The organism is Amycolatopsis sp. NPDC052450, from assembly GCF_044547565.1.
In the GTDB taxonomy this organism is placed as follows: Bacteria; Actinomycetota; Actinomycetes; order Mycobacteriales; family Pseudonocardiaceae; genus Amycolatopsis.
Window position 1 is genome coordinate 20093 of sequence record NZ_JBIUAQ010000022.1, and the last position, 56932, is coordinate 77024.

55 protein-coding genes and 1 pseudogene (1 of these 56 only partly in view) are annotated in these 56932 nt (G+C 69.0%); 28 read left to right on the forward strand and 28 right to left on the reverse strand.

The window, feature by feature from the left end:
- Positions 1-203: 203 nt before the first annotated feature.
- The 5 genes from ACIHAO_RS29425 to ACIHAO_RS29445 all read right to left on the reverse strand — a co-directional run bounded on the left by ACIHAO_RS29425 (position 204) and on the right by ACIHAO_RS29445 (position 5086).
- Positions 204-1073, reverse strand: coding sequence for an ABC transporter ATP-binding protein (locus ACIHAO_RS29425; protein ID WP_396563226.1), 870 nt, complete (start codon positions 1071-1073; stop codon positions 204-206).
- Between the two features lie 191 nt (positions 1074-1264).
- Positions 1265-2098, reverse strand: a complete 834-nt coding sequence (locus ACIHAO_RS29430; protein WP_396563228.1) for an ABC transporter permease — start codon at positions 2096-2098, stop codon at positions 1265-1267.
- Entirely contained in the window at positions 2095-2865 is a 771-nt protein-coding gene (locus ACIHAO_RS29435) for an ABC transporter permease (RefSeq protein WP_396563230.1), read from the reverse strand. Before ACIHAO_RS29435 ends, ACIHAO_RS29430 begins: the two co-directional genes overlap by 4 nt.
- Before the next feature lie 8 nt (positions 2866-2873).
- Positions 2874-3881: an ABC transporter substrate-binding protein gene (locus tag ACIHAO_RS29440; protein WP_396563232.1), complete on the reverse strand. Its 1008-nt coding sequence runs from the start codon at positions 3879-3881 to the stop codon at positions 2874-2876.
- 248 nt (positions 3882-4129) lie between these two features.
- Positions 4130-5086 (reverse strand): ABC transporter substrate-binding protein, encoded by a 957-nt coding sequence (locus ACIHAO_RS29445; protein ID WP_396563432.1) that lies wholly within the window; start codon positions 5084-5086, stop codon positions 4130-4132.
- Positions 5087-5798: 712 nt separating this feature from the next.
- Between ACIHAO_RS29445 and ACIHAO_RS29450 the strand changes: the two genes are divergently transcribed.
- From ACIHAO_RS29450 to ACIHAO_RS29475, 6 genes are all read left to right on the forward strand, one after another.
- On the forward strand, positions 5799-8936 hold the full coding sequence (locus ACIHAO_RS29450; protein ID WP_396563234.1) for a nitrate- and nitrite sensing domain-containing protein: 3138 nt from the start codon (positions 5799-5801) through the stop codon (positions 8934-8936).
- A 20-nt stretch (positions 8937-8956) separates the two neighbouring features.
- Entirely contained in the window at positions 8957-9415 is a 459-nt protein-coding gene (locus tag ACIHAO_RS29455) for a roadblock/LC7 domain-containing protein (RefSeq protein WP_085939650.1), read from the forward strand.
- Positions 9416-9440: 25 nt separating this feature from the next.
- Positions 9441-10226, forward strand: coding sequence for a DUF742 domain-containing protein (locus ACIHAO_RS29460; protein ID WP_125782102.1), 786 nt, complete (start codon positions 9441-9443; stop codon positions 10224-10226).
- Positions 10207-10815, forward strand: a complete 609-nt coding sequence (locus tag ACIHAO_RS29465; protein WP_026467043.1) for an ATP/GTP-binding protein — start codon at positions 10207-10209, stop codon at positions 10813-10815. The genes ACIHAO_RS29460 and ACIHAO_RS29465 overlap by 20 nt, the downstream gene beginning before the upstream one ends.
- Before the next feature lie 429 nt (positions 10816-11244).
- On the forward strand, positions 11245-11667 hold the full coding sequence (locus ACIHAO_RS29470; protein WP_020631857.1) for a roadblock/LC7 domain-containing protein: 423 nt from the start codon (positions 11245-11247) through the stop codon (positions 11665-11667).
- Between the two features lie 6 nt (positions 11668-11673).
- Positions 11674-12258 (forward strand): DUF742 domain-containing protein, encoded by a 585-nt coding sequence (locus ACIHAO_RS29475; RefSeq protein ID WP_396563237.1) that lies wholly within the window; start codon positions 11674-11676, stop codon positions 12256-12258.
- A 166-nt stretch (positions 12259-12424) separates the two neighbouring features.
- Here the strand turns inward: ACIHAO_RS29475 and ACIHAO_RS29480 are convergent, their stop codons facing one another.
- Positions 12425-14668 carry a helicase-associated domain-containing protein gene (locus ACIHAO_RS29480; RefSeq protein WP_396563239.1) on the reverse strand — a complete coding sequence of 748 codons (2244 nt, stop codon included), beginning with the start codon at positions 14666-14668 and terminating at the stop codon, positions 12425-12427.
- Between the two features lie 93 nt (positions 14669-14761).
- Here ACIHAO_RS29480 and ACIHAO_RS29485 point away from each other — a divergent pair, with 93 nt between their 5' ends.
- From ACIHAO_RS29485 to ACIHAO_RS29505, 5 genes and pseudogenes are all read left to right on the forward strand, one after another.
- Positions 14762-14944, forward strand: a complete 183-nt coding sequence (locus ACIHAO_RS29485) for a hypothetical protein (RefSeq protein ID WP_007033389.1) — start codon at positions 14762-14764, stop codon at positions 14942-14944.
- 101 nt (positions 14945-15045) lie between these two features.
- Positions 15046-16443: an NAD-dependent malic enzyme gene (locus ACIHAO_RS29490; protein ID WP_396563241.1), complete on the forward strand. Its 1398-nt coding sequence runs from the start codon at positions 15046-15048 to the stop codon at positions 16441-16443.
- A 148-nt stretch (positions 16444-16591) separates the two neighbouring features.
- Complete coding sequence (locus ACIHAO_RS29495) at positions 16592-18139, forward strand: alpha/beta hydrolase (protein WP_396563243.1); 1548 nt, start codon at positions 16592-16594, stop codon at positions 18137-18139.
- A gap of 17 nt (positions 18140-18156) precedes the next feature.
- Positions 18157-18627, forward strand: a complete 471-nt coding sequence (gene moaC / locus ACIHAO_RS29500) for a cyclic pyranopterin monophosphate synthase MoaC (protein WP_396563245.1) — start codon at positions 18157-18159, stop codon at positions 18625-18627.
- Positions 18624-19540: pseudogene (locus tag ACIHAO_RS29505) on the forward strand (molybdenum cofactor biosynthesis protein MoaE). The gene moaC and the pseudogene ACIHAO_RS29505 overlap by 4 nt, the downstream one beginning before the upstream one ends.
- Before the next feature lie 237 nt (positions 19541-19777).
- Here ACIHAO_RS29505 and ACIHAO_RS29510 read toward each other — a convergent pair.
- The 4 genes from ACIHAO_RS29510 to moaA form a co-directional block, all read right to left on the reverse strand.
- A complete protein-coding gene (locus ACIHAO_RS29510; RefSeq protein WP_125791375.1) occupies positions 19778-20413 on the reverse strand; it encodes a transglycosylase family protein in 636 nt (211 codons plus the stop codon).
- Between the two features lie 456 nt (positions 20414-20869).
- Positions 20870-21721, reverse strand: a complete 852-nt coding sequence (locus tag ACIHAO_RS29515; protein WP_396563248.1) for a phosphatidylinositol-specific phospholipase C/glycerophosphodiester phosphodiesterase family protein — start codon at positions 21719-21721, stop codon at positions 20870-20872.
- Between the two features lie 125 nt (positions 21722-21846).
- Positions 21847-22101 (reverse strand): MoaD/ThiS family protein, encoded by a 255-nt coding sequence (locus ACIHAO_RS29520; protein ID WP_396563250.1) that lies wholly within the window; start codon positions 22099-22101, stop codon positions 21847-21849.
- Position 22102: 1 nt separating this feature from the next.
- Positions 22103-23167 carry a GTP 3',8-cyclase MoaA gene (moaA, locus tag ACIHAO_RS29525; RefSeq protein ID WP_396563252.1) on the reverse strand — a complete coding sequence of 355 codons (1065 nt, stop codon included), beginning with the start codon at positions 23165-23167 and terminating at the stop codon, positions 22103-22105.
- 78 nt (positions 23168-23245) lie between these two features.
- On the opposite strand from moaA, the gene ACIHAO_RS29530 reads away from it, so the two are divergent.
- The 7 genes from ACIHAO_RS29530 to ACIHAO_RS29560 all read left to right on the forward strand — a co-directional run bounded on the left by ACIHAO_RS29530 (position 23246) and on the right by ACIHAO_RS29560 (position 28490).
- Entirely contained in the window at positions 23246-23719 is a 474-nt protein-coding gene (locus ACIHAO_RS29530; protein WP_396563254.1) for a MarR family transcriptional regulator, read from the forward strand.
- Positions 23720-23752: 33 nt separating this feature from the next.
- Positions 23753-24157, forward strand: a complete 405-nt coding sequence (locus ACIHAO_RS29535; RefSeq protein ID WP_125791378.1) for a molybdopterin-binding protein — start codon at positions 23753-23755, stop codon at positions 24155-24157.
- Positions 24154-24915 (forward strand): molybdate ABC transporter substrate-binding protein, encoded by a 762-nt coding sequence (modA, locus tag ACIHAO_RS29540; protein WP_396563256.1) that lies wholly within the window; start codon positions 24154-24156, stop codon positions 24913-24915. The genes ACIHAO_RS29535 and modA overlap by 4 nt, the downstream gene beginning before the upstream one ends.
- Before the next feature lie 85 nt (positions 24916-25000).
- Positions 25001-25768: an ABC transporter permease gene (locus tag ACIHAO_RS29545; protein ID WP_396563434.1), complete on the forward strand. Its 768-nt coding sequence runs from the start codon at positions 25001-25003 to the stop codon at positions 25766-25768.
- Positions 25765-26832 carry a sulfate/molybdate ABC transporter ATP-binding protein gene (locus ACIHAO_RS29550; protein WP_396563258.1) on the forward strand — a complete coding sequence of 356 codons (1068 nt, stop codon included), beginning with the start codon at positions 25765-25767 and terminating at the stop codon, positions 26830-26832. Before ACIHAO_RS29545 ends, ACIHAO_RS29550 begins: the two co-directional genes overlap by 4 nt.
- A 10-nt stretch (positions 26833-26842) precedes the next feature.
- Entirely contained in the window at positions 26843-27637 is a 795-nt protein-coding gene (locus ACIHAO_RS29555) for an HAD-IIA family hydrolase (protein ID WP_125782068.1), read from the forward strand.
- Positions 27638-27674: 37 nt separating this feature from the next.
- Positions 27675-28490 (forward strand): metallophosphoesterase family protein, encoded by an 816-nt coding sequence (locus ACIHAO_RS29560; protein ID WP_125801326.1) that lies wholly within the window; start codon positions 27675-27677, stop codon positions 28488-28490.
- 123 nt (positions 28491-28613) lie between these two features.
- Here ACIHAO_RS29560 and ACIHAO_RS29565 read toward each other — a convergent pair whose 3' ends face one another.
- Both ACIHAO_RS29565 and ACIHAO_RS29570 read right to left on the reverse strand, forming a co-directional pair.
- Positions 28614-28988: a YccF domain-containing protein gene (locus ACIHAO_RS29565; RefSeq protein WP_125782065.1), complete on the reverse strand. Its 375-nt coding sequence runs from the start codon at positions 28986-28988 to the stop codon at positions 28614-28616.
- Positions 28988-29749: a PhzF family phenazine biosynthesis protein gene (locus tag ACIHAO_RS29570; protein ID WP_396563262.1), complete on the reverse strand. Its 762-nt coding sequence runs from the start codon at positions 29747-29749 to the stop codon at positions 28988-28990. Before ACIHAO_RS29570 ends, ACIHAO_RS29565 begins: the two co-directional genes overlap by 1 nt.
- Before the next feature lie 133 nt (positions 29750-29882).
- Here ACIHAO_RS29570 and ACIHAO_RS29575 point away from each other — a divergent pair, with 133 nt between their 5' ends.
- On the forward strand, positions 29883-31541 hold the full coding sequence (locus ACIHAO_RS29575) for an AMP-binding protein (RefSeq protein WP_396563264.1): 1659 nt from the start codon (positions 29883-29885) through the stop codon (positions 31539-31541).
- Positions 31542-32046: 505 nt separating this feature from the next.
- On the opposite strand, the gene ACIHAO_RS29580 is transcribed toward ACIHAO_RS29575, so the two are convergent.
- Both ACIHAO_RS29580 and ACIHAO_RS29585 read right to left on the reverse strand, forming a co-directional pair.
- Entirely contained in the window at positions 32047-33018 is a 972-nt protein-coding gene (locus ACIHAO_RS29580) for a R2-like ligand-binding oxidase (RefSeq protein WP_396563266.1), read from the reverse strand.
- Positions 33015-33626: a TetR/AcrR family transcriptional regulator gene (locus tag ACIHAO_RS29585; protein WP_396563268.1), complete on the reverse strand. Its 612-nt coding sequence runs from the start codon at positions 33624-33626 to the stop codon at positions 33015-33017. The genes ACIHAO_RS29580 and ACIHAO_RS29585 overlap by 4 nt, the downstream gene beginning before the upstream one ends.
- Positions 33627-33720: 94 nt before the next feature.
- On the opposite strand from ACIHAO_RS29585, the gene ACIHAO_RS29590 reads away from it, so the two are divergent.
- Positions 33721-34374, forward strand: a complete 654-nt coding sequence (locus tag ACIHAO_RS29590) for an HAD family hydrolase (RefSeq protein WP_125782055.1) — start codon at positions 33721-33723, stop codon at positions 34372-34374.
- Here ACIHAO_RS29590 and ACIHAO_RS29595 read toward each other — a convergent pair.
- Positions 34310-34555, reverse strand: a complete 246-nt coding sequence (locus ACIHAO_RS29595; RefSeq protein WP_276364609.1) for a hypothetical protein — start codon at positions 34553-34555, stop codon at positions 34310-34312. The genes ACIHAO_RS29590 and ACIHAO_RS29595 overlap by 65 nt on opposite strands.
- Positions 34556-34686: 131 nt before the next feature.
- Here ACIHAO_RS29595 and ACIHAO_RS29600 point away from each other — a divergent pair, with 131 nt between their 5' ends.
- Complete coding sequence (locus tag ACIHAO_RS29600) at positions 34687-35073, forward strand: cold-shock protein (RefSeq protein ID WP_016337551.1); 387 nt, start codon at positions 34687-34689, stop codon at positions 35071-35073.
- Positions 35074-35229: 156 nt separating this feature from the next.
- Here ACIHAO_RS29600 and ACIHAO_RS29605 read toward each other — a convergent pair whose 3' ends face one another.
- The 3 genes from ACIHAO_RS29605 to ACIHAO_RS29615 are packed head-to-tail and all read right to left on the reverse strand — an operon-like array spanning position 35230 to position 38452.
- Positions 35230-35694 (reverse strand): DUF2771 family protein, encoded by a 465-nt coding sequence (locus ACIHAO_RS29605; protein ID WP_396563437.1) that lies wholly within the window; start codon positions 35692-35694, stop codon positions 35230-35232.
- Positions 35695-35722: 28 nt separating this feature from the next.
- Positions 35723-37642, reverse strand: coding sequence for an MFS transporter (locus tag ACIHAO_RS29610; protein ID WP_396563271.1), 1920 nt, complete (start codon positions 37640-37642; stop codon positions 35723-35725).
- A 51-nt stretch (positions 37643-37693) separates the two neighbouring features.
- Positions 37694-38452 carry a glutaminyl-peptide cyclotransferase gene (locus ACIHAO_RS29615; RefSeq protein ID WP_396563273.1) on the reverse strand — a complete coding sequence of 253 codons (759 nt, stop codon included), beginning with the start codon at positions 38450-38452 and terminating at the stop codon, positions 37694-37696.
- A 49-nt stretch (positions 38453-38501) separates the two neighbouring features.
- Between ACIHAO_RS29615 and ACIHAO_RS29620 the strand changes: the two genes are divergently transcribed.
- Positions 38502-39440, forward strand: coding sequence for a DUF3027 domain-containing protein (locus tag ACIHAO_RS29620; RefSeq protein WP_396563275.1), 939 nt, complete (start codon positions 38502-38504; stop codon positions 39438-39440).
- Positions 39430-42237, forward strand: coding sequence for a sacsin N-terminal ATP-binding-like domain-containing protein (locus tag ACIHAO_RS29625; protein ID WP_396563277.1), 2808 nt, complete (start codon positions 39430-39432; stop codon positions 42235-42237). Before ACIHAO_RS29620 ends, ACIHAO_RS29625 begins: the two co-directional genes overlap by 11 nt.
- Before the next feature lie 73 nt (positions 42238-42310).
- On the opposite strand, the gene ACIHAO_RS29630 is transcribed toward ACIHAO_RS29625, so the two are convergent.
- The gene (locus ACIHAO_RS29630) at positions 42311-42538 is read right to left on the reverse strand and encodes a DUF2530 domain-containing protein (RefSeq protein WP_125791618.1); all 228 of its coding nucleotides are present in this window, start codon (positions 42536-42538) and stop codon (positions 42311-42313) included.
- Positions 42539-42618: 80 nt separating this feature from the next.
- Here ACIHAO_RS29630 and ACIHAO_RS29635 point away from each other — a divergent pair, with 80 nt between their 5' ends.
- The 4 genes from ACIHAO_RS29635 to ACIHAO_RS29650 all read left to right on the forward strand — a co-directional run bounded on the left by ACIHAO_RS29635 (position 42619) and on the right by ACIHAO_RS29650 (position 46376).
- Positions 42619-44076 (forward strand): NCS2 family permease, encoded by a 1458-nt coding sequence (locus ACIHAO_RS29635; protein WP_396563279.1) that lies wholly within the window; start codon positions 42619-42621, stop codon positions 44074-44076.
- A 67-nt stretch (positions 44077-44143) separates the two neighbouring features.
- Positions 44144-44575 (forward strand): MarR family winged helix-turn-helix transcriptional regulator, encoded by a 432-nt coding sequence (locus ACIHAO_RS29640; RefSeq protein WP_037317984.1) that lies wholly within the window; start codon positions 44144-44146, stop codon positions 44573-44575.
- Between the two features lie 107 nt (positions 44576-44682).
- The gene (locus tag ACIHAO_RS29645) at positions 44683-45942 is read left to right on the forward strand and encodes an MFS transporter (protein ID WP_396563439.1); all 1260 of its coding nucleotides are present in this window, start codon (positions 44683-44685) and stop codon (positions 45940-45942) included.
- A complete protein-coding gene (locus ACIHAO_RS29650; protein WP_396563281.1) occupies positions 45939-46376 on the forward strand; it encodes a hypothetical protein in 438 nt (145 codons plus the stop codon). Before ACIHAO_RS29645 ends, ACIHAO_RS29650 begins: the two co-directional genes overlap by 4 nt.
- On the opposite strand, the gene ACIHAO_RS29655 is transcribed toward ACIHAO_RS29650, so the two are convergent.
- From ACIHAO_RS29655 to ACIHAO_RS29695, 9 genes are all read right to left on the reverse strand, one after another.
- Positions 46373-47386: a hypothetical protein gene (locus tag ACIHAO_RS29655; RefSeq protein ID WP_396563283.1), complete on the reverse strand. Its 1014-nt coding sequence runs from the start codon at positions 47384-47386 to the stop codon at positions 46373-46375. The two genes, ACIHAO_RS29650 and ACIHAO_RS29655, sit on opposite strands and share 4 nt — an antisense overlap.
- 171 nt (positions 47387-47557) lie before the next feature.
- Positions 47558-48547 carry a hypothetical protein gene (locus ACIHAO_RS29660; RefSeq protein ID WP_396563285.1) on the reverse strand — a complete coding sequence of 330 codons (990 nt, stop codon included), beginning with the start codon at positions 48545-48547 and terminating at the stop codon, positions 47558-47560.
- Between the two features lie 45 nt (positions 48548-48592).
- On the reverse strand, positions 48593-49432 hold the full coding sequence (locus ACIHAO_RS29665) for an SDR family NAD(P)-dependent oxidoreductase (RefSeq protein ID WP_396563287.1): 840 nt from the start codon (positions 49430-49432) through the stop codon (positions 48593-48595).
- 217 nt (positions 49433-49649) lie between these two features.
- Positions 49650-50399: an arylamine N-acetyltransferase gene (locus ACIHAO_RS29670; RefSeq protein WP_396563289.1), complete on the reverse strand. Its 750-nt coding sequence runs from the start codon at positions 50397-50399 to the stop codon at positions 49650-49652.
- 90 nt (positions 50400-50489) lie between these two features.
- Positions 50490-51113, reverse strand: coding sequence for a superoxide dismutase (locus tag ACIHAO_RS29675; RefSeq protein ID WP_037317970.1), 624 nt, complete (start codon positions 51111-51113; stop codon positions 50490-50492).
- A 198-nt stretch (positions 51114-51311) separates the two neighbouring features.
- Complete coding sequence (locus ACIHAO_RS29680; RefSeq protein ID WP_396563291.1) at positions 51312-53180, reverse strand: serine hydrolase domain-containing protein; 1869 nt, start codon at positions 53178-53180, stop codon at positions 51312-51314.
- Positions 53181-53389: 209 nt separating this feature from the next.
- Positions 53390-54058, reverse strand: a complete 669-nt coding sequence (locus ACIHAO_RS29685) for a heme oxygenase (biliverdin-producing) (protein ID WP_396563293.1) — start codon at positions 54056-54058, stop codon at positions 53390-53392.
- Positions 54059-54131: 73 nt separating this feature from the next.
- Positions 54132-54725 carry a TetR/AcrR family transcriptional regulator gene (locus tag ACIHAO_RS29690; RefSeq protein ID WP_396563295.1) on the reverse strand — a complete coding sequence of 198 codons (594 nt, stop codon included), beginning with the start codon at positions 54723-54725 and terminating at the stop codon, positions 54132-54134.
- A 24-nt stretch (positions 54726-54749) separates the two neighbouring features.
- Positions 54750-56249 carry a glutamate-cysteine ligase family protein gene (locus tag ACIHAO_RS29695; protein WP_125782025.1) on the reverse strand — a complete coding sequence of 500 codons (1500 nt, stop codon included), beginning with the start codon at positions 56247-56249 and terminating at the stop codon, positions 54750-54752.
- Between the two features lie 216 nt (positions 56250-56465).
- Between ACIHAO_RS29695 and ACIHAO_RS29700 the strand changes: the two genes are divergently transcribed.
- Positions 56466-56932, forward strand: partial view of a TrmH family RNA methyltransferase gene (locus ACIHAO_RS29700; RefSeq protein WP_396563298.1) — the 5' portion only. 349 nt of this gene lie beyond the right edge of the window; only the first 467 of its 816 coding nucleotides appear in the window; its start codon is at positions 56466-56468; its stop codon lies beyond the right edge, outside the window.

Genomic DNA, 56932 nt, shown 5'->3' on the forward strand with positions numbered 1-56932 from the left:
ATGTACTTTAAAGGCGCTGGCTGGCGTTGCGAAAGCCACTTTCGCAACGTTGAAGGTTGCGAAAGTGGCTTTCGCAACACAGTCGCCGGGCGTCGTGAGGTTCCGGAAGTACATGAAGGCCCCCTTCCTTGCGTCTAGCGCAAGGAAGGGGGCCTTCATGTACTTATCGAGGCGGGGCGGGACCTGACGTACCCGTCGCTGAGTCAGCTCTTCGCGCGCACCTCGGAGGCGGCAGCGTCGGCGTCGGCGTCCTGCTGCGCGAGTTCGTACTCGGCCGCGTCGGAAGCGGCGGTGACGGCCTCCGGGGCGCCACCGTGCAGCAGCCGCGCCACTTCACCGCGCAGCGTCACGAACTCCGCGGACTCACGCGTGGTGATCTGGTTCCGCTCCGCGGGCAGCCCGACCGGCAGATCCGCGACGATCTTGGCGGGCGACTTCGACAGCACCAGCACCCGGTCCGAGAGGTAGACGCTCTCGTCGATGTCGTGCGTGACAACGAGAACCGTGCTGCCGTTCTCGCGCTGCACGCGCCGGGTCAGGTCCTCGAGTTCGAACCGCGTCTGCGCGTCGACCGACGCGAACGGCTCGTCCATCAGCAGCAGGGCGGGGCGGCTGGCCAGCGCCCGCGCGATCGACACGCGCTGCTGCATACCGCCCGAGAGCTGCCACGGGAACTTCGAGCCGACTTCGGACAGGCCGACCGACTCCAGTGCCTCCTGCGCCCGCGTCCGGCGCTCGGAGCGGCTCAAGTTACGCCACCGCAAGGGGAATTCGACGTTCTTGGCGACCGAGAGCCACGGGAACAGTGAGCGGCTGTAGTCCTGGAACACCACGGCCAGATCCTCCGGCACGCCGGAGACGTCGTCGCCGTGCAGGCTGACGCGGCCGGATGTCGGCTTGATCAGCCCGGCGATGCAGCGCAGCAGCGTCGACTTGCCGCAGCCCGACGGGCCGACGATGCTCGCGAGCTGTCCCGCTTCCACGGTGAACGACAGATCGTTGACCGCGATGTGCGCCTTTTCTCCCGCGCCGTAACGGTGGTTCAGCCCGGAGACTTCGAGCATGGTTGACATCTTGCTGACCCTTCGTGTCCTTGAGGCGAAGCCGCGACCGCGATCGACGTCGGCAGGGCGCTCGTTCGTGACGCTTCTCGAGTTGTGCGGTCCGGCGCCCTGCCACCGCGATAGCGGGGCCTGCGGCCGGGGCGGCTTCGAACCTGTGGCTGATTTCCGCTGCATCCCTCTGCTCCGTCGTCCAGCCGAATTTAGAGACGGCCGTTGCGGGTGGGCTGCCAGCGGAGCACTCTCTGCTCCACCGCGAGGAAGGCCGCGTTGAACCCGAAGCCGAGGAGCCCGAGCAGGACCAGCCACGACCACATGAGCGGGAAGTCGAACGCCTGCTGGGCGTCCATCAGTGACCGGCCGATGCCGTTGTAGGAGCCGACCAGTTCCGAGATCACCATCAGCAGCAGGGAAATGGACAGGCTCAGCCGCAGGCCCGCGAAGATCTTCGGCCCGGCGGCCGGCAGGACGATCGAGCGCACCCAGTACGACCGCGGGGTCCGGAACGATTTCGCGGTGTCGATCTTCACCTGGTCCACCGACCGGACGCCGTCCACGGTGTTGAGCAGCACCGGCCAGATCGCGCCGAAGATGATCGATCCGGTCTGCATACCCGGTCCGAGTCCGAAAAGGACGATGAACACCGGGATCAGCGCGGGCGGCGGCACCGAGCGGAAGAAGGCGAAAAGCGGTCCGACGTAGTCCATCCCGGTCTTGGACCGGCCGAGCATGACCCCCAGCGCGACGCCGATCGCGCCGGCCAGCAGCCAGCCGCCGAGTGTGCGGCCGAGGCTCGGCAGGACGTTGGCGAACACGGTGTCGGTGAGGAACAGTTGTGAGGCCGGACCGGTGAACCACAGTTTCGCCGAGGTGGTCAGGATTTCGGTCGGCGGCGGGAAGAACGGGCTCTGGCCGAGCCGGGTCGCGAGCTCCCAGATCCCGAGCAGGGCGAAGAAGAGCAGCCAGTTGCGGACGAGGATGCCGATACCCCGGCCCACGCGCCTGCCGACGCGGCTGGTCAGCGTGAGGGTCGTCACGAGACCGCCTCCCGGTCGACCGTGCTCCAGCGGAACGCCCGCCTGCCGATCATCTCGAGTCCGCCGTTGATGAGGAAGCCGAGCGCGCCGACCACCACGGTGCCCGCGAGCACGAGGTCGAACCTGGTGGAGCCGGTGCTGGCCTGCATGATGAAGTTGCCGATGCCGAGTTTGGCCCCGGCGAGGAATTCGGTGCTGACCACCGCGATCAGCGCGATGTTGGCGGACAGCCGGACCCCGGTGAACACGAACGGCGCGGTATGCGGCAGCGCCACCGACGTCAACGTCCGGAACTTACTGGTACCGCAGGCTTTCGCGGTCTCCTGCAGGACGGGGTCGATCTCGCCGAGCGCGTAGATCGTGTTGAACATGATGGGCCACAACGACGCGTACACGGCCAGCGTGATCTTCGCTTCGGGGCCGCCGCCGATCAGCAGGAGCACCAGCGGGATCAGCGCGACGGCGGGGATCGGCCGCAGGAACTCGATGACCACCGCGGTCGCGGTGCGCAGGCCGGGGATGCTGCCCAGCAGCAGACCGGCGGGTACGGCGATGGCGACCGCGATCAGCAGGGCGATCGCCCACGCGAGGAACGTGGCGATCAGGTCCCGGATGAACTGCGTCTCACCGAACTGTTCGAAGATCGTCACGAGGACGACGGTCGGCGGGGGAAGGAACTCTTTACGGACCAGGCCGGCCTGGACGATCACTTCCCAGACGAGGAAGAAACCGGCCAGACCGGCCAGGGCACGGAGAAGTCGTGGCACCTTGACCTTTATCCAGCTTGAGGGGCGAGCATCGGAGCGGCGTCGAGCTTGGCCGAGATCACTCCGGTCTGCAGCAGCAGATCCGGCACGCGCTGCAGGCGACGGGCGTCCAGGGTGGCCCCGAACGTCGGCAGCGTGAGCAGTGAGGCGGTTTCGGCGTCGACCTTGGCGTACTTGACGATCATCGGTTCGATCTTGGAGCGGTCGGCCGAATCGCGCACGGCCTTGGCCAGTGCGCGCTGGAACGCGGCCAGCGTCTTCGGGTTCTTGTCCACGAAGGAGCCGAGCGCGCCGAACCCGGCCAGGGGGAAGTCCGTGGTGGCGCCGGTCGCGATGTCGACGACCGGGGTCGCGCCGACGACCTTGGACGCCTGGGTCAGGAACGGCTCGGGCAGGTAGCCCGCGTCGACCTGGCCCGCGCCGAGCGCGGCGGAGATGTTGGGCAGCGCCATCGGCACCCACTGGACCTTGCTGGTGTCGACGCCGTGGTCCTTCATCACCGAGACGGTGAGCAGGTGGGAGGCGGTGTTCTTGTCGGTGATCGCGATCTTCTTGCCCGCGAGGTCGTTGATCGTCTTGACCGTGGAGTTCGGCACCGTGACGACCGCGTTGCTCTTGGGGCTGGCCGACACGGAGTCGGCGACGAGCCGGATGTCGGCGGCGCCCTTGCTCTTCGCGACGAAGAACGGCATGTAGGTGGAGAAGGCGATGTCGACCTCGCCACCGATCATCTTGGTCATCGACTGCTGGCCGCTGGGGGCGTCGACCGCTTCGACCTCGAGGCCTTCGGCCTTGAAGTAGCCGCCTTCCTGCGCCAGCCGCAGCGGCGCGAGGTCGACGACGGGCAGCAGGGCCACCTTGATCTTCGGCTTCTCCAGTGCGCCGTCACCACCACCGGACGCTTTGGACGTGTCATCGCCGCCGAGGGCACCACAGGCGCCCAACGTGGCCAGCATGAGCGCGCTCAGGGCGACACCGATGGCACCTCGGCCTCTACGCGCACCACTCCTGCTCATGGCGTTTCGAAACAAAGCCAGCTCCTCGGAAACAATGAATCACCGTTGGGGTTTTTTCATCCGTGTCGTGGCTTCAATTCGCCAGGCACGCGGTCACCTTAGAGATTTGCCCACCTGCTCACAATGGGTGCTGTCAGCGGGTGATCATTTTAGGCCATTCGCCCGATCCCCTGATCACCCGCTTGGACAACATTACTTTCAGTGATCGAATTACGGGTGGAACCGCAATTCGGAGTAACCGCGTGTCATCAACTGGTGGTCTGCGGCGCGATCATCGGGCCGACGTCGATCTTGGTCTGGATGGCGCCCATCTGCAGGAGCAGGTCCGGGACCCGCTGGATGCGGCGGGGGTCCAGGGTGGACTGGAAGGTCAGCAGCGTGGTCAGCGCGGCGGTGTCCTGGTCGATCTTGGCGTACTTGACCAGCAGCGGCTCGATCTTGGAGCGGTCAGCCGCGTCCCGGGTGGCCTTCTGCATGGCGCGCTGGAAGGCGGCCACGGTCTTCGGGTTCTCGTTCACGAACTTGCCGAGCGACCCGTAGCCCGCGGTGGGGAAGTCCTGGGTGGCGCCGGTGGCGGTGTCCACGACCGGGACGGTGCCCGCCTGCTTCGCGGTCTGGGTGATGAAGGGCTCGGTCAGGAAGCCGGCATCGATGTCACCGTTCTTGAGCGCGGTCCCGATGTTCGGCAACGGGATCGGCACCCACTGCACCTTGCTCGCGTCGACGCCGTGGTCCTTCATGACCGATTTGGACAGTGTGTCCGACACGGTGTTCGGCGCGGTGATACCGATCTTCTTGCCCGCCAGGTCGCTGACGCTCTTCACCGTCGACGTCGGCAGGGTGACCAGCATCGTGCTCTTCGGACCGGCGGAGGAGGCGTCCGCGACCAGCTTGATGTCCGCGGTGCCCTTGCTCATCGCGATGAAGAACGGCGTGTAGCTCGCGTACGCGATGTCGACCTCGCCGCCGATCAGCTTGGTCAGCGAGACCTGGCCGGTCGCGGCTTCGATGGCCTCGACGTCGAGGCCCTCGTTCTTGAAGTAGCCGCCGTCCTGCGCCAGCCGCAGCGGCGCGAGGTCGATGGTCGACATCACGGCGACCTTGATCTTCGACTTCTCGAGGTTCCCCGAGCCGCCGGAGGAGGACGAATCGTCGCCGCCGAGGAGGCCGCAGCCGCTGACCGATACCGAAACGACGGCCGCCATCGCGAAGGCGAGGGCTCCACGCCGGCCAAGGCTGACGCTCAAGGCCTTCTTCGAGCTTGCAGAGCCAAGCAAAGGGATGCTCCTGATCAAGGGAGGGACACGTGATGACGTGGCCTGATGTGGAATTCGGAAGTGACTCTTTGTCGAGCCACGGGCCCACTGTAGAGAACGGACAGAGCGCTCACAATGGGTGGTCATCCCATGATCCCAAGTGGTAACGATCACCCGAACAGGTTGTTTGTCAGAAGTGAACACAACTGGGCGTGTTCGTGGCGGGGACTTGTTGACAACTGAGCGCCAACGGGTCAAGACCCGTACGGGGTCTTCTTGCACGTCTTGACCGAAGGGTTACATCTGGCCCTCCCGTTCGCTACCCTCATGCACCGGTAGTGAGGTGTGGACCACTGATGTAGTGAAAGAGAGTGCCTTGGATGGCCGAACGCTCTGGACCTTTCCCGAGGTGCAAGGCACTCTGTGTCAAACACGTTGAACACGTCCGTGCTTCACTGGTGCGTCCCCGCGCACTGGCGGGTTGGGCCGAATAGACCAATGGCGTCAGGCAGGGTTTCGGTCAAGTGCACTTGAGAGACTGCGTCAAAGACGACTTCCGCATTTCCAGGAGTGGACCCGCACGCCGTGCGCGCCCCTCCAGGGTGACGGGAGTGAGCGGATAGTGGTCTCCGACAACCGACCCAGACAGCAGCAGTACGGCATGTCCAAAATGGGCTTTCCCGGCCCGGATGAAGATGATGGTGGTGCGGCGGTGCCGAACGAAGACACCGCGGGGGTGGGAGGGGCCCCTGCGCGGGATACCGGAGACGGTCCTGGCGGGAAGGCCGGGTCGTTCCTGGGCCTGCGTAACTGGCGTCTGCGATCGAAGCTCGCGGCCGTTCTGATCATCCCGACGCTGACCGCGCTCGCGCTCGGCACGCTGCGCGTGATCGACGACAGCAGCGAGGCGGCGAGGTTCCAGGACACGGCCGACCAGGTCGCGTTCGCCGACAAGATCACGCTCGTGGTGCACGAGCTGCAGAGCGAACGCGCGCTCGCCGTCGCCAAGATCGCCTCCGACGAGCCGTCGCGCCAAGCCGGCCTCGACGCGCAGATCTCCAAGGTCGACCGCGCGGTCGACGATCTGCGCGCTTCGGCGAACCAGATCAACCCGGATGACCAGGACACGAGGGACCGTTATTCGCGTGGTCTGCAGCGGCTCGACGCCCTGCGCCCGCTGCGCGGCGCGATGAACACCTCGCTGCTGGGCGACACCCCGGTCCTCATCGCCTACTCCGGCATCCTCGACTCGCTGGTCCAGCTCGGCCGCGAGGTGACGACCGCGGTGGCGAACCGCGACGTCCTCCGGCTCGGCGTGACCGTGCAGGCCGTCAGTGAGAGCAAGGAGTTCATCGCCCGCGGTGACGCGGCGCTGCTGATCGCCTCCTTCCGCTCCTCGTTCCCCGGCGACCTGTTCGACCAGGCCCGGTCGGCGGTCGCGAGCGGTGACGCCTCGACGGCGGCCTTCCTCGCCAACGCCAGCCCCGAACAGCGGCAGCTCTACTCGGACACCTTCTCCGGCCCCGAGGTCGACGACCGCCGCCGGATCACCACGATGGCGTTCTCGCTGCACCAGCAGAACGAGCCGCCGTCGATCGACAACGTCGCGCTCGGCAACGACAGCCGGGTCGCGCTGGACAAACTGCGCGCGGTCGAGACCAACCTGCTCGGCCAGCTGCGGGCACAGGCAGACGAACTGGCGACCGACGCGATCAACTCGGCCTGGATCGGCGGCGCGATCGTGCTGCTGGCCCTGCTCGCGGCGCTGTTCCTGATGCTCGTCATCGCCCGCCTGATGCTGCGCCCGCTGCGGATCCTGCGGAAGACCGCGCTCGACGTCGCGTACACACGACTGCCGGAAACCGTGCAAGCGATCCTCGACGACCCGGACCCGGTCAACGCCTCGAAGCGGTCGGTCGAGCCGGTGCCGGTCACTTCGCGTGACGAGATCGGTGAAGTGGCGCGGTCCTTCGACGTCGTCCACGCGCAGGCCGTCAAGATGGCCGCCGAGCAGGCCCTCCTGCGAGAGAACGTCAACGGCATCTTCGTGAACCTGTCCCGCCGGTCGCAGCGGCTGGTGGAACGCCAGCTCGGCGTGATCGACCGGCTCGAGGCCGACGAGCAGGACCCGGACCACCTGGCCAGCCTGTTCGAGCTCGACCACCTCGCCACGCGGCTGCGCCGCAACGGTGAAAGCCTCCTGGTGCTCTCGGGCGCCGGTCTCGCGAAGTCGGTGCCCAAGCCGGTGCCCGCCGCCGACGTCATCGGCGCCGCGGTTTCGGAGATCGAGCAGTACGCCCGGATCGAGATCGGGATCGTCCCCGAGGTCGCCGTCCAGGGCCTGACGATCCACGACCTCGTGCACGTGCTCGCGGAACTGCTGGACAACGCCACCTACTTCTCCGAGCCGGAGACGAAGGTGACCGTCCGCGCGGTGATCACCCGCAAGAAGGCGCTCGCCATCCAGGTCACCGACCACGGTGTCGGCATGACCGAGGAGCGGCTCGCCGAGGTCAACCAGCGCCTGGCCGACCCGCCGGACCTGGACGTCTCGGTGACCCGGCGGATGGGCCTGTACGTGGTCGCGCGCCTGGCGCGCCGTCACGGCATCGAGGTCCGGCTGCGGGAGAACGAGGACATCGAGGGCGGCGTGATCGCGCGGGTCGTCGTACCCGCCGAACTGCTCACGCAGATGCGGCCCGGCGTGCGGACTCCGCCGCCGAGCCGTTCGGAAACGTCGATGCCTTCGATGCCGTCGGCGTCCGAGATGTCGACGTCGCTGCCGAACATCCCCGCTTCCGACCGCGGCCTGGAGATGACCCCGCCGCCGCCGTCGAAGCCCCCGGCTTCGCAGCCGATCGCGCAGCAGGGCGGGCTCGTCCCGCTCGACCAGCCGATCAGCCTCGACGACCTGGTCGCGGGCAAGAACGCGGCCGGACCGTTCCTCAGCCCCGCGGCCCCCGCCGACGAGACCCCGGCGTGGCCGACGGCCGAGGACATCTCGCCGCCGAACGGCGACGGCGCCTCCAGCGGCACCGAGACCCAGTTCGCGTCGCTGGTGCTGCCGAAGCGGGAGCCGAAGTACAACCCGGTGGAAACGCCGAACAGGGCAATGGGGTTCTCGGAGTCGTCGGAGTCCGAGCGGTCTTCGGACGAAGGCAAGTCGGCGCTCGACGACGACGTGCCCACCCGGCGGCTGCCGATCTACCAGTCGGTGCTGTCCCGTTGGTTCAGCGAAGGCGACGAGGCGGGCGCGGGCGCCGACACCCCGACCACCTACACGGAGCCGGTCGAGTCCGCCCTGCCCGAGCAGACCCGTGACACCGCCGCCGACGCGGTGGAACCAGACGTCGGGGACACTGGCGACACTCCCGGAGAGGCATTGCCCACTCGGACCCCTCGGACTGTTCCGCCGGAGACCGCGCTCCAGGACAATGGCTGGCGCAGCGCGTCGGACGACGGCTGGCAGGCGGCGCAGGTCCTGTACGAAGACCGGAACGACGAGATCACCCCGGCGGGCCTGCCCAAACGGGTGCCGAACCAGTACCTCGTCCCCGGCTCGATCGGCGGGGACGAGCCGAAGAAGGAAGACTCGTTCGCCGACAAGACCTCCGGAATGCCGGGAACGGGTGCGATCGCCCGCTCGGCGACGGCGGCGAGGAGTCGGATGGCAAGCTTCCAGCAGGGCTACAAGTCGGGACGGCACGCGTTGAAGGAACGCCCGATCGACGCGCTGGATGACAACGGCGTTCCGGTGACCGGCGGAGGTTCCTCCGCCGATGACAGCAGTAAGGAGTGACAGTGACACGGGCGGGTGCGATGCAGCCGGGTGGTCCGGCGCAGCCTGGCGGCCAGGCGCAGGGTAAAGGACACACGAGCAGCTTTGCCTGGCTGATCACGGATTTCGTGCACCGGGTCCCGGGCGCGGCGCATGCCGTGGTGGTGTCGGCGGACGGTTTGCTGCTGGCCTCTTCGAAGGGACTTCCCAAGGACAGGGCCGATCAGCTGGCCGCGGTCGCGTCGGGGCTCACGAGCCTCGCGCGCGGTGCGGCGAAGGTGTTCGAAGGCGGCACGGTCGCGCAGACGGTGGTCGAGATGGCCAACGGCTTCCTCTTCCTGATGTCGGTGTCCGACGGGTCCTGTCTGGCGGTCCTCGGATCGCCGGAGAGTGACATCGGCCTGGTCGTCTACGAGATGACCTTGCTGGTGGAACGGGTGGGGCAACAGCTGACACCGGAGATGCGCGCGCAGCTGCAGGGCGCGTCGGTCCGCCGCTGAGCGACCGGGAACCGAGGAGAATGCCGTGGACGACGGGCGCTTGAGGGGCGATGGCCGGCTCGGTGACGACTTCTCCGGCGGGTGGTCGGAACGTGACGACGGCCGGGAGGACTGGACGTCCTTCCGGGACCGGGTCGACCGCGAATGGCGATCGCGACGGGCACAGGGGTCGGACAACGACCCCGTGTCCCCGGACGAGGCCTCCCGCTGGCTGACCGATTCGAACGCGGGACAGGGACCCGCCGATTTCAGCGTCACGGACTACCGGGAACGCCTGCTCGGCGGGCCCGGGGCCGAACTGTTCGGTGGTGGCAGCGGTCCGCTCTACGATTCCGGCGAGTTCGCCAAGTTCTCCTTCGACAAGGAGGAGGAACGCCGGGCGGCCGCGGCCGCCGCGGATCCGCTCGCCGCGGCACTGCCGCAGCAGGCACAGAACGAATACGTCGACGAGCAGTACACCACCGACGTCGAATCATCCGGCCTGGTCCGGCCGTACTTCCGCACGCGGGGACGGACCAAGCCGACGTACGACCTTGCCATCGAGGCGTTGATCTCGACCAGTGAACAGGGACGTGTGCTCGACCGGGTACGCGTCCCCGAACACCGGTCGATCTGCGACCTTTGCCTGGACACCCGGTCCGTCGCCGAAGTCGCGGCGCTGTTGCGCCTGCCGCTCGGCGTGGTCCGGGTGCTGATCGGAGACGTGGCCGGCCTCGGCCTGGTCCTGGTGCACACTGCCAGCCAGAACGTGGGTGACCGGCCCAGTATCGAGTTCATGGAGAGGGTGCTCAGTGGGCTTCGGAGAATTTGACTCCGACGCGAATGCGCCGCAGGTGGCCGGGCCGACGTCGTCGGCCAAGATCGTGGTCGCTGGCGGATTCGGCTCGGGGAAGACCACGCTGGTCGGAGCGGTTTCGGAGATCGATCCGCTGACCACCGAGGCCATGATGACCGAGGCCAGTACCGGCGTCGACGACAATTCGGCCACCCCGAACAAGTCGACGACGACCGTGGCCATGGACTTCGGCCGGATTTCGCTGGACTCGGACCTGGTGCTGTACGTGTTCGGTACGCCGGGCCAGCACCGGTTCTGGTTCATGTGGGACGACCTCGCGGTCGGCGCCATCGGTGCCGTCGTGCTGGTCGACACGCGGCGGCTCGCCGACGCGTTCCCGTCGATCGACTTCTTCGAGAACCGGAAGCTGCCGTACGTCGTGGCGATCAACTGCTTCGACCGGCTGCTGCACCACCAGATCGAGGACGTCCGGCACGCGCTGACGATCTCGCCGTCCGTGCCGATCATGGCCTGTGACGCCCGGGAACGTGAGTCCGCCAAGCAGGTGTTGATCTCGGTCGTGCAGCACGCCATCGCACACGATTCGGCGTTGCGCGCGGGCTGAAAGGGACAAAACCCCGGAGCGGATGCGGCCGTTGGAGTGAACTCGGCAGGCTTCACCCGCTTCGGGGACGGCGCCATCAACCGGCGCGGACGCGGGGCGATCCCTTTCACGCGATCCGGTGGCGACCCTGCCCGATCGGGCGATCGAAATGCCGGTGACCTGCGTGGACGCCGGTTCACCCCGGGTCGCACGCGGCCACCAAGGGGTGACCCACGAATGCGTGGTTCGCGATAGGTCGACGCGGTGAGCGGCTGGACGTTCACGTTCGGTTAACGCGGCCGGCCGGGTGGCGGGCTCGACACGATCGGCGGGACGAATACGCTGGGTGGAGGCGTCTTTGGGCTCGCCGGTACCGGGATCGGTGCTGGTCGGGGGAGAGCCGCCCGGACCACGCCGCCCAGGTGGTCTTGACGCAGCGAGGAGGGACTTGTGACGGCATCCGGACAGCAGCAGAGCTCGTTCGGCTGGCTCATCACGGATTTCGCGCGCCGGGTTCCCGGTGCCGCGCACGCCGTGCTGGTCTCGGCGGACGGTCTTCTCCTCGCGCCGTCGGAAGGGCTGCCGCAGGAGCGGGCCGAACAGCTGTCCGCGGTCGCCTCCGGACTGATCAGCCTCACCGCCGGCGCCGCCCGCTGCTTCGACGCGGGCGGGGTCAACCAGACCGTCGTCGAGATGGAACGCGGTTACCTCTTCCTCATGTCGGTCGCCGACGGCTCCTCACTCGCCGTACTGGCCGCGCCGACCTGTGACATCGGCACCGTGGCCTACGAGATGACCCTGCTCGTCGAGCGGGTCGGCCAGCAGATCACGCCCGAGCTGCGCGCGCAGCTGCAGGGCGGCGTACGTGGGTAAGCGCCGATGAAGATCACCGGATTCACCGAACCGGAACCTTCCGGCTGGGACTCCCTCTACCAGGGCACCGAACGCGAGGCCTTCGATTCCCCGAGCCGGTTCGAGCTGAGCTCGATCAGCACGGTCATGCCGCGCCGCCCTCCCGCGCCGCCGCCCGCCCCGGCGTCGATGCCCTCGCCCCTTCGCCAATCGCCGCCGCCGCGCGTCACCGCCCACGACGCCGCGCCCGCCTCGGTCTACATGCCGCCGTCGCCGGGCTCGCGGGTCCGGCCCTACACCCGCACCGGCGGACGCACCCGCACCGCGCACGACCTGGCGCTGGAGGCGCTGGTGTCGACCAGCGAAGACGGCCGCCGGTACCGCGGCGTGCGGACCCCCGAACACCGGCAGATCTGCGACCTCTGTCTCGATACCCGGTCGATCGCGGAGATCGCCGCGCATCTGCGGCTGCCGCTGGGCGTGGTGAAGGTGATCGTCGGCGACATGGCGGACGCCGGCCTGGTGCTGATCCACCAGACGGAGCTGATCCTCGGCGACTCTTCTTCGCGCGCTTTCATGGAGCGGGTGCTTCAAGGCCTTCGCGCCCTCTGACTCCCGCAATCAGTCACCTACTTGCGACCTCGGCTCAGGTGCGGCCGCGGACCGATGCCCCCAATGTGCCATTGGGGACACTGAGCGTCCCCAATGTGACATTGGGGGCGTGATTCCCCGGATCGCCGACTTGCGGACCGCAATTAGAGGACTAATTGCGGGGGCGTCAGTCTTCGACGAGGGCGGCCGAGGTGATCCGGTGCAGCGGGTAGCGCTCGTGGTCGGTCCCTTCGAGGACTCCGCCGCCGACCCGCAGCGGCCGCACCACCCGCTGGCTCGCCGTCCCGCGTGAGTCGACGAAGCCGATCCACACCTCGCGGCGCTCCATGGTCGCCTGGGACAGCAGCGCAAGCGTCGCGGACGTGTCCCCGGCGCCGCCTCCCTGTGGCGCGCGCACCGTCTCGCCCCGGCGGCGCGCCGAAGCGGCGTCACCGGCCCGGACGTGCGCGACGATCTTGCCGACCTGGTCGTCGGTCAGTCCGGCAGGCTCTCCGGGGGCCCGACGCGCGGTACGCGCCTTCGCGGGCAGGCGACGTCCGGAAGGCCTGATGTCCATGACGCGTCCGTCGGGGCCTTCGGCGGCCGGAGCGAACCCGGCGGCGCGGAGCGCGTCGAGGACTTCGGCGAGCGGGTACGCGCTGATGAGCACTGTCGGCGCGATCATGCGCAAGCCGTACTCCGTCGCGACCGGGCTGCCCATGACCTCGGCGAGCAGTGACGCGTCGTCGCAGCGCAGGAAGGATTCGGCGGCCCCGCCGCGCAGCCGCCCGTGCCGCCGGGCGACGTCGTCGATCAGGTAGCTCAGCGATTGGGGCACCGGCGTCGCCGACCGGGTCGTGAACAGCTGGTGCAGTTCGCCCGCGGTCCGGCCGGTGTCGAGCGCGCGCCGCACGGACGTCTCGGTGATCCGGTAGACGGTCGCGTGCCCGGAGGATTCGATGTCGGCGACGGCGGTCATGTCGGCCGCGAGTTCGGCCTCCAGCGGACCCGGCGCGACCACGGTCAGATCGGCCTGGACCAGGACGTGGTCCACCGGACGCGGCAGTGCGTCGATCATCGCTTCGACCGCTCCCGGCCGGTCCTCGGCCAGCAGCGCCCGGGTCGCCGTGGTGAGCCCGCCGAGCCCGATCAGGCCGAGCGCCGCCCCCTCGGCCATCGTCCAGCGCACGGTTTCGTCCCGCAGCCGCCCGCCTCGCCGCGGCGCGCGCCAGGCGAGGGCGGCGACCAGTTCGTCGGTGCTCTTCACGCCCGCGCCGTCGGGAAGCGCGGCCAGGGCCAGGAGGATCCGCCGCCGCGACGTGGGCGCCAGCGGACGGCGCAGTTCCTCCGACAGCGGCGCGATCGGCTTGTCCTTCGCGTCCCGCCCACCGGCGAGACCGGGCAGCCGGGGCAGTTCGAGCCAGGCCTGGGCGATCGTCATCCAGCGTTGCGCGGTCGGCGACGCGAGCCATGAATCCGTGAGCGTCGTCGGCACCCACTCCGGCGTGGTCGCTTCGCTGTCGGCCACCAGCCCGGCGCCGACCGCGATCTCCGCCAGGAGGGTCACCCGTGTCTCGTCGACGTCGAGATCCTTGGCGAGCTTCTTCAGTTCGCGGACCCCGAGCCCGCCGGACTTCAGCACCGGCGGCGGCGTCTCCGACCACGCGCGGAGCATGCTTTCGGTCTGGCGCAAGAACTCCATCGCCTCGCCGGCCGCCGTCGCGTCCACTGTGGACGGCTGATGTGGATGCGTGGGGAGTTCCGGTTCGCGCAGCGACGCCGGGTCGAACACCGACCCTCCGCGCAGCGCGATCCCGATCTCACGCGGCAGTTCGACGGTCTGGTCGTCCCGGCGCAGCAGCAGCCCGCGGGCGAGCAGGCGCTGGACCGGGTTCTGCGCCCGCTCCAGCGGGACGTCGGCCGACGCGTCGCGGGTGCGGCCGATCGGCGGCCCGGCGGCCAGCGTCGTCAGCAGGGCTCGTTCGTCCTCGCCGACCTCCGCGAGCGCGGCGTCGATGTCCGTTCCGGCGAGCGAGGGCGACGAAGACCCGAGCCCGGCGGGGAAGGGGCCGAGCGCGTCGCGGGCCGACGGCGGGACGCGCAGCGCTTCGTCCTCACCCCAGACCAGGGCCCGCTTGCGCAACAGCGCCAGCGGCTCGCCGATCTTCGTGCCCACGAGCCGCGCGACCTCGGCCGCGGCGACCGGATCGGTGTCCGCTCCGGCCAGCAGGAGAGCGTCGAGGACGGAGAGAGTGAAGGTGTCGAGGTCTTCGCAAGCACGCGCGACGGAGCCCGGCGTGCCGGCCCGGGTGGCGAGCACGATGGTGTCAGACGGGGGTGGCGTGGACAGGTCGCGACGCGTGCGCAGCAGTGCGGCGAGAGCATCGTCGGACTCCTGGCGCAGCCAGTCCGCCAGGGATGGCGCGGGCATAGACGACCAGGATACCGGGCGGGTGGTGGCCCGCCAGTGGCGTTCGGGCAGACTGTCCCGTGAGAACGGCTTGACCATGCTCTGGAGGACGTTGTGGCGAAGGGCGATAACAAGAAGCGCGCGGGCATCGACCCCACGTGGCCCGGTGAAGACGGGGAGCACCCCGTCACCGAGCTCGCGTCCGATCGGCAGGGTGCGCTGTCCCCGTTCGGCGACGTGACCTTCCCGCTCGAGAGCGTGCCTTACGTGCACCCCGAGACCGAGATCAACCGGTAGAAAAGCTACTCGCCGGTTACCCCTGCGAAGGTCCGTGGCGGTCGTCACGGGAGTAGGTTTTCGATCGACCTATTCGAGCGTTCCTCAGCGGGGGTAGTGCCATGCCGGTTCCCGGTCCCGGATATTCGATCACCGTCCGGGTGGAGGCCCCCGCGTCGTCCACCGCGGCGGGTGACCTGACGACCGCCGTCGGCAGGGTCGGCGGTGTGCTGACCGCGTTCGACGTCGTCGAGTCGCACCCCGAGTCGATCGTCGTCGACATCAGCGCCAACGCCCTGTCGGAGAACCACGCGCAGGACATCACGCAGACCCTGGACTCGCTGCCGGGCGTGCGCGTGCGCAAGGTCTCCGACCGGACGTTCCTGATCCACCTCGGCGGCAAGATCGAGGTCACCCCCAAGGTCGCGCTCCGTAACCGTGACGACCTCTCCCGCGCGTACACGCCCGGCGTCGCCCGCGTCTGCCAGGCGATCGCCGCGAACCCCGAGGACGCGCGCCGCCTGACCATCAAGCGCAACACCGTCGCCGTGCTCACCGACGGCTCCGCGGTGCTGGGCCTCGGCAACATCGGCCCGGCCGCCGCGCTCCCGGTGATGGAGGGCAAGGCGGCGCTGTTCAAGAAGTTCGCCGACGTCGACGCGTGGCCGGTCTGCCTGGACACCCAGGACACCGAAGAGATCATCATGATCGCGAAGGCGCTCGCGCCGGTCTACGCGGGCATCAACCTCGAAGACATCGCCGCGCCGCGCTGCTTCGAGATCGAGAAGCGCCTGCGTGAGCAGCTCGACATCCCGGTGTTCCACGACGACCAGCACGGCACCGCGATCGTCGTGGTCGCCGCGCTGCGCAACGCCCTGCGCGTGGTCGGGAAGAACATCGAAGACTGCAAGATCGTCGTCAGCGGCGTCGGCGCGGCGGGCTCGGCGATCATCCGCTTGATCCTCGGCAAGAACCCGGGTGACATCGTGGCCGCCGACATCGACGGCATCGTGCACTCCGCGCGCGGCAACCTCGACGAGAACCTCACCTGGATCGCCGAGCACACGAACAAGGAGCAGCAGGCGGGCACACTGCACGAGGCGCTCGTCGGCGCCGACGTGTTCATCGGCGTCTCCGCGCCGAACCTGTTCGGGGCCGAGCAGGTCGCGACCATGAAGTCCGACGCCGTCGTGTTCGCGCTGGCCAACCCGGACCCGGAGATCGACCCGCTGGAGGCGCAGAAGCACGCGGCCGTGGTCGCGACCGGCCGCAGCGACTTCCCGAACCAGATCAACAACGTGCTCGCGTTCCCCGGCGTCTTCCGCGGTCTGCTCGACGCGCAGGCGCACCACATCGACGACTCGATGCTCCTCGCGGCCGCCGACGCCATCGCGGACGTCGTGGACAACGGCAAGCTGAACGCTTCCTTCATCGTGCCCAGCGTGTTCGACAGCGCCGTCGCCCCCGCCGTCGCGGAAGCCGTCAAGAAAGCCGCCAAAGCTGCGAAGGCCGCGAGCTAGAGAGCGATAGCAAAGGTCCCTTGCTCCATTCGGAGTCATCGTCATCACTGAGGCCGACCTCGTGGCCGACTTCAGGGTGACGACTCCGCGCCCGGCCCGCTCATAGGCTCGATCCCGACCAAGAAGTCGATCATGACGGGGGTTGGGGATGAATCGCTCTGTCCTGAGCAGGATCGGGACACTCACGGCCGCGGCGGCGACGGTGGCGGTACTCGTACCGGCCACGGCGTCCGCCGCGGTTTCGTCTGTGCGCTGGGGGCCGTGTCCGGAGGACGTGGCCGCGCCGGGGGTCGAATGCGGCACGTTGCCGGTTCCGCTCGACTACCGGAAGCCCGGCGGCGCCACCATCGACATCGCCGTTTCGAAACTCGCCAGCACCAAGCCGGCGAAGCGGCGCGGGATCATGCTGACGAATCCGGGCGGCCCCGGCGGGCCCGGGCAGTCCATGCCCGCCGGGCTGCGGGCGGCCGGTATGCCGTCGAGTGTGCTCGACGCGTACGACATCATCGGGTTCGACCCGCGCGGGATCGGGCGCAGCACACCGGTCACCTGCGATCTCAAGCCCGAGCAGCAGGTGAGCAACGTTCCGCCGTACGCGCGTGACGCGGCCGCGGTGGCCGAGCGGGCGACGTACGTGGCCGGTATCGCGAAGCAATGCGGTGGGTCGAAGACCGCCGCGAACCTGCCGTACATCACCACGGCCAACACCGCCCGCGACATGGACCGCATCCGCGAAGCCCTCGGCGAGAAGAAGCTCTCGTACTACGGCGTCTCGTACGGCAGTTACCTGGGCGCCGTGTACTCGACGCTGTTCCCGCAGCAGACCGATCGCGTCGTGATCGACAGCGTGACCGGGCCGGGCGGGCTCGATCCGGTCACCTCGCGTCGCCTGGCGGAGGGGTTCGAGGACCGCTTCCCGGACTTCGCGAAGTGGGCGGCGGCGCGGCACGCGAGCTACGGGCTGGGCCGTACTCCGCAGCAGGTGACGGCGAAGTTCTACGAACTCGCCGCCAAACTCGACGGCGGCGCGGTCCCGGGCGTGGACGGCGCGGCGTTCCGCATGGGCACCTTCGGGGCGCTCTACGCGACCAAGACGTTCCCGGTGCTCGCGCAGCAGTGGCAGTCGCTCGACGGTGAAGGCGTCTTGAAGCAGACCGCCGAGACGGCACAGATCGACCCGGCGCAGCTGCTGGCCGGGCAGTTGCACGTGGTCTGCAACGACGCGAACTGGCCGGAGGACGTCGCGACCTACCAGCGCAACGTCGCCAAGGACCGGGTGAAGTACCCGATGTTCGGCGCGGCGGGGGCGAACATCTGGGCCTGCGCGTACTGGCCGTCCGAGCAGATCGAGCCGACGGTACGGATCGGCGACCGGGGGCCGTCGAACATCCTGATGGTGCAGAACCTGCGTGACCCGGCGACTCCGCTCAGCGGTGCCAAGGAGATGCGCCGCGCACTCGCTGACCGGGCGCGGATCGTGACCGTGGACGAGGGCGGGCACGGTGTCTGGCTGAGCGACGAGAACGCCTGCGGCAACAACGCCGTCAACCGGTTCCTCGTGGAAGGCAAGCGCCCCGCACGCGACACGGCCTGTGCCGCGGACAAGGGAGGGCTCTTCGCTTCGATGACGCCGGAGCAGCGGCAGGAACGCGAGAAGGCGCTCGACGAGGTTCGCTCGAAGCAGCGCATGTTCTGAGGACTAGCCTGCTTGGCGTGAGTGAACTCAGCCACGTCGACCATACGGGTGCCGCCCGTATGGTCGACGTTTCCGGCAAGACGCCCACCGCCCGCACCGCCCTGGCGGGCGGCACCGTGCACACCACGGCCGAGGTGCTCGGCCTGCTGGCGACGGACGGGCTCCCCAAGGGCGACGCCCTCGCGACCGCCCGGATCGCGGGCATCATGGGCGCGAAGAAGGTGCCCGAGCTGATTCCGCTGTGCCACCAGATCGCGCTGTCCGGGGTGAAGGTCGAGTTCGCCCTCGCCGAGACCGCCGTGCACATCACCGCGACCGCGAAGACGAACGACCGGACCGGCGTCGAGATGGAGGCGCTGACCGCCGTCGCCGTCGCCGGGCTGACCCTGCACGACATGATCAAGGCCGTCGATCCCGCGGCGACCCTCGACGATGTCCGCCTGATCCGCAAGGACGGCGGCAAGACCGGGACCTGGGAGCGGCCGTGAACCGCGTCGCGAGGGTGATCGTGGCGTCGAACCGCGCCGCGAAGGGCGTCTACGAGGACACGACCGGTCCGGTCATCACGGACTGGCTCGCCGCACGCGGCTGGGACGTGCCCGGGCCCGTGGTCGTCGAGGACGGGGAGCCGGTCGGTGAAGCGTTGCGCGACGCCGTCGCGGCCGGGGTCCAGGTGATCGTGACGACCGGCGGCACCGGCATCTCGCCGACGGACCGCACTCCGGACGTCACCCGCGCCGTCCTCGACTACGAACTGCCCGGCGTCGCGGACGCGATCCGCGCCGCCGGACTGCCCAAGGTGCCCACAGCCGTGCTCTCCCGCGGGGTCGCCGGCGTCGCCGGCCGGACCCTCGTGGTGAACCTGCCCGGCTCACGCGGCGGCGTGAAGGACGGCCTGGGCGTACTGGACGGGATCCTCGACCACGCCGTCGACCAGCTGGCGGGCGGCGACCACCCACGGGAGGCACAGCAGTGAGCGTTCGGGTCGCACGGATCGCGGTGGTCGACGAGCCGCTTTCGGTCGAAGAGCACGCCCGGCTGGTGGACGACGCGGCCGCGGGCGCCGTCGTCACCTTCGGCGGGGTCGTGCGGGACCACGACGGCGGGCGTTCGGTGGAACGGCTCGCCTACGAAGGCCACCCCAGTGCCGCCGACGTGCTCGCGGAGGTCGTCTCCGACCTCTCGGGAAAGTGGGCGGGCGTGCGCGCGGTCGCTGTCAGTCACCGGCTGGGCGCGCTGGCCATCGGGGACGTCGCGCTGGCCTGCGCCGTGGCGGCCGAGCACCGGGGCCAGGCCTTCGCGGCTTGTTCGGAGCTGGTCGACGAGGTCAAGGCGCGGCTGCCGGTGTGGAAGCACCAGCACTTCAGCGACGGCAGCGACGAGTGGGTCAACTCGCCGTAGCGGGGTGACCGAGCCACAAGTCGCCGCAATGAAGGGGCCTTTCATAGCAAATTTTGCAATGAAGGGCCCCTTCATTGCACGCGGCTACGCGGGCACGAGGGGTGCGGGCCTGAGGCGCCGGGCCCCGGACACGACAAAGCCCCACCGCCGGGGGAATGGCGCGGTGGGGCCTTGTCAGTCGTGACGTGGCCGCGCGGGGAATCCCGCGGGCATCACGACTTACCGGTGCTCAAGAGCTCACTTGGTGGCGAGCTTCTGGCCGACGACGATGAAGTCGGCGTTGGGCACGTATTCCTTGTTCAGGTCCTGCAGCTTCTGGAAGCCGCCCTGGACGTTGAACTTGGAGGCGATCTTGGACAGCGTGTCGCCGGCCACGACGGTGTAGTCACCCGCCGGGTTGGAGTTCGCGACATTGGCGGCGGCCGGGGCCGGGGCCTGCTGCTTGGTGACCGGAGCGGTCGACTTCTTCGGGGTCACCTTCTTGGTGGCCTTCGGGGCGGTCGACTTGGCCTTGGCGGGGCTGGCGGAGCCGCCCTTCTTGCCACAGTGCGGCCACGCGCCGATGCCCTGGCCCTGGAGGACCCGCTCGGCGACGGCGATCTGCTGCTCACGCGACGCGTTGTGCGCGCTGCCGGTGCCACCGTAGGCGCGCCAGGTGCTCTGCGAGAACTGCAGACCACCGTAGTAGCCGTTACCGGTGTTGGTGTTCCAGTTTCCGCTGCTCTCGCACTGCGCGATGGCGTCCCAGTTGGTCGCCGACGCGGGGGTCGCGGCGATGGCGAGGGGGGCGCCGACCGCGACGCCCGCAATGGCAACGCGAGCGATGTGACGGGTGGCGGCGGACATCTTGCGGTGCTTGCCTCGGTAAGACATGTGAGTACATCTCGCTTCCTGCGCCTACGAGCCTGTGCTGAGGGAAGGACTCGCGGGTCCTGGCCGGCCGTCTCAGGCCGGCTGACTTCACCGGACGCACGCCGCGTCGGCTCTGTCCCCTCGTCCCTGTCCGGAAATGCTTTCGCTCGGGGTTGGGTCCGGGAATCCGTTGGACAGGGCTCGGCGCTACGGGTTCCCGGTGTTGCGTGGTCGGTCGGGGCCAACCGAAAAGCGACGGTACGTAACGAACGGCCGGGATGGAAATTATTCGAGCTGTGACCTACATCACAGTAACAGCACGCAACCTATAACGATTCGACTGTTTATGCAGGTCAGCGGGCCGTTATCTGGCCGTTGCCTGACCGAGATAATTCACGGATCGTGAGGCTTGCATCACGTGGATTAAGGGCTGACTGGACCATTCGTGCGCCTTCGCGCGCTATTGGGCCGCGCACTTTAGCGAGACCTCAAGAAGTTCGCCAGCCCTGGCAGGTCGTCCGTATTCAGGTGGTCGACCCCGGCGTCGGCCAGCTCTTTCCAAAGCGCGTCACGGGCTGGCCCGGCGGCATCCGGCGTCGCCCAAAAGCGCACTCGCTGGCCCGCCGCGTGGGCGCTTTTGACCAGTTCGTGTAGTTTTGCCCGCTCCGTGGCCGGGAAGGGGCCTTCACCACTCCAGGTGAACAGCCCCGTCCAGGAGTCCGAGACCAGCGGGGTCATCCGGCGGTCCGAGCCGATGCCGAGGTCGTTCTGGTCCTTGATCCGGCCGTCGTAGAAGGCGAGCCGGAACTTCTGCCCGAGCATCACGTCCTTGGGCCGCCCGCCGGAGATCACCGCGGTGACGGCTCGCTTCTGTACGTGCCCGAACGCGTACAGAGAGAAGAGGAAGGAATAGCGCGGGTCGTACAGCCGCTTCTCCAGCGCCGCGTACGTGCTGTTCGCGTCCCCCTTGACGTCGATCAGCAACTGGAACTCGAGACGCTGCCGGTAGACGCCCACGCCGTGGTTGGCCAGGACGCGCTTGCGCAGCGGCTCCAGGTAGAGCGACTCGAGCGTGCGGTCCGGGCGAGTGCCGGCGAGGTCGTGCGCGACCAGCAACTGCCCGTCCACCAGGAAGATGTCGGCCTCGACGCTGGTGAAGCCCTGATCGAGCGCGTCCTGCAGCGGACGCGTGTGCTCGTAGTCGTTGTGGCTGTGCGCCTGCGGCAGTGGCCGGACGCCGCGCTCGTGGGCGGCGGCGGGGGCGGTCGCGAGGCTCGTGGCGGCGACCGCGGCGAGCAGCGCGGCGAGGACACGGCGGGGAGTGATCACTGGCGCATCCTCGGCGGCTTCGGCGACCAGCCGGTGAATTCCGGACGGACCGCGGGTCAAAGGCCCCGGAACGGCTCGCGGGGGAGCAAGGGGCCTTTGCTCTCACTTTCCCGCGTTTGCGCAGGTCAGCCGCCCGCGAACGGCGGCAGGACGTCCAGTTCGGCGCCTTCGATCAGCGGCCGCGTGAGATCTCGCACGGCGACGCCGTCCAGCAGGTACGAGACCGCTTCGAGCAGCTTCGCCAGCTTCTCCGGGTGAAGTTCACGCAGTCGGGCGACGGCGTCGGCGACGCGGGCGCCGTCCGGCAGGGTCACCTTCTCCTCGTCGAGGCCCGTGGCCGCGCGAGCCGAGGCGAAGTACCGCACCACGATGGTCACCATGTCAGCCGCCGATCGCGCTCATCGGCCGGATCGGCTGCGCGAACCCGGCCTCGTTGATCTCGTGTCCGGCGAGCTTGCCCCACATGGTCGCCCGCCAGGCGTCCGCCACCTCTTCTTCGCGCGCGCCCGCGCGCACGAGGGCGCGGAGGTCGGTCTCGTCGTTGCTGAACAGGCACGAGCGCACCGCGCCGTCCGCGGTCAGCCGGGTGCGCTCGCAGGCGCCGCAGAAGGGCCGGGTCACCGACGCGATCACGCCGACGTCGCCCGGTCCGCCGTCGACCAGCCAGCGTTCGGCGGGCGCCCCGCCCCGCGCGGCGGGGAACGGCGACAGCGAGAACTCCTCGCCGAGCATGCCGAGGATCTCCTCGGCGGTGATCATGTCGGCCCGGTTCCAGCCGTGCTGCGCGTCCAGCGGCATCTGCTCGATGAACCGCAGGTGGTAGCCCTCGGCGAGGCAGAACTTCAGCAGTGGCACGGCCTGGTCCTCGTTCAGGCCGCGCATGAGCACCGCGTTGACCTTCACCGGGTCCAGCCCGGCCTCCCTCGCGGCGGCCATGCCGGCGAGCACGTGCGAAAGCCGGTCGCGGCGCGTGATCGTCTCGAACAGCGCGCGGTCGACGGTGTCCAGCGAGACGTTGATCCGGTCCAAGCCGGCGTCGGCGAGCGACTTCGCGCGCTTCGCGAGCCCGATCCCGTTGGTGGTCATGGAAAGCCGCGGGCGCGGTTCGAGTGCCGCGACGCGCTCGACGATCTTCTCCAGCCCTTGGCGCAGCAGCGGTTCGCCGCCGGTGAGCCGGATGTCGGTGACGCCGAGCCGTTCGACGGCGATCCGCAGCAGGAACACGAGTTCGTCGTCGGTCAGCACGTCCGCGCTGGGCATCCATTCCAGCCCCTCGGCGGGCATGCAATAGGTGCAGCGCAGATTGCACTTGTCGGTGAGCGACACCCGCAGGTCGGTCGCGACCCGGCCGAAGGTGTCGATCAGCGCGGGATTGTCCGGCCTGGGCACGGTGGGGCCGCCGCGTGTACCGGGGACACGGGGAAACCCGAGATCGACTGCTGTCATTGTCACCAGACTAACCCCGAAGCGGGCGAAGCCGGCTGTCTAGAATCCCTTTTCGCATCGAATCGGAAGGGTTTCCGGATGGCGAAATACCCGCTCTCGGCGGAGGAATTGGCCCGCTTCGCCGAACTCGGCAGGGAAGGCAGCACGCTGACCGTCCTCCGGCACGCGCGCATCGCCGAGCGGATGGGCCTGTCGGCCACCGATCACAAGGTGCTCGAGCTCGCCGGCCAGGCGCCGGGACCGTTGACAGCGGGCAGGATCGCCGAACTGACCGGGTTGTCGACGGGTGCTGTGACCGGCGTCATGGACAGGCTCGAAAAAGCGGGCCTCGCCCGCCGCGTCCGTGACACCGTCGACCGCCGGAAAGTCCTGATAGAGGTCGTCCCGGGCGCGATGGAACGGCACGCGCCGCTCTTCGAATCCGCGTACACGAACATGATGAACGTCCTCGAACAGTTCTCCCCCGACGAGCGGAAAGTGCTCGAGCGATTTCAGAGCGCGTTGCTCGATGGCCTCCGCGACGAACTCCCCGGCAATTCCTCGCCCGCGTAGCTTTTCCGCATCTGCGGAAGTAACCTGCCAGGCATGCCGCAATTCCGGTTGTCTGAAGCCGCTCGCCTGCTCGGTGTCAGCGATGACACCGTCCGCCGCTGGGTGCGCGCGGGCCAGCTGACCGCGTTCGACGACTCGGCGGGCCGCAAGGTCGTCGACGGCGCCGAACTGGCCGCGTTCGCCAAGGCGCAGGCCGAACAGCCCGAGGATCCATCGAGCGTCGGCCGCTCCGCGCGTAACCGGTTCGTCGGGCTCGTCACCGAGGTGATCACGGACAAGGTGATGGCACAGGTCGAGCTGCAGTGCGGCCCGCATCGCGTGGTCTCGCTGATGAGCGCCGAGGCCGTCCGCGAACTCGGACTGCGGCCGGGGGTGCTCGCGGTCGCCGTCGTCAAGGCGACCACCGTCGTGATCGAAACCCCGGAAGGAACCCGATGAGGAAGCTCGCGCCCGTCCTGGCCGCGCTGGCGCTGGCCGCGACGGCCTGTGGTTCGGACGCGCCCGTCACCGCGACCGTCGAGTCGAGGACGCTCACAGTGTTCGCGGCGGCGTCGCTGACCGAGTCGTTCGGGGTGCTGGGCAAGCGGTTCGAGGCGCAGAACTCCGGGGTGACCGTGAAGTTCAGCTTCGAGGGTTCCTCGGCGCTGGTCCAGAAGCTGACCCAGGGCGCGAAAGCCGACGTCTTCGCGTCCGCCGACCAGGCCAATATGGACAAGGCCGCCAAGGGCGGCGTGCTCGACGGGCAGCCGTCGGTGTTCGCCACCAACCGGCTCGCCATCGCGGTCGGGAAGGGCAATCCCCAGGGCGTCAAGGGCCTGGCGGATCTCGCGAAGGACGGGCTGACCGTGGTCGTCTGCGCGCCGCAGGTGCCGTGCGGGTCGGCGGCGAAGAAGGTCCAGCAGACGTCCGGGGTCGCGCTCAAGCCGTCCAGCGAGGAGCAGGACGTCAAGTCCGTGCTCGCGAAGGTGCGGTCGGGCGACGCCGACGCCGGGCTCGTCTACGTCACCGACGCGACGTCGGCGTCCGCGAACGTGGACAAAGTGGACTTCCCGGAGGCGGCGGGCGCTGTCAACGACTACCCGATCGCGGTGGTGAAGGACGCTCCGCAGGCTCAGCTCGCCGGGCTGTTCAGGGACTTCGTCCTCGGCGCCGAGGGCAAGGCCGAACTCGCGAAGGCCGGTTTTGGCGCGCCCTGACCCCGCAAGTAGTCACCTGCTTGCGATGGATGTGCGCGCAAGTACCGCAAGACGGCACCGACTTGCGGGAGCTGGGGTGCCGTGGGTGTTGTGGCCGCCGGCGGTGTGCGCGCTGGCGCTGGTGGTGCTGCCGGTCGTCGGCCTGCTGGTGCGCTCGGACCTGAGCCGCTTCCCGAGCCTCATCACCTCGACGTCGTCGCTGAACGCGCTCAAGCTCTCGCTGATCACCGCCGGACTGTCCACTGTGGCCAGTGTGCTGCTCGGGGTCCCGCTCGCCGTGGTGCTCGCGCGCTCAAGGGCGCGCGGCGTGCGCGTGCTGCGCGCGGTGGTGCTGCTGCCGCTGGTCCTGCCACCGGTGGTCGGCGGCCTGGCGCTGCTGTACCTGTTGGGCCGCAAGGGTTTCCTGGGCATCCTGGTGACCACGCTGACCGGTGAGCAGGTGCCGTTCACCACGGCGGCGGTGGTCATCGCGCAGACGTTCGTCGCGATGCCGTTCCTGGTGGTCAGCCTCGAAGGAGCCCTCCGCGGTGCCGGTGACCGGTACGAAAGGGTCGCGTCGACGCTGGGCGCCAAGCCGTGGACGGTGTTCCGTCGGGTCACGCTGCCGCTGCTGCTGCCCGCACTCGGTTCGGGCATCGTGCTGAGCTTCGCGCGGGCGCTGGGCGAGTTCGGCGCGACGATCACCTTCGCCGGCAGCCTCGAAGGGGTGACCCGGACCCTGCCGCTGGAGGTCTACACGCAGGCAGAGGTCGACGTCGACAGCGCGGTGGCGCTCGCGTTGCTGCTCATCCTGGTCGCCGTCGCGGTGATCGCGCTCGCCCGGCCGCGTGCGCTCGAAGGGGTCCGGTCGTGACCCTTTCGGCGGAGATCGCCCTCCGGCGCGGCGAGTTCACCCTGGACGTCGGCTTCGAAGTCCCCGACGGCGGTGTGCTCGCACTGCTCGGCCCGAACGGGTCGGGGAAGTCCAGTGTGCTCGGTTGCCTCGCCGGCCTGCTCCGGCCCGATCGTGCGCGGATCACCCTCGACGGCCGTGACCTGGCGGGCCTGCCGCCGCACGCGCGCGGGATCGGCCTGCTCTCCCAGGACGCCCTGCTCTTCCCGCATCTGTCCGCTTTGGACAACGTCGCCTTCGCGCCGCGCTCGACCGGTGCCGGGCGCGCCGAGGCAAAGAGGCTCGCGCGGGAGTGGCTGACCGAAGTGGACGCGCTCGAACTGGCCGGACGGCGGCCCGCGCAACTCTCCGGCGGGCAGGCGCAGCGGGTCGCGATCGCGCGGGCACTGGCGGCCGAGCCGGGACTTCTGCTGCTCGACGAGCCCTTCGCCGCGCTGGACGTCGACGCGGCACCCGCGATCCGAGGGCTGCTCCGGCGGGTGTTGCGGTCCGGACCGCCGACCGTGCTGGTCACCCACGACCCGCTCGACGCGCTGGCGCTGGCCGATCACGTGGCCGTCCTCGGCGACGGCCGGATCGTCGAACGCGGCGAGACCCGCAAGGTGCTCTCCGCGCCGCGCACGGCGTTCACCGCGCGGATCGCCGGGCTCAACCTGGTGCCCGGCATCGCCGTCGGGGGCGGTTTGCGCACGTCAGGCGGGCTGTCGCTGGCCGGGATCCCGGCGGAGGACGTCATCGTCGACGAGGCGGCCGTCGCCGTCTTCGCCCCCAGCGCCGTCGCGGTGTACCTGCGGGACGGTGAGCACCGGGGCAGCCCGCGTAACACCGTCGAGGGATTCGTCGACGCGCTCGAACCGCACGGACCGGTGATCCGCGTCCGGACCCGCGGTGACGACTGGGCGGCGGGCCTCGCCGCCGACCTGACCCCCGCCGCGGTCGCCGAACTGGCGCTCGAACCCGGGACACCGGTCGATCTTTCGGTCAAGGCGGCGTCCGTGGCTGTTCACGCCGTCTCCGATCATTAGGGTGGGACCCATGAACGAGCGCCGTTGGACATACCTCAGCGACATGGATGGCGTGCTGGTCCAGGAGGAGCACCTCGTACCCGGCGCGGACGAGTTCCTCAAGGAACTGCGCGCCAACGACATCGGCTTCCTGGTGCTGACCAACAACTCGATCTACACCCCGCGCGACCTGCGGGCGAGGCTCGAGCGGACCGGTCTCGACATCCCCGAGGAGGCCATCTGGACCTCCGCGCTGGCGACCGCGAAGTTCCTCGCCTCGCAGCGGCCGAACGGCTCGGCGTTCGTGATCGGCGAAGCCGGGCTCACCACGGCGCTGCACGAAGTCGGCTACGTGCTGACCGAACGCGACCCGGACTACGTCGTCCTCGGCGAGACGCGCACGTACAGCTTCAGCGCGATCACCCGCGCGATCAGGCTCATCGAGGGCGGCGCGAAGTTCATCGCCACCAACCCCGACGCCACCGGCCCGAGCATGGAGGGCTCGATGCCCGCCACCGGCTCGGTCGCCGCGCTGATCGAAAAGGCCACCGGCCGCTCGCCGTACTACGTCGGCAAGCCGAACCCGCTGATGATGCGCTCGGCGCTGCGGCGGCTCGGCGCGCATTCGGAGTCGACACTGATGATCGGCGACCGGATGGACACCGACGTCCACTCGGGAATCGAGGCCGGTTTGCAGACGATCCTGGTGCTGACCGGCATCTCCTCGCGGGAGAGCGCCGAGCACTACCCGTACCGGCCGACCAAGATCATCGACTCGATCGCCGATCTGGTCGGGCGCACCGGCGACCCCTTCGCTGAAGGCTGAGCGACACATCCGGATGCGGAGGGCTTATCGTCAGACGATGCACGACGATCAGCCCGCGTCCCCGACCTATGTGGTCGGTGACGTGCACGGACACCGGGACGAGCTTGCCGAGACGCTCCGGGAGAAAGGGCTGCTCGACTCCGACGACGACTGGGCCGGTGGCGAAGCGACCCTGTGGTTCCTCGGCGACTTCGTCGACCGTGGACCCGACGGCGTCGGCGTGATCGACCTGGTGATGCGGCTCGAAAGGCAGGCCGCCGCGGCGGGCGGGCGCTGCGGGACGCTGTTGGGCAACCACGAGATCCTGCTGCTCGGGATGTACCACTTCGGCGACACGGAGGTGCCGTCCGACTTCGGGCCGCGCAGCTTCGCCCGCAGCTGGGAGATCAACGGCGGACTGCTCGAAGACCAGGACCGGCTCACTCCGCAGCACATCGAATGGCTGACTTCGCGGCCGATGCTCACGCTGGCCGCGGACCACCTGCTGATGCATTCGGACACGCTCGAGTACCTCGGGTGGGGCGAGAACATCGACGAGATCAACGCGCGTGGCCGCGAGATCCTCCAAGGCAGCGACATCCAGGCCTGGTGGGACGTGTGGCGGCGGATGACCACGCGCTACGCCTTCCGCGGCCCCGAAGGCGCCGACGTCGCGCAACAGCTCATGGACCGGCTCGGCGGCGAGCGGATCGTGCACGGGCACAGCGTCATCGCCGACCAGCTCGGCATCCACCCCGCGCAGATCGAGGGACCGTACCTCTACGCGGGCGGGAAGGCGCTGGGGATCGACGGCGGGTTGTTCGTCGGCGGGCCTTGCCTCATCGTTTCGCTGCCTTGGGAGCCCGAAGACTGAGCCGTCAGGCCTCGTGAGTGGCCTCCCCGCGCGTGCAATGAAGGACGCTTTCATAGCAAAATTTGCTATGAAAGCGTCCTTCATTGCACGGCCGGGGGCGCTTCACGGTGGGGCCGGGGCAAGTCAGGGCAGCTCCACGATCTCCTTGCCCAGCGGCATCAGCGAGACCGGGATCATCTTGAAGTTCGCCACGCCCAGCGGGATCCCGATGATCGTGATGCACAGCGCGACCCCGGTCAGCACATGCCCGATGGCGAGCCAAAGCCCGGCGAAGAGGAACCAGATGACGTTGCCGATCGTCGACGCGGCCCCGGAGTCGCGCCGGTCCACGACGGTGCGGCCGAACGGCCAGAGCGCGTAGGCCGCGATCCGGAACGACGCCAGCCCGAACGGGATGGTGACGATCAGGATGCAGCAGATGACACCGGCGACGATGTAGCCGAGCGCCATCCACAGGCCGCACAGCACGAGCCAGATGACGTTCAGGATCAGGCGCATCAGACGTGCAACTCCCCACTGGCCACGGTGACCGCCTGCCCCGAAAGCAGGACGCGGTCGCCTTCGAGACTCATCCGTACGATGCCGCCTCGGGCCGAGGCCTGTTCGCCGACCAGCTTGTCGCGGCCGAGCCGGGCGGCCCAGTACGGCGCGAGGACGCAGTGCGCGGAGCCGGTGACCGGGTCTTCGTCGATGCCGACGCCCGGCGCGAAGAAGCGGGTGACGAAGTCGATCCCGTCGACGTCGCCGGGGGCGGTGACCATCAGCCGCCCGTTCCAGTGCCCGCGCAGCGCGGCAAGGTCCGGTGCGAGCGAGCGCACCACGGACGCGTCGTCCACCACCGCGAACAGGTTGTGCTTGCTGCGCCCGACGTACTCGAAGGAGACGCCCGGCAGGATCGGCGACAGGTCGTCGTCCGACTCGCGGGGCGGGTCGGACGGGAAGTCCATCGACACCCAGCCGTCTTCGGCGCGGCAGCGCAACTCGCCGCTTCTCGTCGTGAAGGTCTGCTCGCCGCCGAGGACGTGCGTGGTCGCCAACGTCGCGTGCCCGCACAGGTCGACTTCGGTCTCCGGCGTGAACCAGCGAAGCGACTTCGGGCCTTCGCCGCCGACCTCGACGAAGGCCGTCTCGGCGTGCTTCAACTCGGCGGCGACCGACTGCATCCAGCCCGCGTCGCCCGGCGAGTCCAGCAGCACCACGCCGGCGGAGTTACCGGCGAAGGCTTCGGAGGTGAAGGCGTCGACGATGTAGAGGCGCATGATCCCGACGATATCGGCCACGACCCGGCCCGGCCTCCGGGTTTCCCCTGAGGTGGTCTCCACTTGCAGGTGGCCGTGGTCACGCCGCGTTCTTAGACTCGATGCGTCGATGCCGCCGATCGCAGGAGTTTCCATGCCTGACGCCCCCGTATTACCTAGCTACGCATCGGGAATCTCGGACACCCCGCTGCTGGGGGACACCATCGGGGACAACTTCGACCGCACCGTCGCCGCCTTTGGTGACCGGGACGCGCTCGTCGACCGGGCGGCCGGGAAACGCTGGACCTACGACGAACTCGCAGCCGAGGTGAACGCGCTCGCGCTGGGCCTGCTGGACCTCGGGATCGCCAAGGGCGACCGTGTCGGCATCTGGTCGCCGAACCGGTGGGAGTGGACCTGCGTCCAGTACGCCACCGCGAAGATCGGCGCGATCCTGGTCAACATCAACCCGGCGTACCGTTCGCACGAGCTCGAGTACGTGCTGAACCAGGCCGGGATCAAGCTCATCGTGGCCGCGAACTCGTTCAAAACCTCGGATTACGCGGGCATGATCGCCGAAGCGGGGCCGAAATGCCCGGCGCTGGAACACGTCGTGCTGCTCGACGGCCCCGCGTGGCCGTCACTGCTGGAGGTCGGTGCCAAAGCCGATCACGCGCCGCTGGCCAAGCGTCAGAGCGAGCTCTCCGCGGACGACCCCATCAACATCCAGTACACGTCCGGCACCACGGGTTTCCCCAAGGGCGCCACGCTCAGCCACCACAACATCCTCAACAACGGCTACTTCGTCGGCGAGCTCTGCAACTACACCGAAGCCGACAAGATCTGCATCCCGGTGCCCTTCTACCACTGCTTCGGCATGGTGATGGGCAATCTCGCGGCGACGAGCCACGGCGCGTGCATGGTCATCCCGGCGCCCGCGTTCGAGCCGAAGGCCACCCTCGAAGCCGTCGCGGCCGAGAAATGCACGTCCCTGTACGGGGTTCCGACGATGTTCATCGCCGAACTGGCCGACCCGGACTTCGCTTCCCACGACCTGTCCTCGCTGCGCACCGGGATCATGGCGGGCTCGCCTTGCCCGGTCGAGGTGATGAAGCAGGTCATCGACCGGATGGGGATGGCGGAGGTGTCGATCTGCTACGGCATGACCGAGACTTCGCCGGTGTCCACGCAGACGCGCGCGGACGATTCGGTGGAGCGGCGGGTCTCGACGGTCGGCCGGGTCGGGCCGCATCTGGAGGTCAAGGTCGTCGATCCGGAGACCGGCCTGACCGTGCCACGCGGTGAACCGGGCGAACTCTGCACCCGCGGTTACTCGGTGATGCTCGGTTACTGGGAGCAGGCCGACAAGACGGCCGAGGCGATCGACGCGGCGCGGTGGATGCACACCGGCGACCTCGCGATCATGGACGCCGACGGGTACGTCAACATCACCGGCCGCATCAAGGACATGGTCATCCGCGGCGGCGAAAACCTGTACCCGCGGGAGATCGAAGAGTTCCTCTACACCCACCCGGACATCCTCGACGCGCAGGTCATCGGCGTCCCGGACGAGAAGTACGGCGAGGAACTGATGGTGTGGGTCCGCATGCGCGAGGGCGCGGAGCCGCTGACGGCCGAAGCGGTGCGGGAATTCTGCGAGGGGAAGCTGGCGCGCTACAAGATCCCGCGGTACGTCCATGTCGTCGAGGAGTTCCCGATGACGGTCACCGGGAAGGTGCGCAAGGTCGAGATGCGCGCGGAGTCGATCAGCATCCTCGGGCTGGACAAGGCGGCCGCCACCAAGCACGCCTGACCGCGCCTTCGGAGGCATGGCCGGGTCCGCCGCGCGGTGTGATCGTTCACTGCTTTCGTCCGCATGGGACACCGCGACGACGGGCAGTCTGTGCGTACGATTCGCCGCACCCTCGTCGCGCAGCGTGCGGGCAGACACACGAGAACTCGACGGCCGTGGGCCCGGACGGTGCCGCGACCAGCGACATCTCCGCCAAGGCCGATCGGGACGGCGACAGCCGGTACCGGCAGCACAACGACTGGGCGGGCCAGGACACGGTGCCGGGTCGAGTGAGACCCACTCCAGCACCGGCGGCGGCGACCAGGGCGTCTTGAGTGGCACCCTCGGCGCGATCGGCCTCTGACGCGAGAAGCCGAAGGGCCCTTCACTACGAGTTGACGTACCCAGTTCTCGCCCTGGGCGTCTCGCTGGTCGTCCTGCCGCTGATGGTGCCCGGCCTGGCGACCGCCCGGCCGGGCACGTGGACCGTCCTCGGCACGCTGCCGGGCGATTCCTTCAGCTGTCCTCAGGCCGCGGTGTTGGCGGCAGCCTCGGCGATCGCCTTCGCGTCTTCTTCGCCGAACGTCTCTTCGAGGTTCTCCGGCGAATAGTCGAGGTCGATCTGCTCCACCGGCATCCCGCGCGCGGATTCGATCGCGCCGAGACGCCGCTGCGCCCGGTCCGCCGCGTACTGGATGATCTCCTCCGGATCGTTGTCGAACGGGATCTCCTCGAACTGGTCCTGAACCCACTGGATCATGCTCAGCGCGTGGGGAAGCAGTTCGCCCATGCGCTGCTGCACCGCGTCCCAAAGCGAGTCGTCCCCGGCGACGTGACGGCGGCAGGTGAAGGTGCCCCAGGCCATGTGGCGGCGTTCGTCGTCGCCGATGCGGCGCACCAGTTCCTGCATTCCCGGCAGGATGTCGTGCTGGGTGCAGATCAGCTGCCACGAGTAGTACCCGGTCAGCGCGAGACTGCCTTCGACGACGTGGTTGTACGTGACGCTCGCGCGGATCTGGTTGAGCGGACTGGGATCGTCCTCCAGCGCCCGCAGCGACTGCGGCAGCTCCTCGTAGAAGAGCTTGCGGTAGTGGGGATTCTCCGCGACGTACGGGTGCAGGTCCTCGGTGAGCCCGACGGCGTCCATCCAGCGGCGGAACACCTCGGTGTGCTTGGCCTCTTCGAAACAGAACTGCGTCAGGTACATCTCGTCGCCGAAGCGGCCCGTCGCGGACATCGCCCGCATGAACGGCTGGATGTCTTCTGTGACGGCCTCTTCGCCCGCGATGAACTGCGCCACCAGGTAGGTCGCCGACCGCTGCTGCTCCGCGTTGAGGGTGTCCCAGCCCTCGCGTTCACGGGAGAAGTCGATGTCGGCGGGGTTCCAGAACTTCTTGTTGCCCTTGACGAACAGCCGCAGCGGGAACGAGTCCCAGTTCAGCCCGCCCTTGCGCAGTGAGGAAAACCCGGTCCGCAGCTCGGAAAGAGTGCCGGTCATGACGTCCCCTTCGAATCGGTGGTCAGCGCCCGTATCGCGGGTGCCAGCACGGCGACAACGGAAGCCGCCGCCTCGTCGGCCGAATGCGTCGGCATGACGAGATGGGACAGGGAAAGCCGCACGACGGTCTCCGCCAGCAGCGCGGCGGACTCCGGCGAGAGCGACGGCTCGAACTCGCGGTACTGCCCGGCCGCGACCTCGGTGGCCACGGTCAGGATCGGTTCGCCCTTGGTGGTGAGCAGGGGAAGGAGGTCCTCGCCCGCTTCGGTGCCCAGCGTGGTGGCGACGAGCCGGTTCTCGCGGGCGTGCTCGATCGTGTAGACGACCGCCTCACGGATCCCGTCGCGCAGGCCCCGCGCGTGCTGGACGCGCAGCCGGATGCCCTCCAGGAATTCCGACGTCGTCCGGAGGACCACGGCCTGGGCGAGCGCGGCCTTGGTACCGAACTCGTTGTAGACGGTCTGCCTGCTCACGCCGGCGCGCGCGGCGACGTCCGCCATCCGCAGGGCCGTGAAGCCGTGTTCGGTGAGCAGCTCGGTGGCCGCGTCGAGCAGCGCCTCCCGCAGAGACGCCTTGGTCCGGTCGGAGAAGCTCGTGATCTCGCCCACACTTTCAGCTTGACACAGATCACATCGATGTCAAAGAAGTTGACGAGCGTCCATCCGGTGTAAATCAGTCGGTGGTGGCGGCTACCGTGATCGGGTGGGCATCACCGTGGGGTTCGACCTCGACATGACCTTGATCGATCCGCGGCCGGGCATGGTCGCGGTGATGAACGCGCTCGGCGTGGAGTCCGGCCTGCCGCTGGACGGCGAGTTCTTCGCGGCCAACCTCGGCCCGCCCCTCGACGACAGCCTGCGCGGCTTCGGGGCGCCGGAGGAACGCATCCCGGAGCTGGTGGCACGGTTCCGCGCGATGTACCCGGAGACCGTCGTGCCGGTGACGGTCGCGATGCCGGGGGCGGCCGAAGCACTGCACGCGGTCCGCGAGGCGGGAGGGCGCACGGTCGTCGTCACCGGCAAATACGGCCCCAACGCGAAACTCCACCTGGACGCCCTCGGACTCGAGGTCGACGTCCTGGTCGGAGAGCTGTGGTCGACGGAGAAGGCCGCCGCGCTCACCGAGCACGGCGCCCGCGTCTACGTTGGGGACCACCTCGGCGACATCCGCGGCGCGCTGGCGGCGGGCGCCGTCCCGGTCGGGGTCACGACGGGCCCGTGCACCAAGGACGAACTGCTCGCGGAAGGAGCCGACGTGGTGTTCGACTCGCTGACCGAGTTCCCCGGCTGGTTCAGCTCTTTCGGCGAGCCTCGCGAACCAGGGCGATCAGGCCGAGGGCCAGCCCCAGCGGAGTGACGACGCCCGCCGCGGCGGACAGCCACACCGGCAGGTTCTCCAGTCCGGCGGCGAACAGCACGAACACCGCTGTGACGGCGATCATGCCGAGCGCGAACAGGCCGATGCCCACGCGCATCAGGATCGGTTTGCCGGGCTTTTCGGGGACGGCCACAGCGGCCTCCTTTACTGCGGTCTCCATGAACCAAAGGGTATCCGCCGGTATCCGCTTCTCCACAGGGCATGTGTCGAGATACGCTTATGGGACGCGCGCCCTGGGTACGCCCCGGGCGCGTTCGTTGTGAGCGGGACAGCAAAGGATTGGTGAGGGAAGTGCCGACCGGCAAGGTCAAGTGGTACGACGCGGAAAAGGGTTTCGGTTTCGTCACCCAGGATGGGGGCGCCGACGTCTACATCCGCAAAGCCGCGCTGCCACAGGGCGTCGAAGGACTCAAGGCCGGGCAGCGCCTCGAGTTCGGGGTCGCCGACGGCCGCCGCGGGCCGCAAGCGCTCTCCGTCCGGCTGCTGGACCCGCCGCCCTCGGTCGCCGAGGCGCGCCGTCGCCCCGCCGAGGAGCTGCACGGGCTCATCGAGGACATGATCAAGCTGCTCGAGCTCAAGGTGCAGCCTGACCTGCGGCGCAACCGCTACCCGGACCGCAAGAACACCAAGCAGATCGCCGAGATCATGCGTGCCGTCGCCAGGGACCTCGATCCCTGATCGGCGCCGTCTCCAAGTGCTATGAAAGGCCCCTTCATTGCAAAATTCGCAATGAAGGGGCCTTTCATGTCGTTCACGTACGTCGGTAGGGCGGGGTCGGCACGCAGGTCAACCGCACCGAGAGCCCGCGCGCGGTAGCAAAGGTCCCTTGCTCCCTCAGGCGGCGGGCGGCTCGACCTGCAGCGACCAGATCGCCGTCGTGACCGCCTCGGCGTCCTCCGGACGTCCGGTCTGGCTGATCACCGAAGCCTGCGCGACCTCGACGACGAGGATCTGGTCGTCGGGCCGGGGTGTCGTCACGGTGTAGGCGAACCGGTCCAGCGACGTGATGATGTCCTGCTTGAGCTCCTGCGGCTCGCCCTTGCCGTTCACGTACTGCACCGTGACCTTCCACGGCGTTTCCGCGATCGCGCTCGGCACGGAGATCTGCACCGGCTTCCCCGGCCGGATGCGGAGCTTGCCCGCGGCGTCGGGTTTGGTCGTGCACTGGGCGCTCTTGATGTCGCAGGAGGCCAGCGGGGTGACGTTCACCGTGTTGCCGTCGGCGAAGAAGGTCACCTCTTCGGGGGCAGGGGCCGAACAACCGGCCACCACGAAACCACCCGCCGCGAGCAGGGCCAAAATACGAAGTCGCCGCATACGGTGAAGATTACGAGCCCGGCCGCCACCGGGAGTCACCGGGCTGCGAGGGGATCGGCGATTCGCTGGTCGGCTCCGGGCGCAGCGGCCGGTCGCCGCCGAGTCCCGGGATCAGCGAAGTGCCGCGCCGGACCATGAACGTCTGCGTGAACCCGACGGCCAGCAGGATCGAAAGCACCAGGAAGCCGATCCAGTACGTCGGCGGCAGCAGCAGGCCGACGGCGCCGCCGAAGCACCAGGACATCTGCAGCACGGTCTCCGACCGGCCGAACGCCGACGCGCGCGACTCTTCCGGCAGGTCTTCCTGGATGACGGCGTCGAGGCTGATCTTCGCCAGCGCGCTCGCGGTCGCGCCGACGAGCGCGACGATCGCCGCCGTCGCCAGCCCGGCCGCCACGGTGGCGATGACCGCGATGCCGAGACAGGCTCCGACGCAGGCCAGGATCACTTGATCCGGTTTGCCGAAGTGCAGCCGGGAGCCGAGCGCGTTCCCCAGGAAACCACCGGCGCCCGCCGCGGCGCCGATGATGCCGAGCAGCAGCAACTGGTCGAACGGGGTCTGCCCGCTGCCCTCGGCCTGCGCCTTCACCGCGAACGCGGAGAACATCATCAGGAACCCGGTCAGCACGCGGACGGTGCCGTTGCCCCACAGCGAGACGACGATCTGCCGCCCCATCGGCTGACGCTGCTTCTTGACCCGCCGCTCGGGATGCGCGGACAGCGAAGCGGGCACCTCGCCCTCGGTCTTCTCGACCCAGGACGGGATGCGCATCGACTGCACCGCGGCCGCGACGCAGATCACCATGGTGAACCACAGCGCGCCCTGCGAGCCCCAGATCGCGTTGACCCCGCTCGCCAGCGCGCCGAACGCGCCGGCGGCGATCAGGCCGAACACGGTGAGCCGCGCGTTCGTCTTCGAAAGGGTGATCTCGGGTGGCAGCACCCGTGGGGTCATCGCGGCCTTGAGCACGGTGAACGACTTCGAGAGCACCATCATGCCCAGCGCCGCCGGGTACAGGAGCCAGTCGTCGAAGTGCAGCGCCATCACGATCGCCATCAGCGCCTGGCCTGCCGAAGACACGCACATGGCGAGACGGCGGCCGCGCTGGATCCGGTCCAGCGCCGGGCCGATCACCGGCGCGACCAGCGCGAACGGGGCGATCGTGATGAGCAGGTAGAGCGCGACCTTGCCCTTGCTCTCCCCGCTGGTGGCGGCGAAGAACAAGGTGTTGGCCAGCGCGATCGCCATCGCCGCGTCGCTGGCGTAGTTCAGCATCACCGCGTACGTCAGCGAAGTCAGGCCCGATTTGTCGGCGCCGTCCGCCTTCGTGGCGCGCTGGAACGCGCCGACGGCCTGTCCGGTGAGCTGACGGCTGCGCATCGCCGCGACCCGGGTGACCGTGATCTTCTTCGGCATCTTCGGCAGGGAACCCGCCCGCGGCGGGACCGCGGTCGTCGGGTTCTCCTGCGGCAGCTCTTCGGCGTAGCGCGGCTCGCCCGCGTAGCCGCCGGTGTCGTAGTGCTCGTACTCGCCGCTGCCCGGCGGGTGGTCGTCGTAGAACCCGCCCGGACGACGCCGGACGGGTTCGGTCTGCCGCTGCGAGGGATCCGGATACGGCCGCGCGCCGCGGGGAGGCGTCCGCGGCGGTGGCGGTGGTGGCTGGTGGTGTCCCATCGGGATCGCGCTGGTGCGCGCCTCGTCCGCGGTCGGCCCGGCGGGATGCGGCTGGTACTGGGGGCGGGCCGCGCGCGGCGGGGCGGGCGGCACCGGCTGCTGGTCGACCCTGGTCGGCGGCGGCGCGGACCAGTTGCGGGCCTGGGCGGCGCCGGGCTCCGGCGTCCACTTCCGCTTGCTCTTGCGGCCACGCTCCTTGCCCGGCCGGCCGGAAGGCGTGCCGTCGGGTCCAGAGTTCGAGCCGAAGATTCCCACGCTTCAATCCTGCCTTACGCGGGTCTCGCTTCGCGCGTTCACCACTGCTTTCTAGGCGGCGGGAACGAATTTCACGCGGAACATCCTTGGCCAGAGCTTGCCGGTGAGCACGAACTCGTCGGTCCCGGGCACCGCCGCGATGCCGTTGAGGACGTCGGCGGAGCTCCGTTCCTCGGGGGTGAGCAGCCCGGACGCGTCGATTTCGCCGGTGACCCGCCCGGTCGCGGCGTCGATCCGCAGGATCCGGTCCGTCTGCCAGACGTTCGCGTACACGGAGTCTCCGACGCATTCCAGTTCGTTCAGCTGGTCACGCCCGACATCGACGCCGCCCGTCGGCGCGAAGGACACGGGGTCGCGGAAGGTCAGTTTCGACGATCCATCGCTCATCACCAGCTGCCCGTCGCGGTGACACAAACCCCAGCCCTCGCCGGTGTAGTTCACCCGCCTGAGTTCGGCCAGCGTCTTGGTGTCGCGTTCGATCGCGACGCCGTCCTGCCAGGTGATCTGCCAGGCCGTCGGCCCGAGCACGGTGATGCCCTCGCCGAACAGGCCGGGCAGGTCCTGCCGGACCGTCGGCGCCACGCCCGCGGGCCCGGCCCGCATCGACGACTTCCCGACCAGGCCGGTCCCCTCGTACAGCGTCTCGCCGGAGAACTCGAGGCCCTGGGTGAAGGCGGCCGGGTCGTGAGGCAGCTTCGACAGCACCTGCACCTTGAACTTCTCCGGCGGGGCGGCCTCGCTCACCGGCGCGGCGGCGCAGCCACCGAGGACGGCGGCCAGCAGGAGCGACATGGTCATCAGCGTGCGCACGCGGACAGCCTGACACGGACCGCGATATCGCGTGCGGCAGAATGGGGGCATGACCCTGCTGTTGACCCTGGACGACGGCTCCATCCAGCGCAAACTCGCCGAGGCGGTCGATCTCGCCCATGCGGCGGTGCTGGAGGACGCCGGTGCCGAACAGGTCGGCGCGCACGTCGGCGTGGACCGGGAGGACGCGGTTTCCGCGAGCCACCTGTTCGAGGCGACCGTGTCGGGTTATCGAGGCTGGCGCTGGTCGGTCACGGTCGCGCTCGCCGGCGAGGAAGAGCCGATCACGGTCAGCGAGGTCGTGCTGATCCCCGGTCCGGAAGCGCGGGTCGCCCCGGCGTGGGTGCCGTGGGATCGCCGCGTCCAGGCCGGCGACCTCGGCGTCGGCGACATCTTCCCGGTGGAGAAGGACGACCCGCGGCTCGCCCCGGCGTACCTGCAGTCCGACGACCCCGCGGTCGAAGAGGTCGCCAAGGAGGCCGGCCTCGGCCGGGTCCACGTGCTGTCGCGGCACGGCAGGCTCGACGCCGCCGCCCGCTGGCACAGCGGCGAGTTCGGCCCGCGGTCGGACATGGCGCGCAGCGCGCCGGACGTCTGCGGGAGCTGCGGCTTCTTCGTGCCGCTCGCGGGGTCGCTGAGTGCGGCCTTCGGCGCGTGCACCAACGACATCTCCCCGGCGGACGGTCACGTCGTCGACGTCGAGTACGGCTGCGGCGCGCACTCCGAGATCGAGGTCGAGGTGACCTCGTCGGTGCCGGTGGCGGAACTGGTCTACGACGACTCGCTGATCGACTTCGAGCCCGAGCCGGAAGCCCCCGCCGAGGCCGAGCCCGAGCCCGCCGAGGCCACGGTCGTCGACGAGTCCGAAGCCCCGGTCGCCGAGGCGCCCGAGACCGCCGAAGTCCAGCCGGAGGTCGAACCGGAGGCCGTCGAGCAGGACACCGCCGACGAAGCGCAGGTCGAAGCCGAAAGCGCCAGTGAGCACTGACCCGTTCGGCACCGAGCGGCTGCGCGCCGCCGTCCTGCGTGCGTGGGCCGATTCGCCGACGCGCTTCACCGAGGACACGAACACCGAGAACGACCTGCGGGTCGGCGGCTACCGTGACCGGCTGTTCGTCGAGCTGGCGCAGAACGCCGCCGACGCGGCCTTGGCGGCAGACGAACGCGGCACGCTCCGGGTGTCCGTTGTGGATGGTGAGCTGAGGTTCGCCAACACGGGTGCGCCACTGGACGCGCGCGGCGTCGAATCCCTTGCCTCCCTTCGTGCTTCGGGCAAGGGGGAGGAGACCGTCGGCCGTTTCGGCGTCGGGTTCGCCGCCGTGCTCACCGTTTCCGCCGAGCCGCGGATCGTTTCGGCGACCGGCGGGGTCGCGTTCTCCGCGGAACGCACGCGGGCCGAAGCCGGCCGCACCGGCGACGTTCCCGTGCTCCGGCTCCCGTGGCCGGTCGCGGACGACGAACCCCCGGTGCCCGAAGGTTTCACGACCGAGGTCCGGCTTCCGCTGCGTGAAGGCGTCGACAGCCGAGCCCTGCTGGCGGAGCTGAAGAACGACATCGGCGACCTCCTGCTCACCCTGTCCTGGCTGGAGAGCATCGAGGTCGAGGGCGGTGTCTGGCGCCGGTCCGATCTCGGTGACGGCGTCGTCGAGCTCACGTCACCGGACGGTTCCGAGCACTGGCAGGTCCACCGTGGCGACGTCGTCTGGGCCGTCCCGCTGGACGGCGCCGGTTCGCCGCGGCCGCTCGGCGAAGACGTCCTGCACGCGCCGACCCCCACCGACGACGAGCTTTCCCTGCCCGCGAGGCTGATCGCGACGCTGCCGATCGAGCCGTCACGCCGTCGCGCGCTGCCGGGACCGGAGCTGACCGCGGCGTTGAAGAACGCCGCGCGGGAGTACGTCGCTCTCGTTTGTTCCCTGCCAGCCAAGGAGCGCCTGCTGCTCGTGCCGGGTGGGGGCTTCCCGCGTTCCACTGTGGACGGAACGCTGCGAGAGGCCATCCTCGAAAACCTCGCCGACTCGCCCTGGCTTCCCGCGCAAGCAGGTGACGACTTGCCGGGGCGTCAGGCGCGTGTCCTGTCGGTGGACGTACCGGGGCTGGCGCCACTGCTGGCCGATCTCGTGCCCGGGCTGATTTCGCTGTCCGGTGTGGACCTTCGCGCCGTCGGCGCGCAGTCGGTTTCGCCCGCCGAAGCCATCGAGCAGCTGACCGGGGTCCAGCGCGAGCCGTCGTGGTGGCGCTCGCTCTACGACGTGCTGCTCCCGGCCCTCGAAGCACACGACCTCACCAAGGACGACCTCGGCGCCTTGCCGGTGCCGATGTCGGACGGCCGCACCTTGCCCGGCGTGCGCGACGCGTTGCTCGTCGGCGGCTCGGCGGAACTGCTCGAACTGCTGTCCGATGTGGACATCATCGGCCTGCGGCTCGTGCATCCGGCCGCCGCGCATCCGCTGCTGGAACGCTTGGGCGCCAAGCACGCCGAGGCGGGCGACCTACTCGAAGCCGACGCGCTGAGCGCCGCCGTCGAACGCAGCGTCGAAGACGTCAGGTCCGGTTTGGACGGTATGGCGCTCGCCGGCGCGGTGCTCCGCCTGATCGCCGAGGTCGGCGACGAAGCCCCCGAGTGGGCGGGCGCGCTGGCGTTGCCGAGCGAGGACGGCTGGCGGCGCGCGGACGAACTCGTCCTGCCCACCTCGCCGCTCGGCGACATCTTCGATCCCGAGGTGTTCGAGGAAGACGGCGCCTTGTCCGTACTGGACGAGGAATTCGCCGAGGACTGGCCGACGGCCACGCTCGTCGCGGTCGGGGTACTCGATTCCTTCGCGATCGTCACCGACGACGAACCGCTGGAACCCGGGCACGGCCTGCCCGAAGAGCACGACTGGTGGGATTCGCGGGAGCGCCCGCCGTCACGGGTGCTCGCCGTACGCGATCTCGACCTCGTCGGCGACGACGCCTGGCCGGAGGCGCTGCGACTGCTCGCGTCCCGTCCCGAAACCTGGCGTGCCCTCACCGAACCCGGCGGGCACACCGGCTGGTGGCTCGCGCGGTACGCGCTCCTGGACGGGCACGCGCCGCTCGATTGGCGGATGCCGGAGGCCACCGCGCTGGCCGGGCTCTACGACGTCGTCCCGGATTCGGGGCTGAGCAAGGAGATCCTGCTCGCCGCCGGGGTGCGGACAGAGCTGGGGGCCGATGCCGAAGACGTCGAAGATCTCTTGGAGCGGCTGGGCGATCCCGAGCGCGAGGTGAGCCCCGGTCTCGCTTCCCGGGCGCACGCGGCACTCGCCGAGTACACAGTGGACGTCGCGCCGCCGGATCGCGTCCGGGCGGCGGACGGTTCGGCCGTCGACGCTCGCGACGCCGTCGTGCTCGACGTGCCGTGGTTCGCCGCCGTGCTGGCGCCGGACCGGATGGTCGTCTCGGCGAGCGGTGCCGCCGCGCTGGCGGAACTGCTGGACCTGCCGGTGGCGAGCGGTTTCGACGCCAAGGTCACCGAAGGCGGCGAGTACGTGCCGTGGACGGAGCTTTCCGCGCTCCGGCTGGCCGCCGATCAGCTGGGCGTCGAACTGCCCGACGGCGGCGTGCTGCTCCACGAGTCGATGACGGTGACCTTCGAGGACGCGGAGCACGAAGTCGCCTGGTGGTCCGACGGCACGCTGCACGCCGCCGACACCCCCGAAGGCCTCGGCCGCGCCTTCGCCTGGGCCACCGACCGGTGGGCCGACCGCCACGTCCTCACGGCCCTGCTCGACGACCCCTCGCCTTCGGCCCTGCTCAACTGACGCAATTCGTCACCTACTTGCGACGTGTGCGGAGCGCACTCATCGCAAGTAGGTGACGAATTGCGGGGGAAAGCTAGAAGCGTTGGGCGCCCTTCGAGCCCCGGCGGGCCGCCGCGCGCTGCCAGGCGATGATCGCGAGGCCGACGAAGCCGAGCACGAGGCCGGAGAAGGCCGTCTGCACCCAGATGCCGTCGGTCACAAAGAACAGGACCACGGTCGCGACCGCCCAGAGCGAGGTACCTACGATCACGACCGGCGTCAGGTCGGTCAGCCGCTTCGGCAGTTCCGGCGTTGGCCGCAATGAACCGTTTACTTCCCCGGAATTGATCGATTCGCCCACGTGGGGAAGGGTACCCGGCAACGGGCGAAGGGTGGTACGCGATGGCGGAGCAGCGCACCCGGTCCACACTGGACCGGTTCTTCAAGATCAGCGAGCGCGGCTCGACACCGGGGCGTGAGGTCCGCGGCGGGATCGTCACCTTCTTCACGATGGCCTACATCGTCGTCCTCAACCCGCTGATCCTCGGCAGCTTCTCCGCGGACGACGCGGGCGCGCACAAGGACGTCCTCGGCAACATCCTCCCCGTGCCGCAGGTCGCCGCGGTGACCGCGCTGGTCGCCGGGGTGCTGACCATCATCATGGGCCTGGTCGCGAACTACCCGTTCGCCATCGCCACCGGCCTCGGCATCAACAGCCTGATCGCGGTCACCTTCGCCTCCCAGATGACCTGGCCCGAGGCGATGGGCCTGGTGGTGATCGAGGGGCTGGTCATCGTCCTGCTCGTCTTCGCCGGCATCCGGACGGCGGTGTTCAACGCCGTGCCGCCGCCGCTGAAATCCGCGATCGCGGTCGGTATCGGCCTGTTCATCTGCCTGATCGGCCTGGTCGACGCCGGATTCGTCCGCCGCGTCCCGGACGACGCGAAGACGACCGTGCCGGTGGGGCTCGGCATCAACGGTTCGATCGCGTCGTGGCCGACGCTGGTGTTCGTCGTCGGCCTGCTGGTCACCGGCATCCTGGTGGCGAAGCGGGTCAAGGGCGCGATCCTGATCGGTGTGCTCGCCTCGACCGTGCTGGCGATCGTCGTCGAGGCGATCACCAAGGTCGGCCCGTCGAAGGGCGTCAACCCGCTGGGCTGGAACCTCGGCTACCCGGCGCTGCCGGATCAGGTCTTGGGCATGCCGGACCTCTCGCTGGTCGGCGACATCTCCTTCGGTGCCTGGACGCGGTTGCCGATCATCACCGTCGTGCTGCTGGTGTTCACCCTGGTGCTGGCGGACTTCTTCGACACCATGGGCTCGATGACCGGGCTGGCGAAGGAAGGCGGCCTGCTCCCGCCGGACGGCAAACTCCCGAACGTCGGCAAGGCCCTGTTCGTCGACGGCACCGCCGCGGTGGCGGGTGGCTTCGCGTCGTCGAGTTCGAACACCGTCTTCGTCGAATCCGCGTCCGGTATCGCGGAGGGCGCCCGGACCGGGCTCGCGAACGTCGTCACCGGCGTGCTCTTCATCGCGGCCATGTTCCTGACCCCGCTCTACCAGGTCGTCCCGGTCGAGGCCGCCGCTCCGGCGCTGGTCGTCGTCGGCGCGCTGATGATGAGCCAGGTCAAGGAGATCGACTTCGCCGACTTCACCATCGCGCTGCCCGCGTTCCTGACCATCGTGATCATGCCGTTCACCTACTCGATCGCGAACGGTATCGGCGCCGGCTTCGTCAGCTACGTCGTCATCCGCGCGGTCACCGGGAAGGCGAAGGGCGTGCACCCGCTGATGTGGGGCATCGCGGTGATGTTCGTGGCCTACTTCGCGGTCGGGCCGATCCAGGCCGCGTTCGGCTGACCAGCGGTTTTGCCAGCCGTGGGCGATCTCACGGGCCGATGATCCGATCGTGAGGTAAGCTAACTATATGTCCGGAGACACGCACGAGCGCTCATTGGCGAGCCGCCTGCGTCTCGCGGTGGTGCGGCTCAATCGACGGCTGCGGGCCCAGCGGGCCGGTGACGGCATCTCGCTGACCCAGGTTTCCGCGTTGTCGACGCTGCACAAATGCGGTGCGCTGACCCCTGGCCAGCTCGCCGCGAAGGAAGGCGTCCAGCCGCCCTCGATGACGAGGGTGATCGCCGCGCTCGAGGAGATGGGTTACGTCGAGCGCAGGCCGCATCCGACCGACGGCCGCCAGGCCATCGTCGAGTTGTCCGATCGCGGCCGGGCCTACGTGATCGAGCAGATCACCGCGCGGGAGATCTGGCTGGACAAGCAACTGGCGGAGTTGAGCGCCGAAGAACGCGAAGTGCTCTCTCGCGCCGCCGAAATCATCGACAGGATGGCGGGGAACTAACAGCGGTGACGACCACGGGTAACGAAACACAGTGTCCTTCGAAGACCACCGTTACCCGGGAACCCGCTCCACCACCACCGCCCGTGCGCGAGAAGCCGCGCGGGAGCATGTTCTCCTCGCTGAAGGTCCGTAACTACCGGCTTTTCTTCACCGGCCAGGTCATCTCGAACATCGGCACCTGGATGCAGCGCATCGCACAGGACTGGCTGGTGTTCACCCTCAGCGGCAACGACCCGATCGCGCTCGGCATCGCGGTCGCCCTGCAGTTCCTCCCGACGTTGTTCCTCTCGCTGTGGGCCGGGGTGCTGGCCGACCGCGTCGACAAGCGGCGGCTGCTGATCGGCATCCAGATCGCCGTGCTGGCGCAGGCGGTCATCCTCGGCGCACTCGACCTGAGCGGGATCGCGGCGCTCTGGCACGTCTACCTCCTCTGCTTCACCCTCGGCGTGACGGCGTCGCTGGAAGTGCCCGCGCGGCAGTCGTTCGTGGCCGAGATGGTCGGCAGGGACAAGGTCACCAACGCCGTCGCGCTCAACTCGTCGATCTTCAACATGGCCCGTATCGTCGGCCCGGCCATCGCGGGTTTCGCGATCACCTGGGTCGGCACCGGCTGGCTGTTCATGGCGAACGCGGTGAGCACGGGCGCCGTCATCGCCGCGCTGGTGATGATGAACCCGGACAAGCTCTTCCGCGGCCCGGCCATCCCGCGCGAGAAGGGGCAACTCGTCGAGGGGCTGCGATACGTCCGGCGGCGCAGTGACCTGATGACCGTGATGGTGCTGGTGTTCTTCGTGAGCACGTTCGGCATCACGTACTTCACCTCGCTGCCGATCGTGGCCGCGAACGTCTTCCACACCAACGCCGACGGCTACGGCCTCCTGTCGACACTGGTCGCCGTCGGCACCTTCACCGGCGCGTTGATGTCGGCTCGCCGCAACACCCGCGGCGGTCCCCGCGTGCGACTGCTGCTGATCTCGGCGTTCCTGCTCGGAGCGTTCGAGGTGGTCACCGCTTTCATGCCGACGTACCTGACCTTCGGCCTCGCGCTGATCCCGCTCGGCTTCGCCACGATCACCTTCCTGAACACGGCGAACGCGCTGGTGCAGACCGCGGTCAGCCCGGAGATGCGCGGCCGCGTGATGGGCCTTTACGTGCTGGTGCTGATCGGCGGCAACCCCGTCGGCGGCCCGATGACCGGCTGGATGGCCGACGCCTTCGGCGGCCGCTCGCCGTTCTACATCGGCGGCGCGATCTCGGCGGTCGCCGCGGTAGTGTGCGCCGTCGTGTTGATCCGGCGCGGCGGGGTGAGCCTGCCGGTGCGGCGGTTCGGGAACGGTCTGCGGGTGCTGAAGAGGGAGCGTGTGTGAACAGACTCGGCGTCGAGCCGTCGGTGACCCGCTGGAACGACGGCGAGGCCCGGTTCCTCGACTGGACGATCGACGGCGTCGCGCTGCGCTCGATGGTTCCCGTGCAGGAGCGGACACCGTTGTTCCTGCACGACGAACGATGGCGTGAGTCGGCGGTCGAGACACTTTCGCGGCTGCTCGGCCACCTGCCCGGCGATTTCGACGACGGCCGGGTCGCGCTGCTCTTCTGCCCGCTGTGCGGCGACTTGGGCTGCGGCGGGTACAGCGTCGAGGTCGTCTTCGGTGATGACGTGGTCGAATGGCGGGCTTTCGGCCACCAGTACGACTACGAGCCCTTCGATCCCGATCAGGAGTTCTCGTTCACCGGGGCCCGATTCGACCGGAAGGCGTACGAGACCCTGCTCGGTGACCTCCTGTCGAATTACCGGGCCTAACGGCCGAGCAGCGGCGGCACCATCTTCTCGGCGAGCGCCGGGAGATCGCCGGTGCCCTTGAACTTCAGCGTCTGCCCGTCGGGATCGTCGGTGAGCTGCACGACGACGCCTCGTTCGTCGACCTGAGCGGGCAGCCCGGCGATCGTCGTGGTCGGGACGACGGCCGTGGACAGCGCGCTGTAGTCCGCGGTCACGCCGTTCAGCTCGCACGCGGCGAAGAAGGTCGGCTTCGCCTTGTCGGCGGGCACGCCGAGCGCGCGGCCGAGTTCGCCGCACAACAGCCAGGAGATCACCGGAAGCGGCCGGTCCTTGATCGGACCGGGCTCGGTCTTCTCCAGTGGGATTTCGCCGTCTTCGCCGATTTTCGGCAACTTCGGCCCGGGCGGCATCGCACCGGCGATCAGCGCCTCGGCGAGCGCCTTCGCCTTCTCTTCCGATCCAGGGGTTTCGGTGGTCCTGCCGCGAATGGAGACGCGCAGCACCGGCGAGGCGCCGTTGTGCGGCGCGACCTCGACGAGCTCGACGCTCAGGCTGGTGCCGTCCTTGTCCGTGGCGATGACCGCGAGCTTGCCCGCGACGGTGGTCCTCGTGGGCATGCCCCGGCTCGTGTCCTCGGGCAGCGCGGCGATCATCTGCGCGCTGACGTCGAGCTTCGCCGTGACCGCGTGACAGGACCCTCCCGCTTCCAGGAGCGTCGGGCCGCCGAGGATCTCCTCCCAGCGCTGCTCCGGGATCACCTGGCAGAGCACCTGCGCGCCGGTCTCGTCCGTCAGCGCGGCCACCATCTCACCCGTCGGCATCGGGACCGGGCGGAGCGCCTGCCCGGACGTGGACGGCCAGACCGTGGGGAGCGTGGCCTCGGGCTCGTCGTTTTCGTTCAGCACGGTGACGGCGACGACGATCCCCACACCGAACAGCAGCAGGACACTGGTCAGCGCGCAACCCGCCCAGATCCACATCGGACGGTCGGTCTTGCGCGCGATGGCGCGGTAGTCGTGCGGGGTGGCCACGGGGAGAAGCTAGCCCGTCGGACGCCCGCTGTCCGGCGAAACGCCAACCCGATGGGTGGATGCGGAGGGTGGGCCTTCGGAAAGGGGCGGGAGTGAGGTGCGCCCAATGTGGCATTGGGGTCACTCAGCGTCCCCAATGCCACATTGGGCGCATCTCGGCGGCCTTGAGCGTCAGTTGCTTAGTAGTGGGGGAAGAATCTTTTGGGCCAGTTCCCGTAGTTCCGCCTCCGAGCGGTCCCGCCACGAGAACCGCAGCCCCTGCCCGGAACCGTTGTCCGTCAACAGAACGTTCAACTGCCCGCCGCTCGCCGAAGCCGGGCGGCCCGCCACCGGTTCACCTCGCGGCTCCGTCCGGAGGGCGGCGTGCTCGACCCGGATGGGTGAGTCGTCCGTCGCGGTGGCCGTGCATTTCCCATCGGAGTACGGCTCCGTGGTCGCGGCGGGAAGGCCGAGCGCGCGCTGGATTCGCGTGCACAGTTTCCACGAGATCTCGGGCAGCGGAGCGTCGAGGATGCCCGAGCCCGGGTCGACGGTTTTCCGTTCGATGACGTCACGTTCGTCCGCGGCGGGCAGTTTCGGGCCGGGGCCGAAAGCGCCGCCGAGTACCGATTCGGTCAGCCCGAGCAGCAGGCTTTCGCTCTGGTCGTGCTGCGGCGGGACACGCGTCCAGCTGGTCTCGATCCGCAGCACGCGCACATCGGTGCCGGAGAGCTCGGCCTCCACAAAGGACGGTGAGCCGCCCAGGACGACCGTCGCCGGGCGTCCGGCGACGGTCACCTTCTTGCGGGTGCCCAGCCCGGACGAGTCGGCCACGGCGGTCCGGTTCAAGGAGATCCGCACCCAGCTGTCCAGGCCGACGGCGTGGCACGACTCGCCGTGCTCCACCTCGCGCGCGACGTCGCCGCTCATCAGCACTTTCCAGCGGTCCGCCGGGATCGCCTGGCACAGCACCTGGGCCGCGGTCTCCTGCGGCAGTGCCAGCAGGAACTCCCCGGACGGCATCGGCACCGGGCGCAGCGGACGGCCGTTCGCCGTCGGCCACTCCTTGGGGAGTTCCTTCGGCCCGAGACCTTCTTCGTAGGTGTCGGCCTTCGTCATGCACCCCGCGCAGAGTCCGGCGATCACGATCGCCAGGAAACCCTTGACACCCCATGTGGTCACGCGCGCACGTTAGCGGATCGACGCAGGTCGGCGACTCGAAAACGGTCACTTCCACCTGGCCGAGGGAGGCGGCTCCAGCGCCTCCCGTAGATCGCCGCCCACCGCGTCCGCGATGTCTTCGACGGTCCAGGCGTCGCGTTCGAGGACGGGATCCTTGATCGCGGTCTGCCGGAGGACGCACAGGATGTCGCCGCGGAACCGGAGGATCTGCCCGGTGACCCCCGCCGAAAGGTCGCTGAGCAGGTACGTCACCAGCGGCGCCACCCGCTCGGGGGTGTGCTCCGGGGTTTGGACGACGGTCGGGTCGTTCCGGGCCATCCGCGTCCAGGCCACCGGCGCGACGGCGTTGACCCGGATGCCGTGTTCGGCCAGATCGGCCGCCCACGAGGCGGTCATGGAGGCTACGGCGCCTTTCGAGGCCGAGTACGCGGCCGCGCGGCGCTGGCCGATCATCGAACCGGAGCCCACGTTCACGATCACGCCGCCGCCCTGGTCACGCAGCACTTTCGCGGCGGCGGTCCCGCAGAAGAGGGGGCCGAGCACGTTGACTTCGACCACTTCGCGCATCCGGGCCGGGTCGTCCGCCCAGGGGTCGGCCCGGTAGTTGACGCCGGCGTTGTTCACCAGGCCGTCGAGCCCGCCGAATTCGGCGACGCACTCGTCGATCAGCCCGGCGGCCTGCTCGGCGTCGGCGACCGAGCCGCCGTTGGACACGGCGCGCCCGCCCAGCGCACGGATCTCCCTCGCGACCTCGTCCGCGAGCCCCGCTTCGACGTCGTTCACCACGACCGCCGCGCCCTGTGACGCCGCGTGCCGCGCGAATGCCCTGCCCAGGCCCTGTCCGGCGCCGGTGACGACCACGGCCTTGCCGCTCAGAAGACTCATGAGGACAGTCTGCCGTCACCCGGAAGGGTGAGATCGGCATCTCTCGACCGAACCCCTTGTCGGGGGAGATGAGGTTAGGCTAACCTCATACATGTCCGCTTCGTGGTGGGAGCGGCAGTCAGTTCGGGAACGGACGAAGCCCCGCAACCGGGTCACCCCCGGAGGCGGGGCTTCGTTCATTCCGGAGGGTTCATGGTCGACGACCATGCCGATTCGGTCAAGGCACCCGGTCGAGTTCGATCCCGAACCTCTTCCGATAGGCATCCAGGATCTCCTGGTCACTCGAAAGCCTGGTCTCTTCCCGGACACCGTGGGTCGTGATGATCAGCTTGTCACCCGCCAGCGTGACCCGGCCGTGCTTGCCCGGCAGCGAACAGGCCGGCCCCCGCGTGAAATGCGAGTCCGGTGACGTCGCCTGCCAGAAGGACGTCGGGACGAACTCGTCCAGCGCCCGCGGCCGCCGCTCGATCCGGTACTGGGGCTTGCCGTCCTGGAGGACGTCGATGTCGCCGTGGGGCGCGTCGAGGACCAGGAACTCGCCCTCCGGGTCGGCCTGCGCCTCGGTGGCGGACAGCCGCAGCGGGAACCGGCTGAACCGGCCGAAACCGACGTCGGCCAGCCACGGCTCGTCCAGTTCGACGCTGACGGCGGCGTGGTCGAACGGCGGCCCGAGCGTGCCGTCCGGCCGGAAGACCTTCGCCGACTTCAAGACGGCGTCGAAGCCCAGTTCCCGCAGCAAGGCGGCGAAGAGCCCGTTCAGCTCGTAACAGAAGCCGCCGCGCCGCCGCCGCACGATCTTGTCGAACAGCGCGTCGGTGTCCAGGACGATCGGCTCGCCGAGGTGGATGCTCAGGTTCTCGAACGGCACCGTCGCGAGATGCCGTTCCTGCAGCGTGCGCAGGGCGGCGACGTCCGGGGTGGCGGGACGGTCGACTCCGAGCCGGGCGAGGTATGCGGCGACGTCCATGCGTCAACCTTGACACCTCGACCGCGTTGGAGGTCAAGACGAAAAACGGGGCCCTCCCGGATGAGGAGAGCCCCGTGTCGTGGTGAGAGGTCAGCCGAGCAGCAGGCCGTTGCCGCCGGCGACGGCGTTGTCGAACCGCTTGGAGATCTCGGCCCAGTTGAAGATGTTCCACAGGGCCTCGACGTACTTCGGCTTCACGTTCTTGTAGTCCAGGTAGAACGCGTGCTCCCAGACGTCGACCAGCAGGATCGGCGTGGTCGGCAGGACCAGGTTGTTGTGGTGGTCGCGCAGCTGCTGGGTGATCAGCGTCTTGCCGATCGGGTCCCAGGAGAGCGCGGCCCAGCCGTTGCCCTGGATCGTGGTGGCGACCGCGGTGAACTGCGCCTTGAACTTGTCGAAGGAGCCGAACGCCTCGTCGATCGCGGAGGCCAGCTCGCCGGTCGGCTTGTCGCCGCCTTCCGGGGAGAGGATCTTCCACCACACGACGTGGTTGGCGTGCCCGGCGAGGTGGAACGCCAGCGTGGTCTGCAGGCCGACGATGTCACCGAAGTTGCCGGCCTCGCGGGCCTCGGCGATCTTGTCGAGCGTGTCGTTCGCGCCCTTGACGTAGGTCGCGTGGTGCTTGCTGTGGTGCAGCTCGTTGATCTCGCCGGAGATGTGCGGCGCCAGGGCGCTGTAGTCATAGTCGAGATCGGGGAGCACGTAGCGGGCCATCGGCCCTCCTTCTGTCTTCGACACAAGTTTCCAAGGACGAACTTAGTCGTCTTCACCCGTTCGCGGCGACCGGGGGCGCCGCGTTTCTCCCCAGGTGGAACGACCCGTTCGTAGCGGCTGTACCCGTTGGGACCACCGCCTGAAACCCACCTTGCTAGCTCCAGTTAGCTGGAGGTCAAGGCGATGTGACGGCGGTCATCAAGCCAGGTAGGGCAGCCCGACCAGATGATAGGAGGCGATTACCCCGAGGAAGGCCGTCAAGGCCACGGAAACCACCGTGTAGGTGATTCTGGCGGAGGTGTTCCACCAGCCGCGGAGCCACGCGAGTGCCGTGCAGACGACGGCCGCGCCGGTCAGGAGCAGCACGACGTTCGGCAGGAGCAAGGTGACGCTCAGCAAGGGGGAGTGCCCGGAGGTCAGCGCGACGGCGGCGGCGCTCAGATCGCTCATGAGGAGGGCGAAGCCGGCGGTGAACAGCAGGACGGCCAGCGCCGCGCACCAGGCGGCGACGGTCGCGAACCGGGTACCCGACGGGTTCCGTTCCCGGCCGCGCCGGACGAACGCGCGGATCGGCCAGAACACCAGCGCGCCCAGCAGGAGCAGCAGCGCGATCCCGAGGATCAGCAGATGGGTGGAGGACGATTCGAGCCACGACATGCGTTCGTAGGAGGAGTTCGGGTCGTCACCGGCGAAGAGCAGGACCTGACCGCCGGACTCGCGGAACGCGATCCGCTCGCCTGCCACGTCGGTGAACAGCCCGGGCTCGGTCTGCGTCCATCGCCGGGTTCCCTCGCCGAGACCGGACGTCGTCAGCGCGCCGTCGCCGTCCGCGGTCACCGTGACGCCGCCCGCGAGCGCACGGACCTTCGTGAAGCTGTCGTAGTCCAGCCGGGTGTTGTTGTAGCTGCCTTCGAACCGTGAGACGTCACCCGCGAGTGCCACAGGCGCGGGAACGGGAGCGGCGGGCTGTAGCCGGTCGACGAAGGCCTTCAACACCTCGGCGGTGACCGCGGCGGCGTCCCCGGAGAACGCGCCGCCATTGAACGCCAGGTACACGCCGGTGTTCTTCTCGGGGATCAGTTCAAGCACGCTGAGGAATCCCGGCGAGTCGCCGGTCTTCTCCACCAGGCGCAAGCCGTTCAGATACCGCTCGGAGAAGCCGAACCCCATCGCGGGCAGCCGCGGGTCGTTGCGGAACCGCGCGCCGTGCAACTGGTCGAGCAACGGGCGGCTGAACGTACCGGGGACGAGGTTCGCGGACAGGTAGCGGCCCATGTCGGCCGGAGTGGCGACGTTCCCGTCACCCGCGGGCGGTTCGGGGCCGAAGTTCGACGGCGGGACGACCTGCGCCGAGCCGTCCCAGCGGTAGCCGGTCGCCAGCGGCACGTCGGGAGTGGGCTGGGCGACGCTGCTGTCCTTCATGCCCGACGGCTCGAAGATGTGCTGCCGCACGTAGTCCGCATAGGACTGTCCCGACGCCAGTTCCACGAGATACCCGGCCAGCGCGAAGCCGTAGTTCGAATAAAGGGTGACCTCGCCGGGTGGGCGGACGCGGGTCGGCATCTCGTTCGCGAGGTGTTCCGCGAGCGCCGGCAGTTTCTCGTCCCTCGGCGTGAACATCCGGTACACGCGGTCTTCGAAACCCGCGGTGTGGGTCAGCAGGGAGAACAGGGTGACCGGACGGCCGGGAAAGGTTTCGGGGATCTTGAACGACTTCAGGTACGTGTTGACGTCGGCGTCCAGCGCCAGCTTGCCCTGTTCGACGAGTTGCATCGCGGCCGTGGCGGCGATCGACTTGCCGACGGAGTTGATCAGGAACCCGGTGCGTTCCGGATCCACCTTGGCCTGAGTGTCCACTGAGGACACTCCATAGCCCGCCGAGAACACCGTCTCGCCACCTTCGACGACCACCACGGCGGCGCCGGGAATGTGGTGCTCGGCAAGGCTTCGCGGGAGGATCTCGTCGAAGACGGCCGCCGCGGAGGCGGGCGTGGCCGCTTGGGCGGCGGGAGCCGTCAAGACCGTCGTGATGGTCAGCAGTGCGGCGGTGGCCGCGATTCGGAACATGTGCTGAAAACTAGGGATTTCCCCGGGGTAAAGGGATCCGGTGGGCCGCCGGTCGCGGGGTGGGGCCTCCCCTACCCCGCGACCCGATCACGAGTGGCGGTTTGGCGTGATCGATGGGACGACACGTGTGATCCGATGGACGACACGTGTGTCTGGATGGACGACACGCGCGCGCCCACCGCCGGCTACCCCGCGACCGGCTCAAGAGGTCAGGCGGCCCGGTACGCGTCCAGCTCGCTCGCCAGCTCGTCGAACACCGCGATGTTGCACTCGAAGGCCACGATCGCCTCCTCGATCAGCCGCGTGCGCTCGTTCTCGCTCCACGGCGCCGAGTTCAGCTGTTCGCGGTAGTTGTCGCGGAACTTGGGCGCGCTGCCCAGCTGGTCGAAGTGGTAGAACAGCGACCCCGCGTCGGTGAGCTCGTACTTGCGCTCCAGCAGCCGCCGGATGACCTGGCCGCCGGCGATGTCGCCGAGGTAGCGCGTGTAGTGGTGGGCGACGAACCCGCCGGACCAGTCCGACGCCTCGGCCACGCGCCGCGCGTACCGCTCGGTCGAGGGCAGCGGCCGGACGGTCTCGCGCCAGTCCGGGCCGACGAGCTGTTCGAGGTCGCGTTCGAGGCTCGGCAGCCGCCGCAGTTCCTCGAAGACGAACTTGCCGGCCACCGGGTCCTGCGCGAGCTTGTCGGCGGCCTGTTCGATGGCCTGGTAGATGAAGTAGTACTGGATCGCCAGCCGGGTGTACCCCTCGAGCGAGAGTTCGCCGCCGAGCAGCGCGTTCATGTACTCGGAGTGGTTGGCCCGCTCGTGGGCGGGCAAGGTGGAGGCGCGCAGGGTCGCGGAGAACGGCCCGGATTCGACGTCGGTGGTCACCGGCATGGACAGAGCCTCCAAGCATCGATCTGACATGCTGTCAGAAAGAGCGTAAGGCACAATCACGGGTTAGGCTACCCTAATTTTTCGAGTCTTCCGTCATCCCGACCGCTCTGAGCACGAATCGGACCGCTCCCTCGATCGCGTCGTCCAGCCGTTCGGGTGGCACGTCGACGACCTGGCGGCTGCCGAGCGCGGCGGTGATCATCGGGATCAGCACGTCGGGATCCTCCTGCGGGACGCCCTCGGCGAGGATCTCGCGCAGCTGGCCGGTGATGGGGTCGGCGTGCGCGCTGATCCGCCGGTACGCGGCGGGCGCCAGTGCCGACGCGAGCGCCGTCCCCGGCGGCAGGTGGTACTCGGCCAGCACCCGCAGTTGCAGCCGGACGAACGTCGAAAGCTTCTCGACCGGGGTGTCCGCGGTCGCGACGGCCGCCGTCAGCCGTTCGACGTACCGCGTCGCCTCATCCTCGACGAAGGCGACCAGCAGGCTTTCCTTGTCCGGAAAGTGGTTGTACATCGCCGTGCGGCCGAGGCCCGCTTCGGCGGCGACACCCGCGAGCGTGATCGCGTCGAACCCGCGCTCGTACAGCTGCCCGCGCAGGACGTCGAACACCCTGCTGCGGACCTCGCGCCGGTGCTCCTCCAGCGACCGGCCGATGATCTTGGGCACGAGCCACCTCCCTGGAGGAAGACTCTAAGCCTCCAACGACCAGGTGTGCACCGGCGTCTCGGTGGCCGACAGCTCCAGGTACCGGCCCAGCATCCGGTTCAGCGCGGTTTCCCGCTCGGCGCCGCGCTCCTCCGCGCGCAGGACGTACTCCCGCTGCCACGCCGCGCCGGTCCGCCTGGTGAGACACCGCTGCTCGATGATGCCCAGATAACGCTCTCTCGCCTCGTCCGAAACATCCGACCGGCGTAGTCCCTCGTGTGCCAGCGGCAGCAGGACCCGCAGCACCAGCTCGTCCGGCGGGATCCAGCCGATCCCCGGCCAGTACAGCTGCGCGTCGAAACCCCGGCGCGCGCCCGCGTACATGTTCTCCTCGGCCGCCTGGAACGACATCTGTGTCCACACTGGACGGTCGGCTTCGGCGAGGGCCCGTTGCGCGCCATAGAAGAAGGCGGCGTTCGCGACCATGTCGACGACGGTCGGGCCCGCGGGCAGCACTCGGTTCTCCACCCGCAGATGCGGCAGGCCGTCGACGACGTCGTAGACCGGCCGGTTCCAGCGCCAGACGGTGCCGTTGTGCATCCGCAGTTCGGTGAGTTTCGGGGCCTGGCCGGAGTCGAGCGCCTCGATCGGATCCTCGCGGTCGGTCTCGGGCAGCAGACCGGGGAAGTACCGGACGTTCTCCTCGAACAGGTCGAAGATCGAGGTGATCCACCGCTCGCCGAACCACACCCTCGGCCGCACGCCCTGGTTCTTCAGTTCTTCGGGCCGGGTGTCCGTGGCCTGCAGGAACAGCGGGATCCGCGTCTCGTGCCAGAGCGCCTTGCCGAGCAGGAACGGCGAATTCGCGCCCACCGCGATCTGGACGCCCGCCAGTGCCTGTGCCGCGTTCCAATGCGCCGCGAACTCCTCCGGCGCCACCTGGAGATGCAGCTGGACGGAGGTGCAGGCGGCCTCGGGGAGGATCGATTCGGAGTAACTGCGCAGCCGCTCGGGCTGCCTTCCCGGCAGCGGCGCGCCCTCCATCGAGAGCACGGTGCGCTCGCCGCGCGCGGCGAAGATCCGGTCGTTGAGCAGCGAATACCGGGCGTTGTTGGTGAGCCACTTCTGGTCGAAGTGCTCGTGCCGCAGCGTCGGGAGGATGCCGATCATCGCCAGTGAGGCGCCGGATTCCTCCGCCTTGCGCGAGGCGGCGCCAAGATACGCGTGGAGATCGTCCTCCAGTTGCAGCGCGGACTCGCCGGCCAGCGGCCGGGGCGGCACGTTGAGCTCAAGGTTGTGCTGGCCGAGTTCGGTGGTGAACGACGGGTCGTTCAGCGCCTCGAGCACAGTCGTGTTCGTCATCGACGGGCGCAGCTCCGCGTCGACGAGGTTGAGCTCCACCTCGAGCCCGATGTTCTTGCGCGGGAAGGAAAAACTGCCATCGGTGAGCATCCGGGCCAAGGTGTCGAGGCAGCGCTGGACCTTCCGGCGGTAACGTCCGCGATCCTGCGGCTCGCAGGGGTCCGCCGAAAGATTCTTACCCATGTTCGTCGAGCTCCTCATTGGCCACGCTCCGCGGGATCCAGGCGGGACTGCCAGGCGGCCCAACGGTTTCACGCCTCACCAGCGCCCGGCTAGCGGCCAAACTGGTGCTCTCTGTCACCAGGGGTTAACTGACAGCAAAATACCTCCATTCGTACCACTTACCCGTGGACGATCGGACGCAAACGGCGCGCAGCGGACGGATGACACACTCTCCGGGTGGCAGAACTGATCACCATCGACGACCGCGCCGACCCGCGGCTCGACGATTTCCGCGACTTGTCCACAGCCGATCGGCGTCCCGATAGGCCGGGTGGGCGTGGCTTTGTGATCGCCGAAGGCACCGTCGTGGTCGAACGGCTGCTCAACTCCCACTATCCGGTCCGCGCCCTGCTCGGCGTGGAACGGCGGTTCCGGGAACTGGGCGACGACCTGGCCCGCGTCGACGTCCCCGGCTATGTGACGTCGGCCGAGACGATGGCCGAAGTGGTCGGCTTCCATCTGAATCGCGGGATACTGGCCGTCGCGGACCGGCCGGTGCCGTCGCCGACGGTCGAAGACGTCATCGAGGGCGCACGGGTGCTCGTGGTGCTCGAAGGCGTCGGTGACCACGAGAATCTCGGTTCGCTGTTCCGCAACGCGGCCGCGCTCGGGGTCGACGGGATCCTGCTCGGCGCCGGTTGCTC

Bases quoted from the DNA above. Each gene is read 5' to 3' on its own strand.
- ACIHAO_RS29425 (WP_396563226.1), bottom strand. From the start codon at position 1,073: ATGTCAACCATGCTCGAAGTCTCCGGGCTGAACCACCGTTACGGCGCG.
- ACIHAO_RS29440 (WP_396563232.1), bottom strand. From the start codon at position 3,881: ATGAGCAGGAGTGGTGCGCGTAGAGGCCGAGGTGCCATCGGTGTCGCC.
- ACIHAO_RS29445 (WP_396563432.1), bottom strand. From the start codon at position 5,086: ATGGCGGCCGTCGTTTCGGTATCGGTCAGCGGCTGCGGCCTCCTCGGC.
- ACIHAO_RS29450 (WP_396563234.1), top strand. From the start codon at position 5,799: ATGTCCAAAATGGGCTTTCCCGGCCCGGATGAAGATGATGGTGGTGCG.
- ACIHAO_RS29455 (WP_085939650.1), top strand. From the start codon at position 8,957: ATGCAGCCGGGTGGTCCGGCGCAGCCTGGCGGCCAGGCGCAGGGTAAA.
- ACIHAO_RS29475 (WP_396563237.1), top strand. From the start codon at position 11,674: ATGAAGATCACCGGATTCACCGAACCGGAACCTTCCGGCTGGGACTCC.
- ACIHAO_RS29480 (WP_396563239.1), bottom strand. From the start codon at position 14,668: ATGCCCGCGCCATCCCTGGCGGACTGGCTGCGCCAGGAGTCCGACGAT.
- ACIHAO_RS29490 (WP_396563241.1), top strand. From the start codon at position 15,046: ATGCCGGTTCCCGGTCCCGGATATTCGATCACCGTCCGGGTGGAGGCC.
- ACIHAO_RS29495 (WP_396563243.1), top strand. From the start codon at position 16,592: ATGAATCGCTCTGTCCTGAGCAGGATCGGGACACTCACGGCCGCGGCG.
- ACIHAO_RS29510 (WP_125791375.1), bottom strand. From the start codon at position 20,413: ATGTCTTACCGAGGCAAGCACCGCAAGATGTCCGCCGCCACCCGTCAC.
- ACIHAO_RS29520 (WP_396563250.1), bottom strand. From the start codon at position 22,101: ATGGTGACCATCGTGGTGCGGTACTTCGCCTCGGCTCGCGCGGCCACG.
- moaA (WP_396563252.1), bottom strand. From the start codon at position 23,167: ATGACAGCAGTCGATCTCGGGTTTCCCCGTGTCCCCGGTACACGCGGC.
- ACIHAO_RS29530 (WP_396563254.1), top strand. From the start codon at position 23,246: ATGGCGAAATACCCGCTCTCGGCGGAGGAATTGGCCCGCTTCGCCGAA.
- ACIHAO_RS29535 (WP_125791378.1), top strand. From the start codon at position 23,753: ATGCCGCAATTCCGGTTGTCTGAAGCCGCTCGCCTGCTCGGTGTCAGC.
- modA (WP_396563256.1), top strand. From the start codon at position 24,154: ATGAGGAAGCTCGCGCCCGTCCTGGCCGCGCTGGCGCTGGCCGCGACG.
- ACIHAO_RS29555 (WP_125782068.1), top strand. From the start codon at position 26,843: ATGAACGAGCGCCGTTGGACATACCTCAGCGACATGGATGGCGTGCTG.
- ACIHAO_RS29560 (WP_125801326.1), top strand. From the start codon at position 27,675: ATGCACGACGATCAGCCCGCGTCCCCGACCTATGTGGTCGGTGACGTG.
- ACIHAO_RS29565 (WP_125782065.1), bottom strand. From the start codon at position 28,988: ATGCGCCTGATCCTGAACGTCATCTGGCTCGTGCTGTGCGGCCTGTGG.
- ACIHAO_RS29570 (WP_396563262.1), bottom strand. From the start codon at position 29,749: ATGCGCCTCTACATCGTCGACGCCTTCACCTCCGAAGCCTTCGCCGGT.
- ACIHAO_RS29575 (WP_396563264.1), top strand. From the start codon at position 29,883: ATGCCTGACGCCCCCGTATTACCTAGCTACGCATCGGGAATCTCGGAC.
- ACIHAO_RS29580 (WP_396563266.1), bottom strand. From the start codon at position 33,018: ATGACCGGCACTCTTTCCGAGCTGCGGACCGGGTTTTCCTCACTGCGC.
- ACIHAO_RS29595 (WP_276364609.1), bottom strand. From the start codon at position 34,555: ATGGAGACCGCAGTAAAGGAGGCCGCTGTGGCCGTCCCCGAAAAGCCC.
- ACIHAO_RS29620 (WP_396563275.1), top strand. From the start codon at position 38,502: ATGACCCTGCTGTTGACCCTGGACGACGGCTCCATCCAGCGCAAACTC.
- ACIHAO_RS29635 (WP_396563279.1), top strand. From the start codon at position 42,619: ATGGCGGAGCAGCGCACCCGGTCCACACTGGACCGGTTCTTCAAGATC.
- ACIHAO_RS29640 (WP_037317984.1), top strand. From the start codon at position 44,144: ATGTCCGGAGACACGCACGAGCGCTCATTGGCGAGCCGCCTGCGTCTC.
- ACIHAO_RS29645 (WP_396563439.1), top strand. From the start codon at position 44,683: ATGTTCTCCTCGCTGAAGGTCCGTAACTACCGGCTTTTCTTCACCGGC.
- ACIHAO_RS29665 (WP_396563287.1), bottom strand. From the start codon at position 49,432: ATGAGTCTTCTGAGCGGCAAGGCCGTGGTCGTCACCGGCGCCGGACAG.
- ACIHAO_RS29670 (WP_396563289.1), bottom strand. From the start codon at position 50,399: ATGGACGTCGCCGCATACCTCGCCCGGCTCGGAGTCGACCGTCCCGCC.
- ACIHAO_RS29675 (WP_037317970.1), bottom strand. From the start codon at position 51,113: ATGGCCCGCTACGTGCTCCCCGATCTCGACTATGACTACAGCGCCCTG.
- ACIHAO_RS29680 (WP_396563291.1), bottom strand. From the start codon at position 53,180: ATGTTCCGAATCGCGGCCACCGCCGCACTGCTGACCATCACGACGGTC.
- ACIHAO_RS29685 (WP_396563293.1), bottom strand. From the start codon at position 54,058: ATGCCGGTGACCACCGACGTCGAATCCGGGCCGTTCTCCGCGACCCTG.
- ACIHAO_RS29695 (WP_125782025.1), bottom strand. From the start codon at position 56,249: ATGGGTAAGAATCTTTCGGCGGACCCCTGCGAGCCGCAGGATCGCGGA.